This window comes from Conexibacter sp. CPCC 205762, assembly GCF_030646155.1.
Lineage (GTDB): Bacteria > Actinomycetota > Thermoleophilia > Solirubrobacterales > Solirubrobacteraceae > Conexibacter.
In genome coordinates this window covers 55,729-112,817 of record NZ_JAUTDN010000006.1, presented here as the reverse complement: position 1 = coordinate 112,817, position 57,089 = coordinate 55,729, and the positions used below count along the sequence as shown (strand labels likewise).

General features: G+C 72.4%; 47 protein-coding genes (1 of these 47 running past the window's edge). 13 read left to right on the top strand and 34 right to left on the bottom strand.

What is annotated here, in order from left to right:
• The 10 genes in view from Q7L73_RS08270 to Q7L73_RS08225 are tightly spaced (at most 15 nt apart) and all read right to left on the bottom strand, a layout consistent with a single transcriptional unit that may run on beyond the window.
• A protein-coding gene (locus Q7L73_RS08270) for an aldehyde dehydrogenase family protein (protein WP_304688402.1) crosses the window boundary here: on the bottom strand, positions 1-266 show its 5' portion. 1,288 nt of this gene lie to the left of the window's left edge; only the first 266 of its 1,554 coding nucleotides appear in the window; its start codon is at positions 264-266; the stop codon falls past the left edge of the window.
• Positions 267-271: 5 nt separating this feature from the next.
• Positions 272-1,453, bottom strand: a complete 1,182-nt coding sequence (locus tag Q7L73_RS08265; RefSeq protein WP_304688399.1) for an L-rhamnose isomerase — start codon at positions 1,451-1,453, stop codon at positions 272-274.
• Between the two features lie 15 nt (positions 1,454-1,468).
• Positions 1,469-2,236: an SDR family NAD(P)-dependent oxidoreductase gene (locus Q7L73_RS08260; protein WP_304688397.1), complete on the bottom strand. Its 768-nt coding sequence runs from the start codon at positions 2,234-2,236 to the stop codon at positions 1,469-1,471.
• Complete coding sequence (locus Q7L73_RS08255) at positions 2,233-3,039, bottom strand: hypothetical protein (protein WP_304688395.1); 807 nt, start codon at positions 3,037-3,039, stop codon at positions 2,233-2,235. The genes Q7L73_RS08260 and Q7L73_RS08255 overlap by 4 nt, the downstream gene beginning before the upstream one ends.
• Complete coding sequence (locus Q7L73_RS08250; protein ID WP_304688393.1) at positions 3,032-4,216, bottom strand: enolase C-terminal domain-like protein; 1,185 nt, start codon at positions 4,214-4,216, stop codon at positions 3,032-3,034. The genes Q7L73_RS08255 and Q7L73_RS08250 overlap by 8 nt, the downstream gene beginning before the upstream one ends.
• Complete coding sequence (locus Q7L73_RS08245) at positions 4,209-5,156, bottom strand: hypothetical protein (RefSeq protein ID WP_304688391.1); 948 nt, start codon at positions 5,154-5,156, stop codon at positions 4,209-4,211. The genes Q7L73_RS08250 and Q7L73_RS08245 overlap by 8 nt, the downstream gene beginning before the upstream one ends.
• Before the next feature lie 9 nt (positions 5,157-5,165).
• The gene (locus Q7L73_RS08240) at positions 5,166-6,212 is read right to left on the bottom strand and encodes a substrate-binding domain-containing protein (RefSeq protein ID WP_304688390.1); all 1,047 of its coding nucleotides are present in this window, start codon (positions 6,210-6,212) and stop codon (positions 5,166-5,168) included.
• A gap of 15 nt (positions 6,213-6,227) precedes the next feature.
• The gene (locus Q7L73_RS08235; RefSeq protein WP_304688388.1) at positions 6,228-7,253 is read right to left on the bottom strand and encodes an ABC transporter permease; all 1,026 of its coding nucleotides are present in this window, start codon (positions 7,251-7,253) and stop codon (positions 6,228-6,230) included.
• Complete coding sequence (locus Q7L73_RS08230; RefSeq protein ID WP_304688386.1) at positions 7,250-8,245, bottom strand: ABC transporter permease; 996 nt, start codon at positions 8,243-8,245, stop codon at positions 7,250-7,252. Before Q7L73_RS08230 ends, Q7L73_RS08235 begins: the two co-directional genes overlap by 4 nt.
• Positions 8,242-9,771: a sugar ABC transporter ATP-binding protein gene (locus Q7L73_RS08225; RefSeq protein ID WP_370552369.1), complete on the bottom strand. Its 1,530-nt coding sequence runs from the start codon at positions 9,769-9,771 to the stop codon at positions 8,242-8,244. Before Q7L73_RS08225 ends, Q7L73_RS08230 begins: the two co-directional genes overlap by 4 nt.
• A gap of 130 nt (positions 9,772-9,901) precedes the next feature.
• On the opposite strand from Q7L73_RS08225, the gene Q7L73_RS08220 reads away from it, so the two are divergent.
• From Q7L73_RS08220 to Q7L73_RS08205, 4 genes are all read left to right on the top strand, one after another.
• Complete coding sequence (locus tag Q7L73_RS08220) at positions 9,902-10,630, top strand: FadR/GntR family transcriptional regulator (protein ID WP_304688381.1); 729 nt, start codon at positions 9,902-9,904, stop codon at positions 10,628-10,630.
• Positions 10,631-10,822: 192 nt separating this feature from the next.
• A complete protein-coding gene (locus tag Q7L73_RS08215) occupies positions 10,823-12,544 on the top strand; it encodes a serine/threonine-protein kinase (RefSeq protein ID WP_304688379.1) in 1,722 nt (573 codons plus the stop codon).
• Positions 12,545-12,591: 47 nt separating this feature from the next.
• Entirely contained in the window at positions 12,592-13,032 is a 441-nt protein-coding gene (locus Q7L73_RS08210) for a hypothetical protein (RefSeq protein WP_304688377.1), read from the top strand.
• Positions 13,029-13,457 carry a CoA-binding protein gene (locus tag Q7L73_RS08205; RefSeq protein ID WP_304688375.1) on the top strand — a complete coding sequence of 143 codons (429 nt, stop codon included), beginning with the start codon at positions 13,029-13,031 and terminating at the stop codon, positions 13,455-13,457. Before Q7L73_RS08210 ends, Q7L73_RS08205 begins: the two co-directional genes overlap by 4 nt.
• Before the next feature lie 45 nt (positions 13,458-13,502).
• Here Q7L73_RS08205 and Q7L73_RS08200 read toward each other — a convergent pair whose 3' ends face one another.
• Complete coding sequence (locus Q7L73_RS08200; RefSeq protein WP_304688374.1) at positions 13,503-14,858, bottom strand: S8 family serine peptidase; 1,356 nt, start codon at positions 14,856-14,858, stop codon at positions 13,503-13,505.
• A 170-nt stretch (positions 14,859-15,028) separates the two neighbouring features.
• Between Q7L73_RS08200 and Q7L73_RS08195 the strand changes: the two genes are divergently transcribed.
• Positions 15,029-18,733: an Ig domain-containing protein gene (locus Q7L73_RS08195; protein WP_304688372.1), complete on the top strand. Its 3,705-nt coding sequence runs from the start codon at positions 15,029-15,031 to the stop codon at positions 18,731-18,733.
• Positions 18,734-18,762: 29 nt separating this feature from the next.
• On the opposite strand, the gene Q7L73_RS08190 is transcribed toward Q7L73_RS08195, so the two are convergent.
• From Q7L73_RS08190 to Q7L73_RS08180, 3 genes are read right to left on the bottom strand one after another with little or no spacing between them, the layout of a single operon-like run.
• Positions 18,763-20,385, bottom strand: coding sequence for an AMP-binding protein (locus tag Q7L73_RS08190; RefSeq protein ID WP_304688369.1), 1,623 nt, complete (start codon positions 20,383-20,385; stop codon positions 18,763-18,765).
• Entirely contained in the window at positions 20,382-21,161 is a 780-nt protein-coding gene (locus tag Q7L73_RS08185) for a crotonase/enoyl-CoA hydratase family protein (protein WP_304688367.1), read from the bottom strand. Before Q7L73_RS08185 ends, Q7L73_RS08190 begins: the two co-directional genes overlap by 4 nt.
• A complete protein-coding gene (locus Q7L73_RS08180) occupies positions 21,154-22,668 on the bottom strand; it encodes a hypothetical protein (RefSeq protein ID WP_304688366.1) in 1,515 nt (504 codons plus the stop codon). Before Q7L73_RS08180 ends, Q7L73_RS08185 begins: the two co-directional genes overlap by 8 nt.
• Positions 22,669-22,758: 90 nt before the next feature.
• Between Q7L73_RS08180 and Q7L73_RS08175 the strand changes: the two genes are divergently transcribed.
• A complete protein-coding gene (locus tag Q7L73_RS08175) occupies positions 22,759-23,391 on the top strand; it encodes a TetR/AcrR family transcriptional regulator (RefSeq protein ID WP_304688363.1) in 633 nt (210 codons plus the stop codon).
• Between the two features lie 100 nt (positions 23,392-23,491).
• Here Q7L73_RS08175 and Q7L73_RS08170 read toward each other — a convergent pair whose 3' ends face one another.
• The 12 genes from Q7L73_RS08170 to Q7L73_RS08115 form a co-directional block, all read right to left on the bottom strand.
• Positions 23,492-25,327, bottom strand: a complete 1,836-nt coding sequence (locus Q7L73_RS08170) for an alpha/beta fold hydrolase (RefSeq protein ID WP_304688361.1) — start codon at positions 25,325-25,327, stop codon at positions 23,492-23,494.
• Positions 25,324-26,409, bottom strand: a complete 1,086-nt coding sequence (locus Q7L73_RS08165; RefSeq protein WP_304688360.1) for a S1 family peptidase — start codon at positions 26,407-26,409, stop codon at positions 25,324-25,326. The genes Q7L73_RS08170 and Q7L73_RS08165 overlap by 4 nt, the downstream gene beginning before the upstream one ends.
• A gap of 301 nt (positions 26,410-26,710) precedes the next feature.
• The gene (locus Q7L73_RS08160; RefSeq protein WP_304688358.1) at positions 26,711-28,795 is read right to left on the bottom strand and encodes a bifunctional aldolase/short-chain dehydrogenase; all 2,085 of its coding nucleotides are present in this window, start codon (positions 28,793-28,795) and stop codon (positions 26,711-26,713) included.
• Positions 28,792-30,003 carry an L-rhamnose isomerase gene (locus tag Q7L73_RS08155; protein ID WP_304688356.1) on the bottom strand — a complete coding sequence of 404 codons (1,212 nt, stop codon included), beginning with the start codon at positions 30,001-30,003 and terminating at the stop codon, positions 28,792-28,794. The genes Q7L73_RS08160 and Q7L73_RS08155 overlap by 4 nt, the downstream gene beginning before the upstream one ends.
• Positions 30,003-31,535: a rhamnulokinase family protein gene (locus Q7L73_RS08150; RefSeq protein ID WP_304688354.1), complete on the bottom strand. Its 1,533-nt coding sequence runs from the start codon at positions 31,533-31,535 to the stop codon at positions 30,003-30,005. Before Q7L73_RS08150 ends, Q7L73_RS08155 begins: the two co-directional genes overlap by 1 nt.
• Entirely contained in the window at positions 31,528-31,839 is a 312-nt protein-coding gene (locus Q7L73_RS08145) for an L-rhamnose mutarotase (protein ID WP_304688352.1), read from the bottom strand. The genes Q7L73_RS08150 and Q7L73_RS08145 overlap by 8 nt, the downstream gene beginning before the upstream one ends.
• Before the next feature lie 2 nt (positions 31,840-31,841).
• Positions 31,842-33,320: an L-fucose/L-arabinose isomerase family protein gene (locus tag Q7L73_RS08140; RefSeq protein ID WP_304688350.1), complete on the bottom strand. Its 1,479-nt coding sequence runs from the start codon at positions 33,318-33,320 to the stop codon at positions 31,842-31,844.
• Positions 33,320-34,417: a rhamnose ABC transporter substrate-binding protein gene (gene rhaS / locus Q7L73_RS08135; RefSeq protein WP_304688348.1), complete on the bottom strand. Its 1,098-nt coding sequence runs from the start codon at positions 34,415-34,417 to the stop codon at positions 33,320-33,322. The genes Q7L73_RS08140 and rhaS overlap by 1 nt, the downstream gene beginning before the upstream one ends.
• Positions 34,414-35,526 carry an ABC transporter permease gene (locus Q7L73_RS08130; RefSeq protein ID WP_304688346.1) on the bottom strand — a complete coding sequence of 371 codons (1,113 nt, stop codon included), beginning with the start codon at positions 35,524-35,526 and terminating at the stop codon, positions 34,414-34,416. The genes rhaS and Q7L73_RS08130 overlap by 4 nt, the downstream gene beginning before the upstream one ends.
• Positions 35,519-36,556, bottom strand: a complete 1,038-nt coding sequence (locus Q7L73_RS08125) for an ABC transporter permease (protein WP_304688343.1) — start codon at positions 36,554-36,556, stop codon at positions 35,519-35,521. Before Q7L73_RS08125 ends, Q7L73_RS08130 begins: the two co-directional genes overlap by 8 nt.
• Entirely contained in the window at positions 36,553-38,118 is a 1,566-nt protein-coding gene (locus Q7L73_RS08120) for a sugar ABC transporter ATP-binding protein (RefSeq protein ID WP_304688341.1), read from the bottom strand. The genes Q7L73_RS08125 and Q7L73_RS08120 overlap by 4 nt, the downstream gene beginning before the upstream one ends.
• Positions 38,115-38,954 carry a DeoR/GlpR family DNA-binding transcription regulator gene (locus Q7L73_RS08115; protein ID WP_304688339.1) on the bottom strand — a complete coding sequence of 280 codons (840 nt, stop codon included), beginning with the start codon at positions 38,952-38,954 and terminating at the stop codon, positions 38,115-38,117. The genes Q7L73_RS08120 and Q7L73_RS08115 overlap by 4 nt, the downstream gene beginning before the upstream one ends.
• A 207-nt stretch (positions 38,955-39,161) precedes the next feature.
• On the opposite strand from Q7L73_RS08115, the gene Q7L73_RS08110 reads away from it, so the two are divergent.
• The 3 genes from Q7L73_RS08110 to Q7L73_RS08100 are packed head-to-tail and all read left to right on the top strand — an operon-like array spanning position 39,162 to position 42,033.
• Positions 39,162-39,950, top strand: coding sequence for a (Fe-S)-binding protein (locus tag Q7L73_RS08110; RefSeq protein ID WP_304688337.1), 789 nt, complete (start codon positions 39,162-39,164; stop codon positions 39,948-39,950).
• Entirely contained in the window at positions 39,947-41,386 is a 1,440-nt protein-coding gene (locus Q7L73_RS08105) for a LutB/LldF family L-lactate oxidation iron-sulfur protein (RefSeq protein ID WP_304688336.1), read from the top strand. Before Q7L73_RS08110 ends, Q7L73_RS08105 begins: the two co-directional genes overlap by 4 nt.
• Positions 41,383-42,033: an LUD domain-containing protein gene (locus Q7L73_RS08100; protein ID WP_304688334.1), complete on the top strand. Its 651-nt coding sequence runs from the start codon at positions 41,383-41,385 to the stop codon at positions 42,031-42,033. Before Q7L73_RS08105 ends, Q7L73_RS08100 begins: the two co-directional genes overlap by 4 nt.
• Positions 42,034-42,095: 62 nt before the next feature.
• On the opposite strand, the gene Q7L73_RS08095 is transcribed toward Q7L73_RS08100, so the two are convergent.
• Positions 42,096-42,836 (bottom strand): SDR family oxidoreductase, encoded by a 741-nt coding sequence (locus tag Q7L73_RS08095; protein ID WP_304688333.1) that lies wholly within the window; start codon positions 42,834-42,836, stop codon positions 42,096-42,098.
• Between the two features lie 109 nt (positions 42,837-42,945).
• Between Q7L73_RS08095 and Q7L73_RS08090 the strand changes: the two genes are divergently transcribed.
• Together Q7L73_RS08090 and Q7L73_RS08085 are read left to right on the top strand one after the other, a co-directional pair.
• Positions 42,946-43,509 carry a PaaI family thioesterase gene (locus tag Q7L73_RS08090; RefSeq protein ID WP_304688330.1) on the top strand — a complete coding sequence of 188 codons (564 nt, stop codon included), beginning with the start codon at positions 42,946-42,948 and terminating at the stop codon, positions 43,507-43,509.
• A 105-nt stretch (positions 43,510-43,614) separates the two neighbouring features.
• Positions 43,615-45,000: an ATP-binding protein gene (locus Q7L73_RS08085; RefSeq protein ID WP_304688327.1), complete on the top strand. Its 1,386-nt coding sequence runs from the start codon at positions 43,615-43,617 to the stop codon at positions 44,998-45,000.
• Between the two features lie 31 nt (positions 45,001-45,031).
• On the opposite strand, the gene Q7L73_RS08080 is transcribed toward Q7L73_RS08085, so the two are convergent.
• Together Q7L73_RS08080 and greA are read right to left on the bottom strand one after the other, a co-directional pair.
• A complete protein-coding gene (locus Q7L73_RS08080; protein ID WP_304688325.1) occupies positions 45,032-45,397 on the bottom strand; it encodes a hypothetical protein in 366 nt (121 codons plus the stop codon).
• A 7-nt stretch (positions 45,398-45,404) separates the two neighbouring features.
• On the bottom strand, positions 45,405-45,872 hold the full coding sequence (greA, locus tag Q7L73_RS08075; protein ID WP_304688323.1) for a transcription elongation factor GreA: 468 nt from the start codon (positions 45,870-45,872) through the stop codon (positions 45,405-45,407).
• Positions 45,873-45,906: 34 nt separating this feature from the next.
• On the opposite strand from greA, the gene Q7L73_RS08070 reads away from it, so the two are divergent.
• Together Q7L73_RS08070 and Q7L73_RS08065 are read left to right on the top strand one after the other, a co-directional pair.
• Positions 45,907-48,090 (top strand): DEAD/DEAH box helicase, encoded by a 2,184-nt coding sequence (locus Q7L73_RS08070; RefSeq protein ID WP_304688321.1) that lies wholly within the window; start codon positions 45,907-45,909, stop codon positions 48,088-48,090.
• Between the two features lie 73 nt (positions 48,091-48,163).
• Entirely contained in the window at positions 48,164-48,595 is a 432-nt protein-coding gene (locus Q7L73_RS08065; RefSeq protein ID WP_304688317.1) for a hypothetical protein, read from the top strand.
• A 35-nt stretch (positions 48,596-48,630) separates the two neighbouring features.
• On the opposite strand, the gene Q7L73_RS08060 is transcribed toward Q7L73_RS08065, so the two are convergent.
• From Q7L73_RS08060 to Q7L73_RS08040, 5 genes are all read right to left on the bottom strand, one after another.
• Positions 48,631-49,854 (bottom strand): lipase family protein, encoded by a 1,224-nt coding sequence (locus Q7L73_RS08060; protein ID WP_304688314.1) that lies wholly within the window; start codon positions 49,852-49,854, stop codon positions 48,631-48,633.
• 75 nt (positions 49,855-49,929) lie between these two features.
• Complete coding sequence (locus Q7L73_RS08055; protein ID WP_304688312.1) at positions 49,930-51,012, bottom strand: alpha/beta fold hydrolase; 1,083 nt, start codon at positions 51,010-51,012, stop codon at positions 49,930-49,932.
• 13 nt (positions 51,013-51,025) lie between these two features.
• The gene (locus tag Q7L73_RS08050) at positions 51,026-52,909 is read right to left on the bottom strand and encodes a hypothetical protein (RefSeq protein WP_304688310.1); all 1,884 of its coding nucleotides are present in this window, start codon (positions 52,907-52,909) and stop codon (positions 51,026-51,028) included.
• Between the two features lie 144 nt (positions 52,910-53,053).
• Positions 53,054-56,263, bottom strand: coding sequence for an isoleucine--tRNA ligase (ileS, locus tag Q7L73_RS08045; RefSeq protein WP_304688308.1), 3,210 nt, complete (start codon positions 56,261-56,263; stop codon positions 53,054-53,056).
• Positions 56,264-56,267: 4 nt separating this feature from the next.
• Entirely contained in the window at positions 56,268-56,954 is a 687-nt protein-coding gene (locus tag Q7L73_RS08040; protein ID WP_304688306.1) for an alanyl-tRNA editing protein, read from the bottom strand.
• Positions 56,955-57,089 lie beyond the last annotated feature (135 nt).

Sequence of the window (57,089 nt, the reverse complement as noted above, 5' to 3'; positions counted from 1 at the left end):
TCGCCCTCCAGCCGCGCCGCCGGCAGGCCCGTCTCGGCCTGCGCGCGCTCGCGCAGCGCCGCGGCCGAGGCCTCGATGCCGTCGGCGATCGCGCACAGCAGCGCGGCGTCGGAGAAGCTGCGCGCCTCCCACTCGGCGGCGAAGGCGGCCGCGGCGCGGTCGGCGGCGGCGACCACCGCCGCCGGCTGCGCGTCGGCGAAGGCTGGCTCCAGCGGCGCGCCGCTGCGCGGGTCGGCGGAGCGGAAGGTGGCGATCTGGGCGCTCACGGCGATCAGCCCCAGCCGCCGTCGCCGGCGCTGCCGCGCTCGGCGATCAGCTGCTCTCTGCGGCCGCTCTCGCGATAGCTGCGCAGCGGCTGCTCGGGCGCGCCGTGCTGCGCGCGCCAGCGCGCGACGAGCGGCCGCACGTCGGTGTTGTACGCGTCGAGGATCAGCTCGTGGCCGCCGAGCACGTCGCCGGCCGCCTGCGTGACGGCGAGCGCCTCACGGTCGACGAGCGCGGCCTTCGCGGCCGCCTCCTGGATGTTGAGGACCGAGCGGACGACCGCGGGGATCTTCTCCTCGATGTTGTGGTTCTGGTCGAGCGCGAGCACGACCTCTCTCGCTCTGCCCCAGTTGGAGACCAGCTCGTCCATCACCAGAAACAGCTCGAACGGGTCGACCGAGCCGACGATCAGGTCGTCGTCGGCGTAGGCGCGGTTGTTGAAGTCGAAGCCGCCGAGGCGGCCGACGTCGAGCAGCTGCGCGACGACGCCCTCGACGTTCGTGTGGGCGGCGTGGTGGCCCATGTCTACGAGCACCTTCGCGTTGTCACCGAGCCGCTGGCAGTGCATCAGCGAGGTGCCCCAGTCGGGCAGGTCGGTCCAGTAGAAGGCGGGCTCGAAGAACTTGTACTCCAGCAGCAGCGTCAGCTCCTGCGGGAAGAGCGCGTGGACCTCGTCCAGCGACGCCTCCAGCCGCCGCTTGCGCTCGATGATCGAGTCCTGGCCGGGGTAGTTGGTGCCGTCCGGCAGCCAGATCCCGACGACGTCGGAGCCGACCGCCTGGGCCAGCTCGACGCACTCGCGGATGTGGCCGATCGCCTTGTCGCGGACGCGCTGCTCGGGGTGGCAGAGCGTGCCGAGCATGTAGTCGTCGTCCTGGAACAGGTTGGTGCGGACCGGCCCCGGCTTGAGGTTCCGCTGCGCCAGCCCATCGACCAGCTGCTGCGGGTCGGGCACGACGTCCCACGGGACGATCAGCGCGACGCTGCCGGCGCCGCCGGTCAGCTCGTGGACGGTCGCGGCGTCGTCGAGCTTCTCCCACACGTTGCGCGGGCAGCCGGGATGCTGGACGACGTTGAAGCGGGTGCCGGCGTTGCCGAACGCCCACGAGGCGGTGACGACCTCCAGCTCGTCGAGCAGCGGCTCGACACGGGCGAACTGGGCGTCGGCGTCGGTGCTGGTGATGCTCATCGGTGGTTCTCCCTGCTAGGCGAGGTTCACGAGCGCGCCGCCGTCGACCAGGATCTCGGTCCCGTTGACGTAGGCGGCGTCGTCGGAGACGAGGAAGGCGACGGCGGCGGCGATGTCGGCCGGCGCGCCGATGCGGCGGGTGGGGATGCGGGAGGCATAGTGCTCGCGCATCGCCGGGTCGGCGAGCACCTCCGCGTTGAGGTCGGTCTCGATCGTGCCGGGCTCGACGCAGTTGCAGGTGATGCCGTGCGGACCGAGCGCGATCGCCAGCGACCGCATCAGCGAGACCTGGCCCGCCTTCGTCGGCGTGTAGGCGGTCTGCATCGAGCCGCCGGCGATCGCCGAGATCGACGAGATCGCGACGATGCGGCCGCCGTCGCCCTGCGCGATCAGCACGCGCGAGGCCTCCTGGCTGACGAGGAAGGTGCCCTTCAGGTTGACCTGGTGGGTGCGGTCCCAGGTCTCCTCGGTGACCTCGTCGAAGGGGCCGAACGGGCAGACGCCGGCGTTGCAGACGACGACGTCGAGACGGCCGAGCCGCTCGACCACCTCGGCGACGAGCCCGCGCGCCTGCGCGGCGACGCCGACGTCGGCCTTGACGCCGATCGCCTCGCCGCCGGCCGCCGCGATCAGCCGCAGCGTCTCCTGCGGCCCGTCGTCGTCGCTCGGGTGGTTGACGGCGACGCGGTAGCCGTCGGCGGCGAGCCGCAGCGCGATCCCGCGGCCGATCCCGCGTGCGGCGCCGGTGACGAGCGCGACGCGCTCGCTGACGGGCACGGTCACGCGATCACCCCGCCCGGGTGGCGGTCGAAGACGCGGCCGTCGCAGAGCGGCACGAAGTGGTCGGCGTCGCGGCGGAAGCGCGCGTAGGCGTCGAGCGCCTCGTACATGCTCTCGTTGATGCCGAGCAGCGTGCTCTGCTCGACGTTCTCGTACAGGAAGGCGGCGTCGGAGGCGATCACGCGGCCGTTGGCGGTGTCGAGGTCGACCGCGATCGAGGCGCGGTGGTGGGCGCCGGTGAAGAACGTCCGCAGGCCCGGCGCCAGCTCGTGCTCGTCGTCGAGCAGCACGATCCGGTCGTGCGCCTCGTAGACGAGCCATTCGAGCACGCGCGGCGGGAAGACCATCGGCCGGTAGTCGTGCGGGTGATTCGGATAGGGGTTCTGGAAGAAGAAGTCCCAGCCTCTGCGCGAGAGGCAGATCCGCGCCCGCTCGAACAGCGGCAGGTTGCCGACGGTGTACGCCTGGAACGGCGTGCAGATGACGTAGTCGACGTCGTCGGGGGTCAGCTCGTTGGCGGCCAGGATCGCCTCGATCCGCTGCTCCGGCGCGACGTCGAAGCTGCAGTCCTCGCGCACGACTCTCGCCCAGTGGGCGTTCATGAACGGCAGGTAGTCCTGTCCCGGGCCGGTGTTGACGAGCGCGACCCTGCCGTCGTCGCTCCTGGCGACGAGCATCAGCACGTCGACCTGCTGCCACTCGTCCCAGTGCGACATCCAGTGCAGCTCGGGACCGGGGACGGCCGTCCAGTGGCCGACCTTCATCGCGCGCACGCTCCACTTCACGGGGCTCTCCTTCTCAGACATGGGTCGTCAGCTGCTCGATCGCGGACGTGCGGAGCGCCAGCCCGAGTCCCGGCTGCTCGCTCAGCTCGACATGTCCGTCCCGGGCGACCGGAGCCCCCTCGAAGATCTTCCAGAACAGCTCGTTGCCTGTGTCCGGCTCGACATCCGGAAAGTACTCGGCCATCGGTGCGTTCTGCTGAGAGATCACCAGGTGGAGGTTGTGCAGCTCGTTCGAGTGCGGGATCACCGGCAGGTCGTGGGCGGCGGCGAGCGCGAAGATCTTGCGCGCCTCGGTGATGCCGCCGACGCGGTTGACGTCGGGCTGCAGCAGGTGCGCCGCCTCGGCCTCGATCACGCGCGCGAAGCCGTAGCGGCCGAACTGGTGCTCGCCGTGGGCGATCGGGATCGGGCTCTCGCGGCAGAGCCGGCGGTAGCCGCCGACGTCGTGCGCCAGCAGCGGCTCCTCCAGCCACTTGAGGTCGAACTCGGCCAGCCGCTTGACCATCTCCAGCGCGTACTCGACGTCCCAGCCCATGTAGGCGTCGGCGGCCAGCTCGACGTCGTCGCCGATCGCCTCGCGCACCGTCCGCACCAGCTCGACGTTGCGGCGGATGCCGGCGAGGCCGTCGCGCGCGCCGAAGCCGAAGCGCTGCTTGACGAGCCTGAAGCCGGCGTCGCGCCAGCGGCGCGCCTCCTGCGCCAGCTCGTCGAGGTCGTCGAGCGCGTAGAGACGGCTCGCGTAGACGGGGATCCGCTCGCTCGTGCGGCCGCCGATCAGCTCGTAGACCGGCACCCCGAGCGCCTGGCCCATGATGTCGTAGCAGGCGATGTCGATGCCGCTGACGCCGGCCAGCACGGCGCCGCTGACGCCGAGCCGCGCGACCGAGCGGTACATCAGGTCCCAGTTGCGCTCGACCGCGAACGGATCGGCGCCGAGCATCAGCGGGCGCAGGTGCTCCTCGATCACGGTCGCGGGGACGGCGCTGAAGCCGCCTGCCGTGCCGAGCCCGACGAGGCCGCTGTCGGTCTCGACCTCGACGACGACGAGCGCGCAGCCGCCGAACCAGCTGCCGCCGCCGGCCGGCTCGGCGCCCGGGTGGGCACTGAGCGGGCTGACGAGGTGGGCGCGCAGCGTCTGCGGCGTGCGCGAGAAGCCGATCCGCCGGACGCGGATGTCGGCGATGCGATGTTCAGACATGTCCGTTGGGTTCGTTGGAGGTCACGGCGCCGCCGGCGCCGCCGGGCGAGCGGCGGGCGGCGGGCGCGACGTCGCGCAGGATCTCCAGCGCCGCCGCCGCGCGGCGGACGCGCTCGATCGAGCCGGCGACGACCGCCGCCTCGTGGTGACGGCCCGCCGGGTAGTGGTTGGGAGCGTTGACGAGCGCGAACTTGAGGTGGACCGGCGCCGCCACGCGGACGATCTCGCCGATCTCCCAGTAGCGCGCGAAGCCGCCGAAGGCGTCGGGCGACTCGATGTAGAGGTCGAGCGGCAGGTCGACGAGCGCGCGGAAGGCCGCCAGCCGCGCCAGCGAGGTGTCGGAGGCGACGTTGATCGTGTCGGCGCCGAGCCCGGCCAGCATGCGCGCCTGCAGCGGGTTGGCGATGCCGGTGAGCGCGCTCACCTTCAGCACCAGCTCGGGCGGGAGGTCGCCGCGCTCGCGCGCTCTCGCCAGCAGCCACAGCAGCCCCTCGTCGGCGACGCAGATCGAGCGCACGCCGGCCCGCACCGCCCGCTGCACGTCGCGGACGGCGTAGCCGAGCTGGTCGAGCCCGAAGTTGCGCCAGCCGAAGACGCCGCCCTGCGGCGTCTTCGGCGAGGCGGTGCCGTCCCAGGGGCCGCGCGGCCCGGCGAAGATGCAGACCTCCACCCCTTCCTCGCGGCCGAGCGCCGCCATCTCCGCCAGCTCGCGCTCGGTCAGCAGCATCGCGCCGCTGCCCTGCGTGACGCGGTGGACCGGCACGCCCAGCTCGCGCGCGGTCGCGACGATCGCCTGCAGCGAGGCGAGCCCCTCCGCGGTCGCGATCTCGATCCGGTACGCGCCGCCGTCCGGGAAGGTCAGCGGCGAGTCGGGCCGGTCGTGCAGGTCGCCGGGCGGCAGCCCGAGCGCGGCGAACAGCGGTCTGTGGTCGATCTGCACCGGAGCCGCCTAGAAGTCGTAGTCGTCGATGTTGTCTCTGTCGAAGACCGTCATCTCCGGCGCGACGTAGACGACGCCCGTCTCCGAGATTCTCTGCGTGCCGTATCTGCCGGCGTCGAAGGAGACGCCCGGTCTGCCCTCGATCTCGCCGTCGACGAGGCCCTTCAGCAGCGTGCCGCCGACGTAGCCCTGGTCGTAGGGGACCCACAGCTGGAACTTCTCGACGACGCCGTCCTTGACGAACTTGCGCATCTGGTTGGGCTGGCCGACGCCGGTCAGCGCGACTCTGCCGCCCTTGCCGGCGGTCGCGATCGCCTGCGCGGCAGCCGGCAGCCCGACCGTCGTCGGGGCGAGGATCCCCTTAAGCTGCGGGAAGCTGGTCAGCAGGCCCTGCGTCTCGGTCGTCGACTTCTGCGGCTCGTCGTTGCCGTAGGCGACCTTCACCAGTCTCATCGCTCTGTATCTGGGGTCAGAGGCGAGCAGTCTTCTGATGTGGTCGATGACCGTCAGCTGGAACGGGGCCGTCGTCGTCGCGCTGAGGACGGCGAAGTCGCCGCTGTAGTCCATCAGCTCGCCGAGCAGCGCCAGCTGCGCCTCGCCGACTCTCTCGAAGTCGACCGGCGTGACGGCCGCGTCGCGGACCTCCGCGATCTGGTCGGAGTTGACGGCGATGATCTTGATCCCCTTCGCCTTCGCCTGTCTGAGCGCCGGCAGGACCGCCTTCGGGTCGCTCGCCTGGATCGCGATCGCGTCGACCTGCTTCTGGATCTGGTCCTGGATCAGCGGCACCTGGTCGGCCGCGGCGGCGGTCGACGGGCCGGTCGCGGTGAACTCGTAGCCGAGTCTCTCGCCGGCGGCCTTGAAGCCCTCGGCGATGTTGTCGAAGTACGGGTTGCCCGAGTTCTGCTGGATGAACACGACGCGCGTCGGGCCGCTCTTGGAGCTGCCCGATCCGCTCGTGGCGGAGCTGCCGTCGGACTTCTCGCCGCAGCCGGCGAACGTCAGTGCGGCCATGCCGAGACCCAGCGCCGTGAGGCGCCCAGCGGTGCGAACCATCTCTCTCTCCTCCTGCTACGTGGTGGGGGTCGGTCGGAGCTCCGCGCCGCCGCGGATCCTCCGGGTGGTGCGACGTTCCGCCGCGCGTCTGCGCAGCGCCTCGATCGCGACGCCGGCGCAGATCGACAGCAGCAGCAGCCCGCCGACGACGGCGACGCGGGCCTGGTCGGGCAGGTCGCCGAGCGCCATCCCGCTGCGCACGACGCCGACGAGCGCGAGCGCGACGAGCGTGCCGAAGATCGTCCCGCGCCCGCCGCGGATGTCGGCGCCGCCGAGCAGCACGACCGTCAGCACCAGCAGCTCGAGCCCGCTGCCGGTGTCGGCGCGCACCGACTGCAGCCGCGAGGTCATGAACAGCGCCGCGATCGCCGCGAGCGTGCCCGAGGCGACGAACAGGCCGACCTTGAGGCGGTCGACGCGGACGCCCGAGTGGGTCGCGACGTCGGGGCTGGAGCCGGCGAAGAAGATCCGCCGGCCGACGGTCGAGCGATGCAGCAGCAGCGCCGCCGCCAGCGCCGCGAGCGCGAACAGCACGTGCGGGATCGTCACGAGCGTGCCGATCGCGTAGCGCGTGTCGCTGGCGGTGAAGCTGTCGGGCAGCGTCGTGATCGTCTGGTCGCCGACGATCGCGTTCGCGAGACCGCGGAAGAGCGCCATCGTGCCGAGCGTCACGACGATCGACGAAAGCCCGAAGCGCGTCACCAGCAGGCCGTTGAGCAGGCCGGCGAGCGCGCCGGTCGCGACCGTCGCGAGCACCGCCGCCAGCAGCGGCACATCGTGGCTGGCGAGCTCGCCGAAGACGACCGCCGCGAGGCCCAGCGTCGAGCCGACCGAGAGGTCGATCTCGCGCACGACGATCAGCGGCGTCATCGCGAGCGCGATCAGCCCGATCTCGAGCGAGTCGGTCGCGATCTGCGAGAAGTTCTGCGCGTCGAGGAAGTACGGCGACAGCTGCGTCACGACGACGACGGCGACCACCAGCAGCACGACCGTGAACGCCTCGTGCGAGAAGGCGAAGCGGCGGGCGGCGCGGGAGCTCATGCGGTTGCCTCCTTGGGAGCGGCGGCCGAGCGCGCCGGCCGGCGCACGGCGCGCAGGCGGGCGTCGGCGATGACGGCCAGCAGGATCAGCGCGCCGTAGGCGGCGTCCTGCCAGTACTGCGAGACGCCCAGCACCGCGAAGCCGTTGCCGATCACGCCCAGCAGCAGGCAGCCCAGCAGCGTGCCGGCGATGCTGCCGGAGCCGCCGAAGATCGAGGCGCCGCCGACGACGACGGCCGCGATCACCGTCAGCTCGAGGCCGCTGCCGGCGGTGATCTGCGCGAAGCCGAAGCGGCTCAGGTAGAGCGCGCCGGCGAGGCCGGCGACGGCGCCGCTGAGGGCGAAGACGAGCACGACCGTGCGGCTGACGGGCAGGCCGTGCAGGCGCGCCGCGTCGGGGTTGGAGCCGACCGCGTAGACGTTGCGGCCGCTGCGCGTCCAGCGCAGGAAGGCAAACGCGGCGAGCGCGACGGCGAGCGCGATCAGCACCAGCGGCGGGATCCCGAACGGGCCGCCGGTGGCGAGGTCGGTCATCCCGGCCGGCACGTCCTCGCTGTTGACCTGGCCGCCGTCGGCGACGAGGTAGACCGCACCGCGGACGACGCTCAGCATGCCGAGCGTGAAGATGATCGAGGGGATTCTCAGGCGCGCGATCGCGAACCCGTTGACGAGCCCGACGACGAGCCCGACCGCGACCGCGACGAGGTAGGCCAGCGGCGTCGGCAGCGCGCCGTGCTGCTGGCAGATCATCCCGACGGTGACGGCCGAGAGCCCGACCGTCGAGCCGATCGAGAGGTCGAAGTTGCGCGTCAGCATCACCATCAGCTGGGCTGAGGCGAGCGCGGCGATCAGCGTGATGTCGAGCAGGATGCTGCGCAGGTTGGAGCCCGACAGGAAGTCGCCGTTCTGCGCCGCGATCACGATCACCAGCAGCGCGATGAAGCCGGCCAGCGCCAGCTCGCGGACGCGTGCGAGACGAGCGACGGCGCTCATGCCGCGACCGCCTGCGCCTCGGCCGTCGCCGCCTGCATGACCCGCTCCGGCGTCGCCTCGGCGTGGTGCAGCGCGGCCGTCACGCGGCCCTCGCGCATCACCAGCACGCGGTCGCTCAGCGCCAGCACCTCCGGCAGGTCGGAGGAGATCAGCAGGATCGCCATCCCCGCCGCCGCCAGCTCGTCGATCAGGCGGTGGATCTCGACCTTGGCGCCGACGTCGACGCCGCGCGTCGGCTCGTCGAGGATCAGCACGCGCGGTCTCGTCGCCAGCCACTTCGCGAGCACGACCTTCTGCTGGTTGCCGCCCGACAGCTCGCGCGGCGCCTGCTCGACGTCGCGCGCCTTCAGCCGCAGCCGCTCGCCCCACTCGCGCGCCAGCGCCCGCTCGCGGCCCGGCCGCAGCCAGCCGTGGAAGGCGACGCGGCCGAGGATCGGCAGCGCGACGTTGGCGGCGATCGGCAGCTCGACGGCGACGCCCTCGCGCTGACGGTCCTCGGGCACGAACGCGAGCCCGGCGCGCATCGCCTGCTGCGGCGTGCGCAGCCGCTCGCCGGCCAGCTCGACGGTGCCGGCGTCGCGGCGGTCGATCCCGAAGACCGCGCGCGCGACCTCGGTGCGACCTGCTCCGACGAGCCCCGCGAGGCCGACGATCTCGCCGCTGCGCAGGTCGAGGTCGACGGCCTCGAACACGCCGGCGCGCGCGAGCCCGCGGACCTGCAGCAGCGGCTCGCCGGGCTCGACGCGCGTGCGCACGTGGAGCGCGGCGACGTCGCGGCCGACCATCGCGCGGATCAGCGACGCCTCGTCGTGGTCGGCGGCCGCTCTGGAGTCGACGAAGCGGCCGTCGCGCAGCACGGTGATGCGGTCCGCGAGCGCGAAGATCTCCTCCAGCCGGTGGCCGATGAAGAGGATCGCGACGCCGCGGTCGCGCAGGCCGCGCAGGACGCGGAAGAGGTCGCCGACCTCGCCGGGGGTGAGCGCGGCGGTCGGCTCGTCGACGATCAGCACGCGCGCCCGCCGCGACAGCGCGCCGGCCATCTCGACCAGCTGCGCCTCGGCCAGCGAGAGGTCGGCGACGCGCGCCGCCGGGTCGAGCTCGGCGCCCAGCTCGGCCAGCAGCGCGGCCGCCTCGGCGCGCATCGCGCGGCGGTCGATCCGCGGCGGGCGGCCGTGCTTGGGCTGGCGCCCGACGAAGACGTTCTCGGCGACCTCGAGGTCGCCGAACAGTGACGGCTCCTGATGCAGGATCGCGATGTCGTGCTCCTGCGCCGCCGCCGGCGTGTGGAAGTCGACGACCGCTCCGTCGACGCGCAGCTCGCCAGTGTCGGGGCGGTGAACGCCGCAGAGGATCCGCGTCAGCGTCGACTTGCCGGCGCCGTTCTCGCCCAGCAGCGCATGGATCTCGCCGGCGCGCAGCGACAGGTCGACGTGGTCGAGCGCGACCGTGCCGCCGAAGACCTTCGACACGGCGCGCGCCTCCAGAACCGGGACGGCAGCGCCGTCCCTTCCTTCGATCTCGGGCACGTGGTCCTTCTCCTCCTCGCGCCGCTCGGGGGTTCGCGGCGCCTCTCTTCGTTTCACCCTAGCTACTTCTATTAGAAGCTGTCAAGCTAAGAAGATGAAGAGCAGCCGTCACCCCCACTACACTGCTCGCGTGTCCACGCTCCCCCGCAGCTCGCTCTCCGATCAGGCGGCCGAGGCGATCCTCGCCCTGATCGACGAGGACGACCTCGGCGCGGGTGACGCGCTGCCCGCCGCCGGCGAGCTGGCGAAGCGGTTCGGCGTCAGCGTCGTCGTCGTGCGCGAGGCGATCGCCGCGCTCGCCGGGCGCGGGATCCTCGTCCGCAGCCAGGGGCGCGAGACGGTCGTCGGCAGGCCCGGCGCCGAGATCCTCGACTCGATCCTGCGCGTGCGGATGCGTCAGGACGGGATCGCCGTCGACGAGTTCCAGCAGTGTCGCGCGGCGCTGGAGGCGCAGTCGGCGGTGCTGGCCGCGACCGCGCCCGACGCCGCGGCGCGCGCCGCCGCGCTGACGCCCGCGCTCGACGCGATGCGCGCCGCGCAGGACCTCGACGCCTTCCGCGAGGCCGACCTCGCCTTCCACCTCGCGCTCGCCGGCCTCGCCGGCAACCAGGCGCTGCTGCTGCTGCTGGAGGCGCTCAACACCGTCGTGTCGCACTCGCTCGGCGAGCTGTGGCGGCGGATCGCCGACAGGGACGACGCGCTCGCCCGCACGATCGCCCACCACGAGGCGATCGCCGCCGCCGTCGCCGGCGGCGATCGCGACGCCGCCGCGCGCGCGATGGCCGTCCACTTCCTCGAGTCGGCGCCCGACGTCGACTACGGGATCGTCGCGCCGGCCGCCGCCGGTGCGACCACCTGACCGCAGAAGCGGCAGCTGGCATGACGCGCTCTCCCCGTTCTGATCGACGGCGGCGACCTCGAAGCGCGCGAGCAGGACCGCGCCGAGCGGCGCCTGTTCATCCGCCAGCTGATGCTGATCCTGCTGATCGCGATCGTCATCGCGTTGCGTGTCTGGCTCGCGTGAGCGAACCGCCGTATTAGAGTGCGTCCAATGGCAGGGGACGCGCGGATCGGCACCGTCGTGGCAGGTTGCAGGATCATCTCCGTGATCGGCCGGGGCGGCATGGGCGTCGTCTACCTGGCCCAGCACGAGGCGCTCGAGCGGCGCGTCGCGTTGAAGCTGCTGTCGCCCGAGCTCGCCCAGGATCCGGAGTTCCGCGAACGCTTCCAGTCAGAGGCGCGAATCGCCGCTTCGCTCGACCATCCCAACGTCGTGCCGATCCACGACGCCGGCGAGAGCGACGGCGAGCTCTACATCGTCATGCGCTGGGTCGACGGTCTCGACCTGCGCGCACTGCTGCGCGAGAACGGCGGAACGCTGCCGGTAGAGAGCGCGGTCGCGCTCCTGACCCAGGTCGCAGACGCGCTCGACGCCGCTCACGCGCGCGGGCTCGTGCACCGCGATGTCAAGCCCGCGAACGTGCTCGTGACGGCCTCGCGCGAGCACGCCTACCTGTCCGACTTCGGCCTCACCAAGCTCGTCAGCGCCTCGTCGTCCGGGCTCACGCGCACCGGTCAGTGGATCGGAACGATCGACTACGTCGCGCCCGAGCAGATCGAGGGTCGCCGGCTCGACGCGCGCACCGACGTCTACGCGCTCGGCTGCCTGCTGTTCCAGGCGCTCACCGGCTCGGTCCCGTTTCCGCGCGAGCACGAGATCGCGAAGGTGTGGGCCCACGTCAACGCCGACCCGCCGTCGCTGTCAGAACACGCGCCCGAGCTGCCGCGGGCGCTCGGGACCGTCCTGAGCAGAGCGCTGGCGAAGGATCCAGACGCGCGCTACGCCTCTGCCGGAGGGCTCGCGCGTGCCGTGCTCGCCGCGGTGCAGGACCGCGAGCTGCCCGCTGACGATCGCAGCGTCGCGATCGGCGCCGCCGCACCGGTATCCGCCGACGATGTGGAGCCGACGTCCGATGACGATGCGCCGCCGGAGGAGGACGGGGCGACGGCTGTGCTGCCACAACCGCACGCCCCAGCCAGCGCAGTCGATGCGACGCTGCGCAAGCCGCTGCTGCCGCCTTCGCCCGCGGCGCGCAAGCGCTCGGCGCGAACGCCGGTGCTGCTCGCACTCGTCGCCGTCTTGCTCGTCGTCGGCGGCGTCACCGCGCTTGCGCTCCGCGGCAGCCCGTCCGACCTCGCGGAGACGGTCGCCGCGACTCAACCTGCGACGAGACGTCCTGCCGTCGCCGCGACGACGCCGTCGCGCGACGACCAGCGAACCACCGCGGCCGCTGCGAGAGCGCCCCGCAAACGCACGCGCACGGTTACGGCGGCAGCGCCGCCGGCGGCCCCAGGACCGCCCGCTGAGTACGCGTTCCACAGCGGTCTCGACTACAGCGTCGAGCGGCCGCGCGGCTGGTCCGAGGTCAAGACCGACGTGACGGAGAGCGACGATCCCCCGCGGTACCGCTCCGAGTGGTCGAGCGACGAATGCGGGTGCGCTGTCGTCATCGACTGGATGCCGGGGTACGGCTTGAGCGCGATCCAGAACGCACGCGAGGCCGAGGGCGGCGAGATCCGCCCGGCCTCGGTCGGCGTGTTCAGTGACGTCGCGTTGCGCACCGCCAGCAGCGGAGACCTCCACACGGCGACGTACTACGCCTCCTACGGCAGCGGCAATCTGGCCGTGCGCGCCGAAACGAAATCGGCGGCTACGGCGCTGGCAATCGCCGACCACGTGGCGGGAACGCTGCTGATCTACGGCGGAGACTGAACCACGCCCCGCGTCGACCGTCCCGCCGAGCGGGTAGCGTGAAGGCCATGTGGGTCGCCTGGCTCTGGAAACTGCTGAGGAACAAGCGCTTCCGCGCGTGGCTGCTGGCGACCGCCGGGCCGAGAGCGCTGGCGCTGTTCCTCGTCTGGATCGAGCGCGTCAGGCACCGGCAGGTCGCGATCGGCGAGGCGCGGCAGATCGACGGGATGTTCAGCGCCGCGATCATCGACGGCGAGCGGCACGTCGTCGTGTGGAAGGACGGCGAGCCGATCTCCTCCTACCCGCCGGTCGAGGGCGACCTGGCGCGGAAGCTGAGAACGCACGCGCGCAGAGACCTGACGCGACCCGAGGACCTGCCGGTCAGCAGAGCGCGCAGATGGGCGGGCGAGGCGGCGAGACGCCTGCGCGGCGGCGCCCACGAGGTCAGCGAGACGGCCCGCGGCGGCGCCGACAAGGTCAAGCAGCTGCTGCCGGGCAGAAGAGCATGAGCGGCGGCTTCGCCAACCCCGGCGACGACGTCATCCGCGAGCTGCTGGCGACGCCGCGCACGTGGGCGGTCGTCGGCTGCTCGCCGCGCGCCAGCCGCGACAGCCACCGGATCGCGGCGCTGCTGCAGTCGCGCGGCAACCGGATCGTGCCGATCAACCCGGCCGCGCTGGAGATCCTCGGCGAGCGCGCCTATCCGACCCTGGCCGACGCGCGCGAGCAGGTCGAGATCGACGTCGTCGACGTCTTCAGGCGCTCGGAGGAGGCCGGCGAGCACGTCGACGAGGCGGTCGCGATCGGCGCCTCGGTCGCCTGGCTCCAGCTCGGCGTGATCGACGCCGAGGCCGCCGCGCGCGGCGCCGCCGCCGGCCTGACGGTCGTGATGGACCGCTGCCCGGCGATCGAGTACCGCCGGCTCGCGCTCTGAGCGCCCGCGCGCGGAGCGCCCGCGCGACGAGGCCGGCGTGCGCGCCTACCGCAGCCGCGCACTGCCGGCGGTGCAGGCCGGCGTCGCGAGCTGCGGGTCGGTCGCGGCGGCGGCGTTGACGAGGCCGTAGCCGTAGACGCGGTTGGGCGCGGCGAGGCCCAGTCTCGTCGCCGTCAGCTTCAGCCGGCACTCGACCTGCGCCGGCGTCGGCGCGGCGCCGAGCAGGCCGCTGGCGATCGTCAGCGCCGCGGCCGCGCTGACGTGCGGTGCCGCCATCGAGGTGCCGCCGAGGCCGAGCAGGCCGAAGCTGGCGAAGCTGCCGTCGTAGGTCTGCTGGACGATGTCGCGGCCGCTGTGCGGAAAGGTGCAGTTGGGGTCGTCGGCGATGTCGGCGTTGTCGCCGCCGCCGGGTGCGACGAGGTCGAGCCCGGGGCCGTCGTTGGAGAAGCTGGAGAGGCAGCCGGCGTCGGTCGTCGCGCCGATCGCGACGGCGACGTCGGTCCGCGCCGGGTAGGCGACGCGCTGCTGCGCCTCGTTGCCGGAGCTGGCGATCACGAGCGCGCCGCGGCGGTCGGCGTCGTGGATCGCGTCGACGATCCCCGGTATCTCGGAGGCGCGCACGCTGCCGGAGAACTCGAGGCTGAGGTTGATCACGCGCGCGCCATGGCGCGCCGCCCAGCGGATCCCGCGGGCGATGTTGACGGCGTCGCCGTAGCCGTAGCCGTCGAGCACGCGCACCGGCATGATCGAGGCGCCCCAGGCGAGGCCGGTGACGCCGACCGCGTTGCCGGGCGTCTCGGCGATCGTGCCGGCGACGTGGGTGCCGTGGCCGGCGCGGTCGCGGTCGAGCGGGAAGCGGTTGCCGGCGACGAAGTCGTAGGGAGCGACGAAGCGGGTCGCGGCGAAGTCGCTCGAACGGCGGAAGCGGCGCCAGTCGCGGTAGGCGATGCCGGTGTCGAGCACGGCGACGCGGACGCCGCGGCCGCCGGGCGCGACGGCGGCGACGTTGGCCCACGCCTGCGTCGCCTGCACGCCCCACGGGCCGAAGAAGTTCCACTGCGTGCCGATCAGCCCGCCGAGCCGCGGCAGGCCCGGGTCGTTCAGCGGCTCGGCCAGCTGCGAGGCGTGCGCGACCGGGTTCGGCGCCGCCCAGCGGACGCGCCCCTGGCGCCGCAGCCGCGCGATCGCCGCCCGTTCGCGACCGGGCGCGACGTGCAGCACATGCACGTGCGCGTCGCCGGTCGGCGCCGTGCTCGCGACCGCGCCGGCGCCGGCCGCGCTCGCCGCCCGCGCCGCAGGTCCGGCGCCTGACGCGTAGGCGACCACGACCTCGCCGGGCACGTACGCGGCACGCGCCGCGGCCGCCGCCGGCAGCGTCCCCGCGCACGCCAGCGCAGCCACCGCGACAGTGGCGATTCGCCGCACGATCACTCAAACCCCCGCAATTCGGCCCGACCCTACCAGGGGCTCTCAGCGGGCGTGGAACGTGCCTGGAAAGGAGCTTGAGCGCGCCTGTCTGAAAACGGAGACGGTACTTAAACAATTCCTCAAGCGGTCGATCATCTGGCCACATGACTGGACAAGGACGTCTCTCCACGCCACGGACGGCACGCATCGCGTTGCTGCTGTTCGTCGCGCTGCTCGCGTGGTGCGCGCAGCGCGTCCCGGCCGCGACCGCCGCGCCCACGGCGCCGCCGGTCTGCGCCCCCGCCGACTGCCCCGCAGCCGGCGCTCCGCAGGTGATCACGCTCGGCAGCCCGGCTGGCGCGGCCAAGCGCGGCGCCAAGGCGCGCCCCTCGCGCCTGGTCGTCAAGCTCAGCGGCGGCACCAGCGCTCGTCGCGCGTACGTCGTCAGCCCGAGCGGCAGACGCTGGCGGATCGCCAGATCGCGCACCTTCAAGCCGAAGGTCTTCGGCCGCTGGACCGTCACCGGCAACCGCATCGCCGGCACGTCCACCGTCACCTTCCCGCAGTACCGCAGCACGATCGTGAAGGTCCGCAAGGGCGGCCGCGGCACCGCGCACGTGCGCTGGGTCCAGCGGGTCTCGAACACGACCCGCGTCGCGCAGCCGTCGGCGATCACCTCGTCGGTCAAGACGAACGGCACCTACACCGTCACGCTCGACGACCCGAACAAGAGAGTCGCCGTCGGCGACACGCTCGCGGCCGGTCCCGGCAAGGCAACCCCGCAGGGCCTGCTGATCGTCGTCGCGTCGGTCAACCGCAGCGGCGACAGCGCGACCGTCACCGGCACGCAGGCGCCGCTGTCGGCGATCGGCCCGCAGGCGCGCATCAGAGTCGAGCCGCAGCTGCAGGTCGGCCCCGGCAAGCTCGGCGCCAAGTCGTCGGTCGCGCAGCAGCCCGAGGGCGGCGTCGACAAGCCGTACAGATGCTCCGGCGGCGTCGACGCGTCGATCAAGGGCTCGCTCGGCCTCTCGGCCGGCGCCGAGATCGGCATCTCGTGGGGCGGCCTCTGGCATCCGCTGACGATCGAGGCGATCGCGGTCGCGCGCCTGCAGCAGTCGTCGCAGCTGGCGCTGCGCGTCTCCGGCAAGGCCAAGTGCGAGCTCGACGTCGACCTGCTCAGCAGACCGATCCGCTACAGCCCGATCACCTTCTCGGTCGGCCCCGTGCCGGTCGTGATCACGCCGAAGCTCAACTTCCACGTGATCGCCGAGGGCTCGGTCGAGGGTGCCGTCAGCACCAGCGTCCGCCAGGCGATGGACGCGCGCGTCGGCCTGCAGTGGGACGGCAAGAAGCTGATCCCGGTCAAGTCGCTCGACAACGACTTCAGATTCACCCCGCCGGAGCCGGAGTTCAACGCCGGCATCATGGCCGGCATCGGCCCCAAGCTGATGTTCGACGTCTACGAGGTCGGCGGCCCGTACCTGACCGCCGAGGCGCTGATCAGATTCGACGTCGACTCGACCAGAGATCCGTGGTGGCGTCTGTCGGGCGGCTTCCAGGCCGGCGCCGGCATCGCCTTCCAGGTGTGGAGATTCAGCTTCGACAGAAACGTCCCCGACCTCTTCTCGAAGGACTGGACGATCGCCAAGGCGAGCGGCTCCGCGCCGCCGCAGGTGTCGACCTCGACGCTCCCCGACGCGGTCGCCACGCGCGCCTACAGCCAGACGCTGGCCGCGATCGGCGGCACCAGACCGTTCACCTGGAGCGTCACGAAGGGCAGCCTCCCGGCCGGCCTGACGCTCAACCCGTCGAGCGGTCAGATCAGCGGCACGCCGACCTCCGCCGGCGTCTCCGCCTTCACCGTCACCGTCACCGACAGCAAGAGAAAGACGGCGACGCGCGACCTGCGGATCGCGGTCGCCACCCCGCCCGCGGCGATTACGACGGCCTCGCTGCCGAACGCGACCGCCGGCAAGCCGTACACGACGGCGCTCGCCGGCAGCGGCTCGTCCGCGCCGTACCGCTGGGCGATCAGCGCCGGCAACCTGCCGGCGGGCGTGACGCTCGACGGACAGACCGGCACGATCTCCGGCATCCCGAGCAGCGTCGGCACCGGCTCGTTCACGGTCGAGCTGACCGGCGCCGACGGCCAGAAGGCATCGCGCGCGCTGTCGATCGCGGTTGACGCCGCGGCGCTGTCGGTGCCCGCGCAGACGCTCCCGGCGGCGACCGTCGAGAGCGCCTACAGAGCGACCCTGAACGCCGACGGCGGCGTCGCGCCGCTGACCTGGGCGATCACCGCCGGCAGACTGCCGGAGGGCCTGACGCTGTCGGCCGACGGCGTCGTCAGCGGCTCGGCGACCGCGCCCGGCGAGAGCGGCTTCACCGTCACGGTGACCGACGCCGTCGGCACGAGAGCGACGCGCGAGCTGACGATCAGAAGCGCCTACCCGGCCTTCTCGCTCGGCACGCAGTCGCTGCTCTCGCCGATGGCCGGCCAGTCGTACAGAGCGCAGCTGAGAGCGACCGGCGGCGGCAGCCCGATCACCTGGGCGGTCACCGGCGGCACGCTCCCGGCCGGTCTCTCGCTGGCGACCGACGGCGCGATCAGCGGCACCGCCACGACCGAGGGCGACGCGATCTTCACCGTCGAGGCGACCGACAAGTTCGGTCAGAGAGCGACGCTGGAGATCAGACTGACGGTCGTCCCGAACGCGCTCGAGGTGCTCTCCAGCGCCTTCGGCGGCAGAGTCGGCACCGCCTTCGCCGAGACGCTCGAGGTGCGCGGCGGCAGAGCGCCGTTCACCTGGACGGTCGCCAGCGGCTCGCTGCCGGCCGGGCTCACGCTCGACAGAGCGACCGGCGCGATCGGCGGCACGCCGACGGCGTCGGGCAGCAGAAGCGTGACGTTCCAGGTCAGCGACGCCGACAGCGTCGTCGCCAGAGGCACGGTCACGTTCACGATCGCCGGCAACACGGCGCAGTACCTGCGCTCGGTCTCCTGCGCCGGGGACTCGTGCACCGCGCTCGACAACAGAGGCGGCGTCGTCACGTACGACGCGACCAGCACCAGATGGGGAGACCGCATCCAGCTCCCGGCCTGGACCACGACCGACGGCGTGATCGGCTGCGCCGCCGACGGCTCCTGCCTCGTCGTCGACAACGCCGGCAAGGCGTACACGCGCGTGGACGGCACCTGGAGCGTTGGCCCGACCGTCACCGACGGCCTCTCGATGTACTACGGCAAGATGGTCTCCTGCGTCAGAGCCGACTTCTGCATGTTCGCGGGCAAGAGCTCCGCCAACAGAGCGGCGATCTGGACCTGGAACGGCAGCGCCTGGAGCATCAGAACGTTCCCGGCCGGCGAGGGCTCCGACAACCAGATGACGTCGGTGCAGTGCGTCACGGCGACCAACTGCGTCGCGGCCGTCGGCTCGCGCCAGTCGATCACCAGATGGAACGGCGTCAACTGGACCGCGGAGGAGTCGCTGACGTCGAGAATCAGCTACGTCCAGCAGGTCGCGTGCACCCCCGGCGGCAGATGCGTCGCCGGCGGCACGTTCGGCGACTACACGCTGTTCGACGGCTCCAGCTGGAGCGCCGGAAGAGCGGCCGGCGGCCGGCCCGCCTATCCGATCAGCTGCGCGCCGACCGGCTCGTTCTGCATGTTCGCCGGGCTGGAGAGCTCGGCCAACATCTACACGTGGACGGGCAGCGGCTCGCCGAGCGCGGCGTACCAGCCGGCGTCCGGCCTCGCGTTCGCCGGCTCGTGCGCGTCGAGCACGCTGTGCGCCTCGATCGGCGACAGAAGAGCGGTGCGCTGGAACGGCACCGCCTGGGTCGAGGACGGCGAGATCTCGTTCGCCTGACCTGACCCGCTCACGCCTGGACCGACCGCCTACGCGGGGTCGGTCCAGGCGGCCAGCTGCCGCTTGAGCACCTTCCCGGTCGGATTGCGCGGCAGCTCCGCCAGCACCACCACCTCGCGCGGGACCTTGTACCGCGCGAGGTTGGCACGGACGTGCGCCTGCAGCGCCTCGCCGTCCACCTGCGCCCCCTCCGCGAGCACGACGAACGCCCGCAGCCGCTGGCCGAACTGCTCGTCATCGACGCCGATCACGGCCGCCTCGAGGACCGCGTCGTGCGCGACCAGCAGGTCCTCGACCTCGCGCGGGAAGACGTTCTCGCCGCCGGAGACGATCATCTCGTCGTCGCGGCCGTCGACGAACAGCCGCCCACTCGCGTCGAGGTGGCCGACGTCGCCGGTCGACATGCGGCCGTCGACCTCCGCCTTGCGCAGCGCACGGTCGGTGTAGCCCTCCATCCGCAGCCGCGAGGCGACGAAGATGCGGCCGGTCGCGCCCTGCGGAAGCGGCCGGTCGTGCTCGTCCAGCAGCAGCAGGTCGGTCCCCATCGGCGGCCGGCCGGCGGTGCCGGGCGCGGCGCGCAGGTCGGCCGGCGTCGCGATCGTCGCCCAGCCGGTCTCGGTCGAGCCGTAGAAGTTGAGCACGACGTCGCCGAAGGCGTCCATCGCGCGCGTCGCGAGGTCGCCGGGGATCGCCGAGCCCGACAGCGGCAGCGCGCTCAGCGAGGAGAGGTCGTGGCGGGCGCGTGTCTCCGGGGGCAGCTGCATGATCCGCTGGAGCATCGTCGGCACCAGCACGATCGAGTCGACGCGACGGGCGGCGGCGACGCGCAGCAGCTCCTCCGGCTCGAAGCGGCGCTGCAGCACGACCGTCGCCGGCAGCGCCAGCGCGAGCGTGAGGTGCAGCAGCCCCCAGCCGTGGAACAGCGGCGCCGCGATCAGGTGGGTCTGCCCGGCCTTCAGCGGGATCCGGTCGAGGATGCCGGCGACGGCGGAGATCGGCGCGCCGCTGCGGGCCGCGCCCTTCGGCGTGCCGGTCGTGCCGGAGGTGAGGATCACGAGCTTGCCCGGCTGGGCGGGCGGCGCGAGCGGCCCGCCGCCTGGCCGCTGCGCCAGCCGCTCCAGCGCCAGCGGGTCGTCGTCGCGCGCGCCGTGGCCGACGAAGCGGCGGCCCGGGAGCGCGTCGGCGGGCAGCAGCGCGTCGAACTCGGCGTCGGCGATCAGCGCCTTGCCGCCCTCCCGCTCCAGCGTCCCGAGCAGCTGCGGGCCGGCGAAGTCGGTGTTGAGGAACAGCATCGTCAGGCCGGCCTTCGAGCAGCCGAGCATGCCCTCGACGAAGGCGCGGCCGTTGCGGCAGAGCAGGCCGACGGCGTCGCCCTCGCGCAGGCCGGAGGCGCGCAGCCCGTGCGCGATCGCGTCGCTGCGACGGTCGGCCTCGGCGTAGGTGAGCGTCCCCTCGTCGTCGTGCAGGAAGGGCTGGTGCGGTCGCGAGCGGGCGGCCGCGACGAAGCCGGCGATCGGCACGTGGCCCCAGGCGCGCAGCGCCTTCACGCGCTGCACCAGCTCGCCGACGCGGGGCGTCACTATCCCCGCCGCCGCCAGCGCTCTCGCGCCGCGGCCGAGGTCGCCGACGGCGCGCAACGACGGGACGTTCATCGCGCCTGCCAGACCGGGTCGCGCTTCTCGGCGAAGGCGACGGCGCCCTCGCGCGCGTCGGCGCTGATGATCACCGGGCCGGCGATCTCGCCCTGGCGCGCCCAGAAGTCGTCGCCGTCCCAGGCGTCCTGCTCGTCGAGGATCCGCTTCGTCGCGCGCAGCGCCAGCGGCGCGTTGGCGGCGATCCGCTGCGCCAGCTCCAGCGCCGCGTCGAGCGCGCTCCCGTCGTCCACGAGCTGGTTGACGAGCCCCAGCTGCGCCGCCCGCTCGGCGTCGATCGGCGCGCCGGTCAGCGCCAGCTCCTTCGCGATCCCGCGCGGCACGCGGCGCGCGAGCTGGCGCAGCCCGCCCGCGAGCGCGACGAGTCCGCGCCGCACCTCCGGCACGCCGAACGTCGCGGAGCGACCGGCGACGATCATGTCGCAGGCGACCGCGATCTCGAAGCCGCCCGCCAGCGCCGGCCCCTCGACGGCCGCGATCAGCGGCTTGTCGGACGCCTTCTGCGTGATGCCGGCGAAGCCGCGCACAGCGACGCCCGGGAACTCGCCGCGCGCGAACGCCTTCAGGTCCATGCCGGCGCTGAAGCACCCGCCGGCGCCGGTGACGACGCCGACCGAGAGCGTGTCGTCGCGGTCGAGCTCGTCCATCGCGGCGGCGACCAGCTCCGACATCTCGCGGTTGAAGGCGTTGCGGACCTGCGGCCGCTCGAACGTGACGAGCTGGACGGCGCCGCGCCGCTCGACGCGGATCGGCGGGGTGCTGTCGGTGTCAGGCATGCGTGGCCTCCTGGACGAGGTCGAAGCTGCGGTCGGCGTGGAGCGCGACGCGGGCGCCGAGGAAGCCGTCCCCGCTCATCGCCGCCATCACCGCAGGGTCGTCGGTCTTGGCGAGCGCGCGATCGCCGGCCTCGGTCAGCGCGAAGAGGATCCCGTAGGCGGGCTCGCCGGCGCGGTCGCAGATCAGCGTGCAGGTCTCGGCGACCGCGGTCGTCTCGGCCGGCGCGATCACGCGCCGCGGCGCGGGCGTCGCCGGCGCCGGCTGCAGCGACGCGAACGCGCGTCTCGGCGGCTGGTTGCCGTAGAGGCCGAGCGCGTGCTTGGTCGCGTACCAGCCGAGCGCGGTCGCGAGCCCGTGCGTGCCCGGCTCGGCCTCCCGCAGCCGGCGCGCGACGGCCGCGATGCCGTGCGTCGCGTAGTTGTTGCCGGGGCCGCCGAAGAAGGTCAGGCCGCCGGTGCTGGTGAGCGGCCGCGCGGGATCGTCGAGCGGCAGCCCCAGCTCGCGCGCCGCCAGTTGCACGGCCGCCGGGAAGCAGGAGTAGAGGTCGATCGGGCCCAGCTCCTCGGCGCGCACGTGGGCGCGCGTGAAGAGCGCCTCGCCGCAGGCGCGGATCGCCGGCGAGCGGTGCAGCTCGCGCCGCTCGGATATGAACCACTCGTCGGTCGCGCGGGCGCCGGCGTGGACGAACACCCAGCGGTCGCGCGGGACGCCGAGCGCGGCCGCGGCGCCCGCCGAGCAGAGGATCAGCGCGGCGCCCTGGTCGACCTGGATGTTGGCGTTGAGCAGCTTCGTGTACGGGTACGTGACGCGGCGGTTGCCGGCGCTCGCGGTCGCCAGCTCCTGCGCGCTGCGCGCCTGCGGTCTTCCCCACGCCGCCGGCTGTCTCGTCGCGACCTCGCTGAAGCGCGACCACAGCCGCGCGGCGCGGTCGAGCTGCTGCGCCGGCGTGCGGCCGGCGGCGTGGCCGATCGCGTTCTCGATCAGCGGGTAGGCCATGATCGGCGCGATCATCCCGACGGCGTTCTCGGCCGCGGTGCTGGCGGGCCTGTCGGCTTCCAGCGTCTCGCCCGGCTCGCGCGCCGGGTCGGCGGCCGGCCAGCCGGGCGTCCGGCCCTGCTTCGCCAGCCGCGCGACGGTGCTGAGCGCCTCGGCGCCGCAGACGATCGCGGCGTCGATCCGGCCGGCCTGGATCCGCTCCGCGAGCACGTTGACGAGCAGCTGCGGGCCGTTGCCGCCCTGCATGCTGGAGCGCAGCGTCGGCAGGTCCCCGCGGCCGATCAGCTCCGCGATGCGGCGGCCGGGATCCCCGTCGGTCCAGGCGGCGGACGGGACGGCGCCGACCGCGCCGACGCGGCCGAGCAGCGCGTCGCCGGCGCCCGCGTCGGCGAGCGCGGCGCGGATCGCCTCGACCGCGAGCGCGGCCGGCTCGGTCGGTCCGTCGTCGCCGGGCCGGCGGACGACCTCGCCGACCCCGACGAGCACGGGCAGGTGCGGATCGCGTGACATTGCCCGGATCCTACGCATCTGGAACGCGGTAGTTCAAGTTGAAGGCGCTCGTTCTTGTTGTTTGGGGAGGGGCTGTGCGACGATCAGCCGATGAGCGCCGATCCGGGCCGCGTCTGGGGCGGCATGACCAGCTCCGAGCGCGAGCTGAGGCGGCGCGAGCAGTTCCTCGCGGCGGGGTTGGAGCTGTTCGCCGCGCGCGGCTGGACCGCGACGACCGTGACCGACGTCTGCAGAGAGGCGCGGCTCAGCCAACGCTACTTCTACGAGCAGTTCGACAGCCGCGAGGCGCTCTTCCTGGCCGTCGTCGACCGCGCCGCGGAGCAGATCGAAGCGGTCGTGCAGGCGGCCGCCAACGCTCCCGGCCGTTCGGCCCAGGAGCAGGCCCACGGCGTCCTGAGCGCGCTCGCCGAGCACTTCGCCGCCGATCCCCGCACGGTCCGCGTGACGCTCGTCGAGTCGTTCGCGACGCCGGCCTTCCGCGCCCGTCGCGCCGTCCTGGTCGAGCGCTTCAGCGCGCTCGCCGCCCGCCTGATGGTCGGCCTCGCCCCCGACCCGAGCGCGGTCGACGCGCGCAGCCTCCAGCTCAGCGCCCTGATCGTCTCCGGCGGCATCGCCGAGGCCCTGATCGCCTCCGCCACCGGCCGCGCCCCCGCCGACCCCGACGAGCTCGTCACCCACCTCACCGCCCTCTACACCGCCGCCGCCGCGCTGGCGACCCGCTGACGCCGCCGCTACGACGAACCAGCGCACCGCTTTGCGGAGTGCGCCTCGGATGCCCGTCGACTGCCGGTCCAGACGCGCCTCCGCGGTGTCGTCCTGATCGTCAGCCGAAGCGGGTCACCGCAGGGCGGGCCAGCGCGGCCGGCAGTCTGACCGCGACGGGGCTGCCGTCGATCGTGCCGCGCAGGCGGCCGCGGGCGATCTTCACGCGGCCGCTGTGTCTACCGGAGAGGCGCACGTTCGCGCCGTAGGCGGTCGCCGATCTGATCGTCAGCGTGCCGTCGAGCAGCAGGCCGTCCTGGAGCGCGAATCTGCGCAGCCGGATCGTCGTCGCGAGCGACGGCGGCGTGCGCTTTCCGGTCGCCCAGCCGTCGGCGACGCCAGCCGCGACGCCGCTGCCGCCGCGCGGCGCGCTGACCGCCAGCTCGACCTCGGCATCGCGCAACGACGCGACCACCGCCGCTGCCGTCAGCGCGATCGGTCGCGGCAGGTTCGGCAGCGGGCGCAGGTCGGCCGGCCGCGCGCCGGCGCTCAGCGGCGGCGCCACCGGGCGCGCCTCAGCGCAGGCGTCGCCGTCGACCGTGCGCCCCGCCAGCAGCGCGTCGACCGCGCCGGTCGCGCAGGCGGTCGCCGACCGCAGCACACCGTGGCCGATCCCGGGCGCGAGCACGAGCGTCCCGCCCGGCCAAGCCGCGGCGAGCGCGCGCCCGTTCGCCGGCGGCGTGCGCAGGTCCCACGCACCCTGGAGGATCACGCCCGGCACCGCGGACGGGATCGGCCCGCCCTTGATCGCCCCCGGCAGCCCCGAGAGCGGGAACTCGCTGCAGCCGACGGCGCGCATCAGCCACTGAGCCTGCTTGCCCCACGGCCCGAAGGCCGCCGCCGGCACTGCCGCCAACGCGCTCGACAGGCCGGCCTTGCGCACCGGCGAGTCGGCGCCGTGGGCCCACGGCGGGCGCAGGTCGAGGCAGGCGGTGATGCGGGTCAGGTCGCTGTTGATCGGCGGCGTCCCCTCCGGCCCGGCAGCCGGCGGGCTGCGGCGGGCGAGCGCCCGCCAGTCGCCGCGCGCGGCGTCGTGGAGAGCGACCGGCAGCTGCGCGAAGCGAGCGCTGGTCTCGTCGGCCGGCAGCAGCTCGCGCAGCAGCGTCAGCCCGTCGATCCCCATCTCGCCCTGCTCGCGCTGCGGTCTGCCTCTGTTGAGCCAGACCATCGCGTGCGGCACCATGAACTGGCCTCCGCGCGCTCTCGCGATCACGCTCTTGACGTCGGCGTCGAGCCCGCTCATGCCGCCGGGGCAGCCGCCGTGACGGCAGACGTCGCGCAGCGCCGGCAGCGCGGCGGCGACCGTCTCCTCGCCGAACGAGCTGGGCCCGCCGGGCGCCATCGGCGAGTCGAGCACGAGCCGATCGGCCCGCTCCGGGAAGGTGCGCGCGTACTCGGCCGCGGTCAAGGTGCTGTAGGAGGTGCCCATCAAGGCCAGCCGCTCGACGCCGAGCCCCTGCCGGACCAGCTCGAGGTCGCGCACGTTGTCCGCGGTCGAGTAGTACCGCGAGGTGCCGAGCGGGATCTTCTGCGGTCGGCTGGCGCCGGTGGCGCGCAGGTCGACGAGCACGAGGTCGTAGCCGTTGCGTGCCGTCACCGCCCCGAGCAGGCGTCTGGTCTGCGCCGAGCGCGCGGTCGTCGAGCCGCCCGGCCCGCCCTCCATGTTGACCAGCGCCTTCGCGCGCGGCGGGCCGTCGTGCGCGAGCCGCTCGACGCGCAGCTCGACGGTGCCCGGGGTCGCACCGGAGTGGTCCAGCGGCGCGATCAGCGTCGCGCACTCCCAACCGGCCTGGTCAGGTTCCGCGCAGGGCGCGAACGCGAGCGGCGCAGCGGCGGCAGCCGGCGCGGCCCCCATCAGCGCGAACGCCGCCGACAGCGCGATCGTCTTGAACGTCATCGCTTCACCTCGATCTCCCGCGACCATTCGCTGGTCGAGCCGTACAGCTCGCTCAACCCTCCCGACACCGCGCACGACAGCCTCCAGCCACGCGCGCTCGCCGGCAGCTTCAGCGTCAGCGCGCGGCCTTCGATCCGGCGCTCTCTGGCGCCGCGGCGCGTGAGCCTCCAGACGGTTTTGCGGCGCTTCACCGCGAGCGACCAGCGCACCTCGCAGCGCGCCGTGCCGCCGACGCGCGCCGCGCCGCGCAGCCGTGCGGCCGACAGCGGCCGCGGCAGCTCGTAGCCGCGCTCGGGCGCGTCGAGGAAGCCGCGCAGCGCCGGCACGGAGGCGAAGCCGGCGAGGTCGTCGCTGTGCATCCCGCCGGTGATGACCGAGTTGACGCCGAGCAGCTCCGGCCCGCCGGCGCCCTCGCGCACCAGCCCGCCGCCGGAGTCGCCGAACGAGACGTTCCCTCCGCCGGGCCCCACGAGGCGCTCGGCGCAGATCGCGGTCAGGTTGTTGCCGAAGTCGGACTCGCCGCATTCAGCGGGCGTGTGCATCCGCATCGCGGCGCGTCGCAGCAGCGCCGGTTCGTCGCGTGCCGCGCTGCGATCGCTGGCGCCGAAGCCGTAGGCGTGGACCGGCTCGGCGGGCGCCGCGGCGAAGCCCGCCGCCGCCAGCGGCAACGCCGGCACGCCGAGGTCGCGCGCCGTCTCGACGACCGCGAGGTCGCTGTCGCTCATGTCGCCGCGCAGCTCGTCGATCAGCACCGGCACCCACACGTGCGCGAGCGCGATCCCCTTGCCGGGCGCGCTCTCGGGCCGATCGCTGCCGCTGATGACGAGGTCCCGCCAGGTGCCGCTGTGCTCGACGCAGTGCCGCGCCGTCACCACCCGCCGCGGCCCGACCGCCGTCCCGCTGCATGTGTGGAATCTGCGCTCGCCGGTCTCCGACACGAACGACACCACCCACGGCGCCTGCGCGCTCGTGACCCGCTCACCGTCGACGATCGCGTGCGCCCCCGGGGGGACAAGCCCGGCGAGCGCCAGCAGCCCGCCGACCGCGAGCGCCCCGGTCGTTCCCTTCCTGATCTTGTTCACACCGGATCTCTGCCGGCAGGAAGCGATTCATTACGGCGAGCGCGCGAGCGCTCCGCCCCGCGCCGGGGGAGGCGCGGGGCGGGTGGCTCACGTGCTCGGAGGCCGTCGCGGATGGGGCGAGCGGGCTTCCGGCCTGAGGACCGCGCCGGGATCGAGGGGTGACGCGGGCCTCGTGTGGGGGATCCGGGCTCGCGCGAGACCAAGGGGCGCGAGCCCGGGGTTCGGAGCCGCGCGGCAGACCGGCGCACGCGGCTCCAAGCTCGTATGTCTCCCGCCTGATTCTAGAGCGGGAGGCAGACTCCTAGCGGGAGTACGCCGCCGGCACGCCGCCGTCGACGTTGAGCACGTTGCCGGTCGACTTGCCCGAGCGGACGGGCGAGGCGAAGTGGAGCACCGCCTGGGCGATGTCCTCCGGCAGGATGTTGACCTTCAGCGTCGTGCGAGCGCGGTAGTGCTCCTCGAGCTGGTCGGGGTCGATGTTGTACGCCGCGGCACGCTCCTCGCGCCACGACGAGCCCCAGATTCTCGAGCCCTGCAGGACCGCGTCCGGGTTGACCGTGTTGACGCGGATGCCGGCCGCGCCGCCCTCCTCGGCGAGGCAGCGGGCGAGGTGCAGCTCGGCGGCCTTGGCCGACGAGTAGGCAGCCGCGTTCTTGCCTGCCACGAGCGCGTTCTTGGAGGCGACGAAGACGACGCCGCCGCCGCTGGCCTGACGGCGCAGCAGCTTGAACGCCTCGCGCGCGACGAGGAAGTAGCCGCGCGTGAGGATGTTGTGGTTGCGATCCCACATCTCGACGCTCGTCTCCTCGATCGGCGCGCTGGAGGCGATGCCGGCGTTGGAGACGACGATGTCGACGCCGCCGTAGGTCAGGACGGCCTCGCGGTAGGCGGCCTGGACGCCCTCCTCGCTGGTCACGTCCATCGCCACGCCGAGGCCGGAGTCGCCGTACTCGGCGGCGACGCGCGCCGCGCCGTCGGCGTCGATGTCGGCCGCGACGACGATCGCGTCCTGCGACGCGAGCGCGCCGAGGATCGAGCCGCCGATGCCGCCGGCCGCGCCGGTGACGACGGCGACCTTGCCCTGCAGCTCCTTCGGCGCCGGCGCCTGCGCCAGCTTGTACAGCTCCAGCGGCCAGTACTCGACCGCGAACGACTCGGGCGCCGTCAGCGAGGTGAACGAGTCGATCGCCGAGGCGCCGCCCATCACCTCGATCGCGCGCTGGTAGAGGTCGCGCGCCAGGCGCGCGTCCTTCAGCGTGTTGCCGACCGAGACCATGCCGACGCCCTGGATCAGGACGACGCGCGGATCCGGGTCGCTGAGCTGCTCGCCGTCGTTGGCGTTCGGCGTGAAGTAGTCCTCGACGTACTCCTTGCGGTACGTCGCAGCACCCTCGCGGATGCGCGCGGCGAGCGTCTCGACGTCGTCGGCGGCCGGGTCGTAGTCGACCCACAGCGGCACGCGCTTGGTGCGCACGAGGTGGTCCGGGCAGGCGGCGCCGACCTGCGACAGCGTCGGAGCGTCCGCCGAGGAGACGAACTCCAGCGTCGACGGCGAGGCGTCGACCTGGAGGATCTTCGAGCGCTCGCTGGAGACCGCGCCGCGGATCGCCGGCAGCAGCTCGGCCAGCAGCTCGTCGCGCTGCTCGCCCGAGAGCGGCTCGCGCACCGGGCCGCCGAAGCGGACCTTCGCCTTCGCGGTGACGTAGTCGGCCGCGCGGTTGATCGCCTCGATCGTGTTCGCGTACGACTCCTCGCCGGTCTCGCCCCAGGTGACGAGGCCGTGCTTGGCGAGGATCACGAAGCGGACGCCCTCGCCGCGGGCGGCGAGGCCGACCTGCTTGGCGAGCGTGAAGCCGGGACGGATGTAGGGGACCCAGACGGCCTCGTCGCCGAAGACCTCCTTCACGAACTGCTCGCCGTTGACCGAGCCGGCCAGCATGTTGATCGTGTCGGGGTGGGTGTGGTCGACCTGCGGCGCCGGCACGAACGCGTGCAGCAGCGTCTCGATCGACGAGCGCGGCATGTCGGGCGCGACCTGCGAGCGGCCGAGGTACTCGACCATCTCCTCGTCGCTCATCTCGTCGCGCTCGATCAGCGGCAGGATCTCCTCCAGCCGCAGGCCGGTGAAGTTCTTCGCGCCCATCGTCGCCAGGTCCGAGCCGGAGCCCTTGACCCAGAGCGTGTCGACCTCGCGGCCGGCGTGGTCGATCTCCTTCGACTTCGACGACGTGTTGCCGCCGCCGTAGTTGGAGACCGCGCGGTTGGCGCCGAGCAGGTTCGAGCGGTAGACGAGCTCGTCGAGGCCGCCCTTCGGCGCCTTGGAGGCGTCGTAGAGGCTCTCGGCGCGCGGCGCCACCGGAGTTGCTGTGTCAGTCGTGTGGCTCATGCGCCAAGTCCTCCCGTCGTGGCGGCGGCGTTGCGTCGCGAACCGACGCGCTCCCACCAGTCGCCGTCGCGGAACGCGGCGACGGGGTCGGCCGCCGCGCCCTTCTCCTCACGCACCTTCGCCGTCAGCGGGCGCACGTCGGTCCGGAACGCGTCGAGCAGCAGCTCGTGCGCGCCCAGGACGTCGCCGTTCGCCTGGCGCTCGGCGAGCGCGACGCGATCGACGAGCAGCGCCTTGGCGAAGGCCTCCTGCAGATTGACGACCGAGAGGACCATCCCCTCGATCTTGCTCTCGATGACGAACGCCTGGTCGATCGTCAGCCGCGGCAGCTTCGGCATCGCCGCCAGCTCCGTGTAGATCAGGAACAGCTCGAACGGGTTGACCGAGCCGACGATCAGGTCGTCGTCGCCGTACTTGCGGTTGTTGAAGTGGAAGCCGCCGAGGCGGTCCTCGTCCTCCAGGAAGGCGACGATCTGCTCGATGTTGACGCCCTGCGCGTGGTGACCGAGGTCGACGAGCACCTTCGCCTTCGGGCCGAGCTTCTGGCAGGTCAGCAGTGAGGCGCCCCAGTCGCCCAGCTCCGAGGCGTAGAAGGCCGGCTCGTAGAACTTGTACTCGACCAGCAGCTCCATGTCGGCGTCGAGCGCCGCGTAGACCTCGGCGAGCGACTCGTGCAGACGGCGGCGACGCGCGACGAACGAGTCCTGGCCGGCGTAGTTGGTGCCGTCGGGCAGCCACAGCGAGATCGCGTCGGAGCTGACCTCGCGGGCGATCTCAATGCACTCGAGCATGTGGTCGGTCGCGACGCGGCGGACGGCGGCGTCCGGGTTCGCGAGCGAGCCGAGCTTGAAGCGCTGGTCGCCGAACAGGTTCGGGTTGACGGTGCCGACCTCGAGCCCGAGCGACTCGGCATGCGCCTTCAGCTCGCCGTAGTCGTCGAGCTGGTCCCACGGGATGTGGATCGCGACCGACGGCGTCACGCCGGTGAGGCGGTGGACCTCGGCGGCGTCGTCGAACTTCTCGAACGGGTTGCCCGGCAGGCCCGCCGGCGGGTACGAGCCGAAGCGCGTGCCCGCGTTCGCGTAGCCCCACGACGGCGTCTCGATGCGGTGGTCGGCAAGGCGCTGCTCGATCACCGACACGTCCAGGCCGCGCGCCGTCAGGCGCTCGACCAGGCGGTCGTAATCGACACTGCTGGTGTCAGACATCAGGGGTTGGTTCCTTGGGTCGGTGCAAGGTCGGCAACGGGCGTCAACCCGGTGACGGAGAGGAAGCGCGCGTACAGCTCCTCGTAGGGCGCGCGATCGGAGGAAGGCTCGTAGACGTCGGACGAGAAGGAGGCGCCGACGATCTCGCGGATCTCCTCCAGCGAGGCGACCTTGCCCTGCGCCAGCGCCTGCGTCATCACGTTGCCCAGCGCCGTCGCCTCGATCGGGCCGGCGTGGACGGGACGGTCGAGGATGTCGGCCGCGAGCTGGCAGAGGGTCGCGTTGCGCGAGCCGCCGCCGACGACGTGGACGACCTCGGCGCGGCGGCCGGCGACGCGCTCGATCCGCTCCAGCACGAGGCGGTACTTGCAGGCGAGCGACTCCAGCGCCGTGCGGATCGTCGCGCCGGCGTCGCGCGGCGGCTCCTGACCGCTGCGGACGCACAGCTCCGCGATTCGCGCCGGCATGTCGCCGGGCGGCAGCAGCTCGGGCGCGTCGGGGTCGATCAGCGGCCCGCCGAGCGGGGTCGCCTGCGCCATCCGGTGGAGCGCGTCGTAGTCGTGGTCGACGCCCTCGCGCGCCCACTGGCGGCGGCACTCCTGCACGAGCCAGAGGCCCATCACGTTGCGCAGCAGGCGGATCGTGCCGTCGACGCCGCCCTCGTTGGTGAGGTTGTAGGCGCGCGCCTCCTCGCTCGTGACGGGCGCGTCCAGCTCCATCCCCAGCAGCGACCAGGTGCCGCTGGAGAGGTAGGCGAAGTCCTTGCCTCTGGCCGGCACCGAGACGACCGCCGAGGCGGTGTCGTGGCCGCCGATCGCGATCACGTCGGGGACCGGGTCGAGGCCGGCGTCGGTCGCGATCTCGCTGCGCAGCGGCGCAAGCACGGTGCCGGCGTCGACGAGCGGCGGCAGGATCTGCGCCGGGATCCCGACGCGGACGGCCAGCTCGCGCGCCCAGTCGCCGGTGTGGACGTCGAGCAGCTGCGTCGTGGAGGCGGCGGTGCGCTCGCCGGCGAGGCGGCCGCAGAGCCAGTAGGCGAGCAGGTCGGGGATCGTCGCCAGCGCTCTGGCTGCGTCGAGCTGCGCGCTGCCCTTGTGCGCGGCGAGCTGGAAGATCGTGTTGAACGGCATGAACTGGATGCCGGTCGCGGCGTAGATCTCCTCGGCCGGGATCTCCTCCAGCACCCGCTCCATCACGCCGTCGGTGCGACGGTCGCGGTAGTGGAACGGGTTGCCGAGCAGGTCGCCGTCGCGGTCGAGCAGTCCGTAGTCGCAGCCCCACGCGTCGACGGCGATGCCGTCGATCGGGCCGTCGGCGCGGCGCGCCGCGGCCTTGATGCCGGTGAGGATCTCGCGATGGATCCCGAGCACGTCCCAGTGCAGCCCGTTGGGCAGCCGCACCGGGCCGTTGGGGAAGCGATGGATCTCCTCCAGCTTGACGCGGCCGCTCGCGACCGTGCCGAGCTGGACCCGCCCGGACTCGGCGCCGAGGTCGACCGCGATGTATCGAGCCAGCGCCTGAGCACTACTCAAGGTGAAACACCTCCTCGAGGACGACGAAGTTGTCGTCCGGCCGGCCGCCGGCCAGCTTTGCCATCTCTTGCTGCCAGCGCGTGTTCACGTCCGTCGCCGACATGCGCGCCTGCGCCGCCTCGAAGTCGTCGGTCACGAGGTAGCCGACGATCAGCCCGTCCGACTCGCGCAGGAACAGCGAGTAGTCGCTCCAGCCGGCGGCAGAGAGCGCCTCGCGCATCTCCGGCCAGACGTTCTGGTGGGCCGTCTTGTAGACGTCGAGGTGCTCGACGCTGACGTTGAACGTGAAGCACACGCGTGGCATCGCTACTTGACCTCCGCGTACTGCAGGCCGAGCAGCTTCGCGACGTTTCTGACCTCGGCGGCGACGTGGCCGACGCCGAGCGCGACGTGGTGGGTCGGGCCCTCCTCGCACCAGCGCTCGAAGAAGTCCGCCGGCTTGCTGCCGAAGACGAGCCGCGAGTTGGTGTTGCCGATCTTGAAGGTCGCGCCGGGGACCGACTCGCCCTCGCCGACGATCAGCTTCAGCCTGCCGTCGGCCGTCTGCGTGCAGCCGACGATCGTGATCGGGCCGAAGCGGACCTTCTGCTCGACCGACAGGCCGGCGCCGCGCTTGCCGTGGAAGACCTTCAGGTTGCGCAGCGTCGGCTGCTCCTGCGCGATCGCGAGGTGCCCGGGGCCGTCGTGGCCCATCAGGATGAAGTCCTCGTCGAAGTCGAGCCCGTAGAACTCGGTGTAGGAGCCGCCGGCGTCGAGACGGTCGAGCAGCAGCTGCGCGATGTTCGTCTTGATGTCGGCCTCGCCGGCCGTCGGGATCCCGCGCGCGGTGAGCAGCGAGTTGCCGACGATCACGCCGGCGCCGAGCCGCTCGGACTCGTTGCCGTCGACGCCACGGTAGTAGTACGTCAGCGCGTCCAGCTCGAAGTCGGCGGCGAGCTTGTCGAGGCCGACGGCGACGCGCGCGGACCAGTCGAGCTGCTCCTGCTCGATCGGCGCGGCGATCGGGTCGGTCGAGGCGTCGGCGAACGTGAACTGCGCGCGGATCTCCGACTCCTTCGCGGCCCGCTCCTGCTCGGTGACGGCCGCGACGCGCGCGCCGAGGTCGTCGATCTCGAGCACCTCGACGTGGGCGCCGAGCTGGCCGTGGACCATCGTGAAGTCGGTGTACATGTCGAGCATGCCGGCGTAGGCATGGCCCATGAAGCCGATGCGGGAGCGGCGCAGCGCGCGGGCGGCGCCGGCGGCGCGGACCCAGGCGGCGATCTTGTCCCAGGCGCGCTCGTCGTCGTCGATCGTGCCGGCGACGGTGTCGTACTGGATGCCCGCGCGGACGCAGGCGCCGGCGATCTCCGGCACGCAGCAGGCGGCGCAGTTGGCCAGCCACTCGCCCGTGTCGGTCGCCTCGTAGTCGAGCGTTCTGGTCGGCTGCAGCCCCAGCAGGACGACCGGGACGCCGGCCTCCTGGAGCGCGGGGATGACGACCGAGGAGGTCGCGTACGTGACGGCGTGGCAGAGCACGAGGTCGACCTGCTTCTGCGCGAACAGGTCACCTGCCGCGCGGCCGCCCTGCGCGGTGTCCACCAGGCCCGCGCTGACCACGTCCGCGCCAAGCTCGCGCACACGCTCCTCAACGCGCGCCTGGTAGCCCTCGCACCGCTCCTTGAGGCCCGCGAACTGGGGCCAGTACGCCTCGAGGCCGATCCCGAAGACCCCGACCCGCGCACGCTGCGCGGGTCGGGTCTCGGTCACGACCGTGCTGGTGCTGCTGACGGTCGTGGACGACATCAGAATCTGAAGTCGTCGATGTTGTCTCTGGTGAACTCCGTCGGCGGGCCGAGGACGATCTCGCCGTTGGCGAGGATCTCTCTCTCGCCGAGGCGGCCGGCCTCGAATCTCTCGCCCTCGGCACCGGTGATGATGCCCGAGGCCAGAGCGGCGGCCGCGTAGCCGCCGAGGTAGCCGACGTCCTTCGGGTTCCACAGCGCGAAGACCGGCGAGGTGCCGTCCTTCACGAACTTGCGCATCTGGTTCGGCGTGCCGAGACCGGTCACGGCGACTCTGCCCTTCTTCGGGGAGGTCGACAGGTAGCGGGCGGCGGCCGCGATGCCGACGGTGGTCGGCGCGACGATCGCTCTCAGGTTCGGGTAGGCCGACAGCAGGCCCTGGGCCTCCTGGAACGACTTCTGGTCGTCGTCGTCGCCGTAGGCGACCTTGACGAGTCTCAGACCGCTGTACTCAGGCGTCTTCAGTCTCTCCTGGAGGACTCTGATCCAGGCGTTCTGGTTGGTCGCGTTGGCGGTCGCGGACAGGACCGCTATCTCGCCTCTGCCACCCGGGACGACGGCCTTCGACATTCTCGCGAGCACCTCGCCGATGCCCTCGGTCGTCGCCTGGTTGATGAAGATCTGACGCGCGTCGGGCGCCGCGTCAGAGTCCTGCGTCACGACTCTGATGTCGCCCGCGATCGCTCTCTTGAGGACCGGGGCGACCGCGTTCGGGTCGTTCGCCGCGAGGATGATCGCGTCGGGCTGCTTCTGGATCGCAGACTGCAGCAGCGGGACCTGCGAAGAAGCGCCGGCGTCCGTCGGACCCTCGATCGTCGCCTCGCCGCCCAGCTCGCTGAACGCCTCGACCGTACCGCTGTCCTCGAGCTCCTCGTACGGGTTGCCGAGCTGCTTCGGCATGACGATGGCCTTCAGACCTCTTCTGTACTCACCGTCGGCGTTCGCCGCGGCACCACCGTCAGTGGACGACGCGGCAGGCGTGCTGCTCGCGTTCGACTCGGTGTCGTCCTTGGTGTCGCCACAGGCGGCGACGACCATCGCGAGCACGATCGCCAGAACGGCGACCCACAGCGCGCGCGACCGATGGAACAAACTCATCGATCCTCCTCCTTGCGGGGCTTGGTCGTGGTGGTCGTCGCGCGTCCAGCCCCAGGGGCACGCGAGCGCGTTGCGCGAGCGCGGGCATCCCGCGCGCGCACGACGAGGTTGGGGCCGAGCACCGAGCCGACGAGCAGCGTGCCGGTGACGATCTGGATCCAGTAGGACGAGACGCCGTCCGCGAGCAGCAGAGCCTTCTGGATCGAGCCCAAGAGGAAGACGGCCAGGATGACGCCGAAGAGCGTGCCCTTGCCGCCGAAGATGGAGACGCCGCCGAGCAGGACCGCGGCGACCACGGTCAGCTCCAGGCCGACGCCGACGTTGGCGGCGGCCGTCGAGTTGCGCAGCGTCATGATGATGCCGGCGAGCGCGGAGACCATGCCGGCGAGGACGTAGAGCGACAGCGTGACGCGCTTGACGCGGATGCCGCTGAAGCGCGCGGCCTCCTTGTTGGCGCCGATCGCGTAGATCGAGCGGCCGAACGGCGTCGCGTGCAGCGCTATCGCGAAGACGATCGCGAGGATCACGAATATGACCATCACGTTCGGGAACCAGCCGCCGCCGATCGTGCCGAACGCTCTCTCGGTCCAGCTCGACGGGAACGACGTGACCGACTCGTCGCCGAGGATCACGAGCGCGAGGCCGCGGTAGAGGCCGAGCGTGCCGATCGTGACGGCGAGCGACGGCAGGCCGAGCTGCGTCACGAGGAAGCCGTTGAAGACGCCGCAGACCGCGCCCATCGCGATGCAGATCGGCATGATCAGCTCGAGCGGCAGGCCGGCGTTCCAGAGCTCGCCCATGAGCGCGCTGGAGAGGCCGAGGATCGAGGCGACCGACAGGTCGATCTCGCCGGTGATGATGACGAGCGTCATCGGCAGCGCGATCAGCGCGACCTCGATCATGTCGAACGAGCCCGTCGTGAACGACGCCGACGTGAAGAACTTGTCGGAGAGGCCGGAGCCGACGAACAGGACGACGACGATCAGACCGACGATCAGCGTCTCCCAGCGCACGAGCGCGCCGGCCTCGAACTTCGCGCCGGCTCTGCCGCTCGGCGCGGCCGGCGGCGTGCCGCCGGCCTGGGGGGTGGTGGTGGCAAGCTCAGGCACGGCGGGCACTCCGCTGTCGCAGGGCGGCGTCGAGTCGCAGCCCGACGAGCCGGTCGAAGGCGATCGCGGCGATCAGCAGCGCGCCGACGGCGGCCTGCTGCCAGAAGGAGTCGATCCGCAGCACGATCAGGGACGAGGTGATGCAGCCGAGCAGGATCGCGCCGATCGCGGCGCCGTAGACCGAGCCGACGCCGCCGTTGATCGCGACGCCGCCGACGACGGCGGCCGAGATGACGGTCAACTCGTAGCCGGTGCCGGCGGTCGCGTCGACGGTGCCGAAGCGGGCGCAGTAGAGCGCGCCGCCGAGGCCGGCGAGCGCGCCGGAGGCGACGAACGCGCCGACGACGCGGCGGTCGACGCGGATGCCGGCGAGCTTGGCGGCGGCCTCGTTGGAGCCGATCGCGTACAGCTCGCGGCCGCTGCGGTAGTTGCTCAGGAAGAGGCCGACGACGACGACGATCGCGACGGCGATGACGAAGATCGTCGGGACGCCGAGGATCGTGCCGGTGCCGATGTTGAGGAAGCCGTCCGGCAGCGTCTCGGCGTTGATCTGACGGCCGTCGGTGTAGACGAACGCGATCCCGCGGAAGACGTACATCGTTCCGAGCGTCACGACCAGCGCCGGCACTCTGCCGAAGGTCGTCAGGACGCCGTTGATGACGCCGCAGAGGGCGCCGAGGACGACGCAGAGGAGGATCGCGACGATGATCGGCGTGCCGTGGTTGCTGAGCATGTCGCCGCAGAAGAAGGCGGCGAGGCCGAGCACGGAGCCGACCGACAGGTCGATGTTTCTGGTCAGGATGACCATCGTCATCCCGGCCGCGATCACCATGATGATCGAGGCGTTGCGGGCGAGGTCCTTGATCGAGTCGAGCTCGATGAAGCGCGGCTCGAGGATCGCCGTGACGGCGATCAGCAGCAGCAGGGCGATCACGATGCCCAGCTCGCGCATGCGGAAGACGACCTCGGAGAGGCGCCGGGCTCTCTCCCCCGCCTCCGTTCTGTCTATGGCGACGTCAGCGGTACTCATGCCGCCTGCTCCTCCTTCTGTCCCGTCGCGGCGCGCATGATGCGCTCCTCGTCGGCCTCTTCGCGGCTGAACTCGCCGGTCAGACGGCCCTCGTGCATCACGAGCACGCGGTCGGCCATGCCGAGCACCTCGGGCAGCTCGGAGGAGATCATCAGCACCGCCAGGCCTCTGGAGGCCAGCTCGGAGATCAGCCGGTGGACCTCCGCCTTGGTGCCGACGTCGATGCCGCGGGTCGGCTCGTCGATGATCAGCAGTCTCGGCTGGGTCGCCAGCCACTTCGCCAGCACGACCTTCTGCTGGTTGCCGCCGGAGAGCGTTCCGACGTGGTCGTCGAGCTTGTGGTACTTCAGCTGCAGGCGCGTCGCCCACTCGGACGCGAGCGCCTTCTCTCTGGCCGCGCGGATGATGCCGGCGGCCGACAGCTGCCGCATCCGCGTCATCGTCGCGTTGCGCGCGATCGACAGGTCCATCACGAGGCCCTGCTGACGCCGGTCCTCGGGGACGAAGCCGATGCCGGCCTTCATCGCCGCGGTCGGCTTGAACGTCGGCAGCCTTCTGCCGTTCATCTCGACGTGGCCGGCATCGAGTCTGTCGATGCCGAAGATCGCGCGCGCGACCTCCGAGCGGCCGGCGCCGACGAGGCCCGAGAGGGCGAGGATCTCGCCGGCCTTGACCTCGAAGCTGACGTCGAAGAAGACGCCCTCGCGGGTCAGCCGCTGCGCTCTCAGGACCGGCTTGCCGATCTCCGACGCGACCTTCGGGAAGAGCTGGTCGATGTCGCGGCCGACCATCCAGCGCACGAGGTCGTCGCTGGTCTTGCCGACGAGGTCGCCGTTGTAGGTGACCGCACCGTCGCGCATGACCGTGACGTGGTCGCAGATCGCGAAGATCTCCTCGAGCCGGTGGGAGATGAACATGACCGCCGCGCCGCGCTCTCTGAGCGTGCGCGTGACGCGGAAGAGGCGCTCGACCTCGGTGCCCGAGAGGGCGGCCGTCGGCTCGTCCATGATCAGCACGCGGGCGTCGAAGGAGAGCGCCTTGGCGATCTCGACGAGCTGCTGGTCGGCGATCGAGAGGCCGCGGACCGGGCGCTCCGGCGCGATCGCGACGCCCAGCTGTCTGAACAGCTCGGCGGTGCGCTTGTTCAGCTCGCCCTTGTCGATCCGCTTGCCGGCCGACAGCGGCTGGCGGCCCATGAAGACGTTCTCGGCGACCGTCAGGTCGGGGAAGAGCGTCGGCTCCTGGTAGATGATCGCGATGCCCTTGTCGCGGGCGTCGAGCGGGCCGTGGAACTCGGTCGGCTCACCGTCGACGAGGACCGTGCCGGCGTCCGGCCGGTAGACGCCGGCGAGCGTCTTCACGAGCGTCGACTTGCCGGCGCCGTTCTCGCCCAGCAGCGCGCGCACGTGGCCGCCGTACAGCTCCAGCGTCGCGTCGCGCAGCGCGTGCACGGCGCCGAAGCTCTTGCTGGCGCCGCTCAGCGCGAGGCGCGGCGTCTCGCCCGCGGGCGCTCCGCCGTCGCCGCCGCCGTGCTGCGCCGCGTCGATCGTTTCGTTGCTCATACCTCGCTCCCACGGCGCGCGCGTCCCGACGGGAGCCGACGCACCTCGATGCCGGTCGCGCGCAGAGACGCGACGTCTTCGGTCGTTGCCTCGTCGACGAGCACGCAGGCGAGCTGGTCGACGTTGGTGATCGCGGCCAGGCCGCGCGTGTGCAGCTTGCTGCCGTCGATCAGCAGCACGGGCTCTTCCGCGTGGCTGATCATGGCGCGCTTGACTTCCGCCTCCAGCGGATCCGCGTCGGTCAGGGTGCCGTCGCGGGAGAGTCCCTTGACGGACAGGAAGACCTTGTCGGCGAAGTGCTCGAGCACCGTGCGGACGGCGTGCGGGCCGACGAACGAGCGTGTCAGCCTGCGCATCGAGCCGCCGACGCCGATCAGCTCGACGTTGGCCTGGTCGGCGGCGCCGACCAGCTCCATCACGGGCACGGAGTTGGTCACGATCGTGACGGGCAGGCGCGCGGCGACGATCGCCTGCGCGGCGTGCCAGCAGGTCGAGGAGGAGTCGATGTAGACCGTCTCGTGCGGAGCGACGAGCGCGGCGGCGGCCTCGCCGAGGCGGCGCTTCGCGTCGGCGTCGACGCCGAGCCGGTGCTGGAAGGAGTCCTCGTGCGCGGCGACCCCGGGCAGCACGGCGCCGCCGTGCGTGCGGCGGGCGAGGCCCTGGCGCTCGAGCTCCGCGAGGTCGCGGCGGGCGGTCATCGAGGAGACGCCGAACTGCTCCTCCAGCGCAGCGACGGTGACCTCACCGTCGCGGTGGAGCAGGTCGACGATCGAGCGACGCCGCGAGGCCGCCATCACCGGGCGGCCGGTTGTGCTTGTTTGTTCGTTTGCTGCCATCTCTCTGTCCAAATGGACAAAAGCAATCAGAGCACAGAACATATCCGCACGTCAAGTCGAGTAAGGTTGGTCACACTCGACCACTCCCTTTTCTCCCGCCCGGCCTGGCGCACAGACGCGATCGAACTCGATCACGCTGATCGAACACCCTTCGCTCGTTGTCTTCGCGATATGGTCCGACCAATTCCCGGCGGAGGAGCTTCTCTCGTGCGGATCGCGCTCTTCATCACTTGCTTCAACGACACGCTCTTTCCTCGGACGGGGCAGGCGGTCGTGCGCCTGCTCGAACGGCTGGGTCACGAGGTGGTATTCCCACTCGAACAGACCTGCTGCGGCCAGATGCACTTCAACTCGGGCTATCACGACGAGGCACTGCCGCTCGTGCGCCGCTTCGCACGCGTCTTCAGAGACGAGCCGCTGATCGTCTCGCCGTCGGGCTCCTGCGTCGCGATGGTGCGCGACCACTACCCGCACGTCGCGAAGGAGTCGGGCGATCCCGAGCTGATCGAGGCTGTTCGCACGCTCGGCGAGCGAACGTTCGAGTTGAGCGAGCTGCTCATCGACGTGCTCGGCCTCGGCGACGTCGGCGCCTACTACCCGCACCGCGTCACCTACCACCCCAGCTGCCACGCGCTGCGGATGCTGCACATCGGCGACAAGCCGCTGCAGCTGCTGCGGGCGGTCAGAGGGATCGACCTGGTCGAGCTGCCGGCGGCCGAGCAGTGCTGCGGCTTCGGCGGCACCTTCGCGATCAAGAACGCCGACACCTCGATCGCGATGCTCGACGACAAGCTGACGAACGTGCAGGAGACCGGCGCCGAGGTCTGCACCGCGGCCGACAACTCCTGCCTGATGCACATCGGCGGCGGCCTCTCGCGCCAGCGCGCGGGCGTCAGCGCCGTCCATCTCGCCGAGATCCTCGCCTCGACCGAGGCCGAGCCGTTCGGCGTCCCCGCCGTCGGCTCCGGCGACGCGATCACGGTGGTGAGAGCATGACCACGAGCGCCTCCTGGCCCGACGTCCCGGCCTTCCCGCTCGCCGCCAAGAGCGCGCTCGCCGACGCGCAGATGCGCCGCAACATCGGCATGGCGACCTCGACGATCCGCGAGAAGCGCACCGGCGTGGTCGAGGAGATGCCGGACTGGGAGCAGCTGCGCGAGGCCGGCCGGGCGCTGAAGGAGCGCACGCTGCGCCACCTCGACGAGCACCTGCTGACGCTGGAGGAGTCGGTCACGCGCGCCGGCGGCGTCGTCCACTGGGCGCGCGACGGCGACGAGGCGAACGCGATCGTCACCCGCATCGCGAAGTCCAAGGGCGTCTCGGAGGTCGTCAAGGTCAAGTCGATGGCGACGGTCGAGATCGAGCTCAACGAGGCGTTGGAAGCGGCCGGCATCACGGCGCTGGAGACCGACCTCGCGGAGCTGATCGTGCAGCTCGGCAGAGACCGCCCGTCGCACATCCTCGTGCCGGCGATCCACCGCAACCGGGCCGAGATCCGCGACATCTTCCGCCGCACGATCGGGCCCGAGACGCTGACCGACGAGCCGGCCGAGCTGGCCGAGGCGGCGCGCCGCTTCCTGCGCGAGAGATTCCTGCGCGCGAGAGTCGGCGTCAGCGGCGCGAACTTCGCCGTCGCCGAGACCGGCGCGATCGCGGTGCTGGAGTCCGAGGGCAACGGCCGCATGTGCACGACGCTGCCGGAGACGCTGATCACCGTCTGCGGGATCGAGAAGCTCGTGCCGGCGTGGCAGGACCTCGAGGTCTTCCTGCAGCTGCTCCCCCGCTCCTCGACAGCGGAGCGGATGAACCCGTACACGACGCTCTGGAGCGGCGCCCGCGACGACGACGGCCCGCGCGAGTTCCACCTCGTGCTGCTCGACAACGGCCGCACCGACTCGCTCGCCGACGAGCTGGCGCGCCAGACGCTCGCGTGCATCCGCTGCTCGGCCTGCCTCAACGTCTGCCCGGTCTACGAGCGCACCGGCGGCCACGCCTACGGCTCGGTCTACCCGGGCCCGATCGGCGCGATCCTGACGCCGCAGCTGGCCGGCATGAGAGCGGCCGGGTCGCTGCCGTTCGCCTCCTCGCTGTGCGGCGCCTGCTACGAGGTCTGCCCGGTCAAGATCGACATACCGACCGTGCTCGTGCACCTGCGCGACCGCTCCAACAAGGAGAGAGCGGCGGCGTCGCTGAAGGGGCGGCTCGACCCGGAGCGGCTGGCGCTGAAGGCGGTCGCGAAGGGCTTCGCGACGCGCGGCCGCTACGAGCGGCTGCAGAAGCTCGGGCGGCTGGGCCAGTGGCCGCTGGCGCGCAAGGGCAAGATCGAGAGGCTGCCCGGCGAGCTGGGCGGCTGGACGAAGGCGCGCGACCTGATGCCGATCCCCGACCAGACCTTCCGCGAGTGGTGGGTGGAGCGGGAGGCCTCACGATGAATGCCGCCCGTGACGCGATCCTCGCGCGGGTGCGCGCTGCGCTGAGAGACGTCCCCGAGGCGGAGCGAGCGGACGATGTCGCCGTCGCACGCGACTACCGCACCGAGGGCACGCTGCCGCATGCGGAGGTCGTCGCGCTGTTCGCCGAGAACTGCGCCGACTACCGCGCCAACGTGCGCGAGGTCGACGCCGCCGGGCTGCCGGGCGCGATCGCCGAGGCGCTCGCCGCACGCGGCGCCAGACGGCTCGCGATCCCCGCCGACCTGCCGGCGCAGTGGCGCGCCGGCGACGGCGTCGAGTGGGTCGAGGACCACGGCCTCTCGCATGACGCGCTGAGCGCGGTCGACGGGGTCGTCACCGGCTGCGCCGTCGCGGTCGCGCTGAACGGGACGATCGCGCTCGACGGCGGCGTCGCGCAGGGCCGCCGCGCGCTGACGCTGCTGCCCGACTACCACCTCTGCGTCGTCCACGCCGAGCAGGTCGTCGAGCTGGTGCCGGAGGGGATCGCGCGGCTGCGCGAGGCGGCCCTCGCCGGCCAGCCGATGACGATCGTCGCCGGCCCCTCGGCGACCTCCGACATCGAGTTCAACCGCGTCGAGGGCGTCCACGGCCCGCGCACGCTCGACGTGCTCGTCGTCACCGGCTGACGCCGCCGCCCGCCGCCGTCCCGCGCCCGCCGCGCCGCCGCGCCCCGCCCGCGGACGCGGCCTCAGGCGGCCGCCGTCGCCGCGTCGTAGCGCGCCTGCACGCCGGGGTAGAGCGTCGCGAGGTCGTCCGCGAGATTGGCCTTGACCGCGCGGCTGACGTCGTCGGCGAGGACCTCCTCGGCACCGGCCTCGATCCCCGCGAGGACCGCCGCGACGACCTCCTCCGGCGTGCTCTTGGGGTCGCTCACGCCGGCCGTCATGTCGGTGTCGACGTAGCCGACGTGGACGCCGACCACCTGCGTCCCCTGGCCGCGCAGCTGCACCCGCAGCGCGTTGGTCGCCGCCCACGCGGCGGCCTTCGAGGCGGCGTAGGTGCCGCTGCCGGGGAAGTGGACCCATGACAGCGCCGAGTGCATGTGCACGAGCGCGCCGCCGCCGTTGGCGGCGAGCACCGGCGCGAAGGCGCGCGCGACGTTCAGCAGGCCGAAGTAGTTGACCTCCAGCTCCGCGCGGGCGCCGTCGATCGCGTGCTCGTCCAGCGGCGAGGTGCCGCTCGCGATGCCCGCGTTGGAGATCACCAGCCGCACGTCGCCGGCCGCCCGCGCCGCCGCCTCGGCCTGCGCGGCGTCGGTCACGTCGAGCGCCAGCGGCACGACCCGCGGGTCGTCGGCGGCGACGCTGCGCGGATCGCGCGCGGCGGCGTAGACCTTCGCCGCGCCGGCGTCGAGCAGCGCCCGCACGTAGGCGGCGCCGAGCCCGCGATTGGCGCCGGTGACGAGCGCGACGGTTCCAGACAGTTCCATGACCGTTCCCTTCGTGGATGCGCCCGCACCGCGCGAGCCGCCACCGCGTCAGCGGTCGCCGTCTCGTTGCAGCTTGCATTTTGCAAGGGCACTCGCCACAGTACCACGCATGACGCTCGACACAGACCCGCGCGACCCGGCCGGCCCCACCGACGCGGCCGCGGCCGCACCACCCGCCAGCTGGGGCGAGCCGCGCACGCGCACCGTCACCTGGTTCGACCCGCTCCAGGCCGCGGCCACGGGCGCGCAGCTGCCCGGCCGCGCCTACCTGGAGGCGATCGCCGACGGCACGCTGCCGCCACCCCCGATCGCCTCGCTGTTCAGCTTCCGCATCACCGAGGTCGGCGACGGCGAGGCGCGCTTCGCAGTCGTCCCGGACGAGTCGGCCTACAACCCGATCGGCCTCGTCCACGGCGGCCTCGTCTGCACGCTGCTGGACTCGGTCGTCGGCTGCGCGGTCCACAGCCAGCTGCCCGCCGGCACCGGCTACACCTCGATCGAGCTGAAGGTCAGCTACCTCCGCCCCGTCCGCGCCGACAGCGGCGAGATCCACGCCCACGGCTGGGTCACCAAGCCAGGCCGCCGCGTCGCCTTCGCCGAGGGCGACGTCCGCTCCGCCGACGGCGCCCTGCTCGCCAGCGCCAGCAGCAGCCTCCTGATCATCGCCCCATAGACCGTCTCGACAGTCGCTATCTCACCACTTGCTATATCGCAACATAGTATTCCTTGAAATAGCAACTCATGACATAGCGGTTTTAGCTGCGCTACCCTGTGGTGCATGGCACGCGAGCTGGTCGACCGCAGACACGAGGCTGAGCTGCTGCGCCAGGCGCAGGCCGCCCCGCCCAGCCTCGCGATCCTCCGCGGCCGCCGCCGCATCGGCAAGAGCTTCCTGCTCGCGCGCGTCCTCGACGGCGAGCGTGTCGTCAGCTTCCAGGCCGACGAGCAGGACCAGCGCGGCCACCTCGACCTGCTCGCCGTCGAGGCGGCGCGCCTGCTGCCCGGCGCTCCCCCGCTGCACTTCGGCGACTGGGACGAGGCGCTGCGCTTCTTCGCGACGCAGGCCGAGCAGGCGCAGGTGACGGTGATACTGGACGAGTTCCAGTACCTCTGCAGCGCGCAGCCGGCGCTGCCGTCGATCATCCAGCGCCACTGGGATCGCTGGGATCGCGACGAGCTGCCGCTGACGCTCGTGCTGTCGGGCAGCGCGCTGTCGTTCATGGAGGGCCTGCTCGGCCACGACGCGCCGCTCTACGGCCGCGCGACCCAGCGCCCCTTCCTCGGCCCGCTCGACTACCGCGACGCCGCCGGCTTCGTCAGAGCCAGCGATCCGGAGGCGCTGCTGCGCCGCTACGCCGTCATCGGCGGCACGCCCCAGTACCAGGCGTGGGCCGGCGACCGGCGGCTGGAGACGGTCCTGCGCAGCGCCGTGCTGGCGAAGGACCACCCGCTCTACGAGGACCCGCTGCACCTGCTGCGCGAGGGCGAGGGCGTGCGCGACCCCGCGACCTACTTCTCGATCCTGCGCGCGATCGCCGGCGGCGCGACCCAGCACAACCAGATCGCGACGCAGACCAACATCGCCAGCAGCAACCTCGGCGCGCGGCTGGTGCGGCTGGAGGACCTCGGCTACCTGACCGGCTGGGCGCCCCTGTCGGCCGATGGGCCGGAGCCGCGCCGCACCAGCTGGCGGATCGCCGACCCCTACTTCGCCTTCTACTTCCGCTACGTCTTTCCCAACCGCAGCCGGCTCGAGCGCGGCCTCGTCGAGGAGGTCGCACGCGAGATCGGCGCCGACCTCGACAACATCATGGGCCGCGCCTTCGAGGACGCCTGCCGCACCTGGGTCGGCAGCTACGCCGACGAGCCGGAGGTCGGCGGCAGCGAGCAGCTCGGCTCGTGGTGGTCGCGCGACGGCAGCGTCGAGATCGACGTCGTCGGCGTGCGCAAGGGCCGCTACGCGCTGCTGGGCTCGTGCAAGTGGCGCCGCACCGTCGGCGCCGACGTGCTCGACGACCTGCACGAGGCGCAGGCCGCCCTCGGCGGCAAGGCGATGGGCGCGCGGCTGGCGCTGTTCGCCCGCCGCGGCTTCAGCGACGAGCTGCGCGAACGGGCGCAGCGGGAGCGGATCCTGCTCGTCACCGCCGCCGACCTGTTCGCGTAGGCGCGGCGGCGGGCGCCTCACGGCGCCGCCGCTAGAACGCTCTCCCCTCGACGCCCCAGCGGCCGCTCGGGGTCTCGTCGACCACGACCCAGACGCGCGCCTCGGGCGCGATCGCCTTGACCTTCGCGGTGCTGTCGGCGATCAGCGCGGCGGCGGCCGCGTCGTCGAGGCCGCCCGCGATCAGGCCGATCGTGACGACGACCAGCGGCAGCGCGGGCGCGGCGCCGGCGACGAACGCCGGCTGCTCCTGCGCGAAGGCCCACACCTTCGCGCGGTTCTCGTCGCTCGCCTCCCAGCCGCGATGGCGCAGCAGCAGCTCGGTCAGCTCGCCGGTCAGCGGGCCGAGCGAGGCGGCCGGCAGCGCGCCGTGTGAGAACTGGACGTCGAGCTTCGGCACGCGCCGCTCAGCCGACTCTGACGACGTGCAGCGTGCGCACGCCGGTGGGCGTGTGGACTCTCACGTCCTCGCCCTCGCCGGCGCCGATCAGCGCTCTGGCGACCGGCGACTCGATCGACAGCCTGCCGTCTCTCGCGCTCGCCTCGGCAGCGCCGACAAGCGTGTACGTCGCGACCTTGCCGGACTTCTCGTCACGCACCTCGACGGTCGAGCCGAAGGCGACGACGCTGGCGTCGGAGGCGGCCGCGACGACGACCGCGTTGCGCTCACGCTCGTTCAGCTTGAGGATCCGCGTCTCGAGGTGCGCCTGCTCCTCCTTGGCGGCGTGGTACTCGGCGTTCTCCTTCAGATCGCCCCACTCGCGCGCGATCCGGATGCGCTCGGCGATGTCGCGCCGGGCCGGCCCCTCCAGCTGCTCCAGCTCGGCGCGCAGCGCGTCGAGACCCTCTTGCGTGATGGCATAGCCCTCTGTCATCCAGACAGTTTCGCAGTCTCTAGCCTTGTCTGTGATGGAGCTTGTCCCCGAACGCCCGAACGTTGACCTGCGCGACGACGCCGAACGGGGCCGGATCGTCGTGCTCGCGTTCCCCTACGAGCGCCACCTGGTCGAGGCCGTGCGCGGGATCCCGCACCGCCGCTTCGACTGGGACACGTACGAATGGTGGGCGCCGATCGACGCCTGGGTCGCGCTCCACGTCGCCGACCTGCTGAGACGGTTCCCGGAGCTGACGCCGAGCGACCGCGTCGCCGAATGGCTCGACGCGATCGAGCGCCGCTGGCTCGGCCACGTCCGCACGACCCGCCACGACGGCCGCGGCTGGTTCGTGCTGCAGACGCTCGCCGGCGAGGTGCCCGCGGGCCTGCTCGACGGCTCGGTCACGCGCGAGGAGGACGGCGCGCTGCTGATCTCGCTGACGGAGGAGCACGCCCACCTGCTGCGCGAGCAGGAGTCGGCCAAGCTCGACGCCGCCGCTGACCGCACCGTCTCGGCGCTGGAGCTGGGCGACGTGCCGCCGCCGGCGCGGCTGATCGGCACCCACGGCGTCGAGGGCGCGCGGCTGCGGCTGGAGGCGCTGTGGGACCCGACCGCCGGCCTCGCCTTCGACGACCTGCCCGGCAACGAGGGCGAGCGCACCGTCCCCGTCGATCCGTGGCTGCTGGAGCCGCTGGAGCACTTCATCCGCCTGCACGAGGTCGAGGTCAGCTTCTCCGCCAGCGGCGCGCTGCGCAGGCTGCGCGAGGAGCACGCGCGCGCCGCCGCCCAGATCAGAGCCTCGCGCGCGACCGAGGCGCCGCCGCTGGAGGCGACGGCCGCCAGACTCGGCGGCGAGCTGGAGCCGTTCCAGTGGGCCGGCGTCAGGTACGTGCTCGACGCCCGCCGCGCCTTCCTCGCCGACGAGCAGGGCCTCGGCAAGACGGTCGAGGCGCTCGCCGCGCTGGAGGCCGACGACGCCTACCCGGCGATCGTCGTCTGCCCCGCCTCGCTGAAGCTCAACTGGGAGCGCGAGGCGCGCGACTGGCTGCCGCACCGCGGCGTCAGCGTCGTTGAGGGCCGCCAGGCGGTGCCGAGGACGAACGAGATAACGATCCTCAACTACGAGCTGATCGACCACCACCGCGAGACGCTCGCGCGGCTGCGGCCGAAGGCGCTCGTGCTCGACGAGGCGCACTACTGCAAGAACCCGTCGGCGAAGCGGACGCGCGCCGTGCGCAGACTGGCCGAGTCGATGGGGCCGGACAAGCTGCGGCTGGCGCTGACCGGCACGCCGGTGCTCAACCACCCCGACGAGCTGATCTCGCAGCTGCGCGTGCTCGGGCGGCTGGACGAGTTCGGCTCCGGCGCCCGCTTCAAGCAGCAGTTCCGCGGCCCGCTGACCGAGGAGCGGCTGCACTGGCACCTGCGCAAGAGCTGCTTCGTGCGGCGCCTCAAGAGCGAGGTGCTGCCGCAGCTGCCGGCCAAGCGCCAGACGGTCGTGCCGGTCGCGCTCGACAACATGAAGGAGTACCGGCTCGCCGAGGACGACGTGATCAAGTGGCTGCGCGAGCAGCCGTACGACCTGTCGGAGCTGAACGCGAAGATCGCCGCGACGCTGCGCGCCAAGCGGCTGGCGCAGCTCGGCGCGCTGCAGCAGATCGCCGCGCGCGGCAAGCTGGCGGCGGCGCTTGCGTGGATCGACGACTTCCTCGCAAGCGGCGAGGCGCTGGTCGTCTTCGCCCGCCACGTCGAGGTGCAGGAGGCGGTGCTGAGACGCTTCCCGGACGCGCTCCACCTGCTCGGCCGCGACTCGATCCGGGCGCGCGAGCTGTCGGTCGCGCAGTTCCAGGACCCCAGAGGCCCGCAGCTGATCGTCGCCGCGACGCGCGTCGCCGGGCAGGGCATCACGCTGACGCGCGCCTCCAACGTCGCCTTCCTCGAGCTGGAGTGGACGCCGGCGATGCACGACCAGGCCGAGGACCGCTGCCACCGCATCGGCCAGCACGACGCGGTCACCGCCTGGTACCTGCTGGCCGCGAGAACGATCGACGAGACGATGGCGCGGCTGATCCAGCGCAAGCGCGGGATCGTCGCCGCCGTCACCGACGGCCGCCGGCTCGACGGCGACAGCCTCGTCGAGGAGGTCGTGCGCGAGCTGCGCGACGGCAGACCGTTCCGCCACCTGAAGGCGGTCACCGAGCCCGCCGCGGCTACGTAGTTCCCACGCAACCGGCGCCAGAACGGCCACGCGCCGGAAAAATGGTCTGGTTCGTCTTCGACCAGGAGGATCGATGCACCGCCCCGCCCTCGCGCTCGCCGCGCTCAGCTCGCTCGCCGCCGTCGCCGTCCCGACCGCCGCGTTCGCCGCATCCGCCAACAAGGCGAAGGTCGGCGTCTACGCCGACACCACCGCCGACCGCGGCATGACGCTGCAGGTGACGCCGAAGCTGAACAAGCTGAGAATATTCCAGGTCGCCTGTCTCAACGACGCGGGCAGACCGGGCGGCACGATCAACGTCAGAAACGTGCCGATCAAGGCGAACGGCACGTTCAAGATCGACGGCACGGTGAGAGTCTCCAGCGGCTTCGACGACTTCAAGACGAAGATGCTGATCACCGGCAGATTCCAGGCCAATCGCGTCGTGGGGACGAGCACGGCAAGAGGCGGATCGTGCGGCACCGTCAGATTCAACGGCAGATACTACGGCAACGCCCAGGGCTGAATTGAGCCCCGGCCCCGGGCGTCACCGATCCGGATTCAGCAGTTGTTGCTGGGCGCAGCCACGCCGGCGAAGCGGTCCGCGAGCCAGTTGACGACCTCTATCTGAGCGCCGAGCTGGGTCGAGACGTGCTCCAGCGGGTAGGCCGAGAGCTTCGTTCTGGCGCCGAGCGCGCACCACTGTCTCTGGAGGTTCTGCTCGACCGAGTACGGGATCACCTCGTCGTAGGAGCCGTGGTACTGGAGCACCGGCACCTGCGGTCTGATCCCGCCGAGGTTGTTGGCGTCGAGCGCGGCTCTGAACGCCGGCTGCACCGTCGGGTCGATGCCGCCGACCGTGTACTCGGTCAGGTGGTGGGCGGCGTAGAGCGCGAGCGCCGGCAGCTGGCAGAGCGAGTTGAGCGTCGAGATCGCCAGTCTGCCGTAGAGCGTCAGGTATCTGTTGACGTCGAGCGCCGGGTAGCCGCCGCGGAAGCCGATCGCGGTGCCGGCGAGGAAGGCGAAGAAGGCGGAGCCGTCGATGTTGTTCTTGACCGCCTGCAGGTTCGCCGGCGTGCCGCCGCCGGCGACGCCGACGACGTTCAGCTCAGGCGCGTAGGTCGCCTCCTGCTGGATCACCCAGCCGGCCGCGCCGCCGCCCTGCGAGTAGCCCTCGACGCCGACCTGCGTCGTCGCGCTGATGCCGGCCGGCGACAGCCGCGTCGCCGCGCGCAGGATGTCGAGGACCGCTCTGCCCTCGGAGATGCCGACGTTGTACTGGTGGTCGCCAGGCGTGCCGAGGCCCGGGTAGTCGGTCACCGCGACGGCCCAGCCGCGCGCGAGCAGGTTCGAGACGGCGAAGCTCTCGTCGAAGTTGCCGGCGGTCATCTCGCGCGACGGCGCGCACGAGTCGTCCCAGCCCTGCGTGCCGCTGGCGTAGGCGGTCAGCGGCCGCGTGCCTCTGCCCGTCCAGGCGGCTCTCGGCACGAGCACGGTGCCGGAGACCGCTATCGCGTTGCCGGCGACGTTGGTCGAGCGGTAGAGCACCTCGTACGCGTTCGCGTTGTTGTCTCTCGCGATCGAGGTGTTGGCGACGCGGTACCAGATCACGTCGCCGGCTCTGCCCGCGGGCAGCGGGCTCGGCGGCGTGTAGAAGGCGTTGCCCGACGGCGGGTCGAGCGCGAGCGCGGGCGTCGCGGCGCAGGCCAGCGCAGCGAGCAGCGTGACGAGCGCAAGCAGCGCGCGGACAGGCGAAAGCGACCGGCAGCGGATGCTGTTCGGCATCTGAAATCTCCCCTTCCCCGAGGGCGGGACCCCATGACCCGCCCGGTGACTCCGGAAAGCTGTACCTTAGTGCAGCTACGCGGCCGCGTGGGATTTCTTGGGCGCGAGCCCCGCGCGCTCGGCCAGCCGCTCGAGCGCGGCGTTGACCGCGTCCGGCTGTTCGATCGGGCTCATGTGGCCGGAGCTTGGCAGCTCGACCCGCTCCGCCAGCTGCGGCAGCGCGGCCGCCATCCGCTCGACGTGCGGCGGCGGTGTGAGACGGTCGCTGCCGCCGCCGAGCAGCAGCGTCGGGACGGTCAGGTTGTCGAGCGCGTCGAGCAGGTCCAGCCGCGTCATCGTGCGGCCGAAGCCGGCGCGCACCTCGCGCCGGCACTCCATCACCATCTGCTGGCAGAAGGCGACCTGGGCCGGCGTCGCGCTCGGTGACAGGGCGACGTACTGGACGGCGCGCAGGCTGACCGGCGAGGCCGGCGGCAGCGGCGCGCTGGCCGACAGGAAGATGCCGCCCGCGACCGCTTTCGTGCGTCTCATCCCGGCCGGCAGCTTGAGGATCAGCGCCTGGTCGATCAGGTCGCCGAGGCCGGTGTTGAGCAGCGCCGCGCCCGCGGCGCGCGCCTCCACCTCGCGCGGGAAGCGGCCGGCCCAGGCGGCGATCGTCATCGCGCCGAGCGAGTGGCCGACGAGCAGCGCCTTGCGGCCCTCGGGCACGGTCGCCTCCAGCACCGCCTGCAGGTCCTCGGCGAGCGCGTCGGTCGAGAAGTCGTCGCCGGCCGGCAGGCCGCTGTCGCCGTGGCCGCGCAGGTCGTACGTGACGATCCGGTAGCGGTCGGTGAGGCCGTGCAGCTGCCCGGTCCAGAAGCGGCGGGCGCAGGTCCAGCCGTGGATGAAGACGAGCGGCGGCCCGTCCGGCGGCCCGAACAGCTCGACCGCGAGCGTCGTGCCGTCACGCGAGACGACCTCGCGGCGCTCGCCGCTGGGCACGTCGAACAGCAGGTCGTGGTTGGGATCGGCGGCGATCCTGCGCAGGTCGCGGCGACGCGCCGCCTCCCACGCGGCGACGCCGGCGCCGACGCCCAGCAGCGCGCCTGCCTCGACCCAGCGGCGCGCGCCGCCCCATTCGCTGCGGCGGCCCGCGCCGTCCTGCTCGCGCTCGCTCATGCCCTCCATCGAATCACGCCCCGCCCAGCTGCGGCGTCGGTCGCGGCGCGGGCGCGCTGGCTGCGGCGCGGCGCTCGGCCGGCGGCACCGGCGGCTCGCCGGCGGCATCCGACAGCCGCCGCAGCGCCCACGCCATCAGCGCCAGCAGCGACAGGAAGATCAGCCCGACGACGGTGTAGGCGACCGCCCACAGCCAGCCCTGCGCCGTCTTCTGCTCGCGTTGCAGCAGTCTGTGGTCGGCGACGAAGGTGCGCGTGAACGACTGCGGCGCCGGCACCCCTCTGGCGGGGATCGCGCGGTCCTCGGGCAGGAAGATCGGGATCGCGCTGAGCGTGTTGCCGCGCGACATGCGGATCAGCGCCTTCCAGCCGCCGTGAACCGGGATCGGCTGCGTCGTGCGGTAGACGCCCTCGTCGATCCGCTGCAGCCTGTCGACGATGAAGCCGCCGCCCTGCCAGGCGGTCGCGGTCAGGTACTCGGCGTCGTCGGCCGCGTCGGCCGGCTGCATCCGCACGACCGCCTCGACGGTGCGGTCGGGGCCGCTCTGGACGTTGGTCAGCGTCACCTGCGCGCTGACGCCCTCGACGCCCGGCTTGTAGAGCGCGATCCCGACCAGCGCGGTCGCCCCGAGCGCGGCGACGAGCGCCGCGACGTCGAGCCGGCGGTCGTGGTCGCGCGCCTCCAGCGCGAGGCGGTCTCCGATCCAGGCGCCGATCAGCGCGCCGGCGATGGCAGCCGGGAGGCCGAAGACGATCGCCTCCGGCAGCAGGTTCGAGCTCCACGGGATCGGCGACCAGACGTGCGTCCAGCCCCACTCGGCGGCGAGGCCGATCGTGCCGATGCCGAGCCCGGAGACGAGCCCGAAGGCGAGCGGCCGCCGCAGCAGCGTCGGCGCCGCCAGCGCGATCGCCTCGACGACCAGCGCCTCCGCGACGTAGAGCGGGAAGTGCGGCGTCGTCTCCCCCAGCACCGGCCCGACGAGCAGCGCCAGCAGGCCGCGCACGAGCAGGAAGAAGCCGACCGCGCCAAGCGCCGCGCCGCGCCCGGCCCACAGCCGCACGGCGACGATGCCGGCGCCCGCGGCGAGCATGATCAGCAGCGGGCCGAAGACGAAGCGGAACTGCGGCACGCCGAAGTCGAACTCGCCCTGGAAGGTCGAGAGGCCGAGCAGGAAGGCGCCGCAGAGCGCGGTGCGGCGGGTGAGGTCGACCCAGCCGGCCTCGGTGTCCGCGCCGCGGCGGCCGACGACTCTCGCCGCTATCCGCGCCTCGGCGGCGGCCTTGTTGAAGCGCTGACCCTCGACCAGCAGCACCGCCATGCCGACGAGCGTCAGCGAGGCGCCGCCGATCAGCATCAGGTGGGTCGGGCCCCACAGCGTCACGTCCTGGCCGAAGAGCCGGTGCCAGACGTCGTCGAGCGGGAATCCGAGCAGCGCGAACGCCGCGGCGGCGCAGATCAGCAGGCCGCCGAGCGGCGCGTACCAGTTCTCGCCGATCTCGATCGAGGAGCTGCTCGGCTTGCCCGCCGGCAGCACGATCGCGACGACGCCGGCGGCGAAGATGCCGAACAGGCCGCCGAGGATGAAGTAGTGGGCCGGGTTGGCGAGCGGGCCGGCGTCACGGCCGACGTCGATGTGCAGCGAGATGTCCCAGTACATGCCGAAGACCGCCGCCAGCAGCGAGGCGCCGGCGATCGCGGACGGCAGGCCGACCCAGCCGGGCAGGCCGCTGCGGCGCTCGGTGAACGCGGCGAGGTTGCCGAGCAGGGCGACGCGGCCGGTGCGGTGCCCCATCCCGAGCACCAGCAGGCCGATGGTCAGGACCAGCGCGGCCGAGGAGGCGATCAGCACCTCTCCTATCGCCGCGCCGCCGGCAGGGTCTTCGATGACGGCGAACATGCGCAGATGTTACACCGATCCATGTCACACCCAACCGTGCGACCTCTCACACACCGGAAGCTTGCGGCTCTTGCCCTCCGATGCGGGGCAAAAGCCGCAGACTTCAGCGCCGGCGGCCGGCCGCCGGCCGCCGGTGCGGGCGCCTCAGGCCGGCGTCATCACGGCGACGCGCACGGTCAGCGGCTTGCCGTCGACCTCGGCGCCCGCGCCCTCGCCGCCGTCGTAGACGACGACCGGTGCGAGCGTCTCGGCTGCGACATACGTCTCGTGCTCGCGCGCCGCCGCCAGCAGCTCCGCGCTGCCGCCGAGCTGCAGCTCGATCCGGTCGGTCACGCCGACGCCGGCCGCTCTGCGCTGCGCCTGCACCGCGCGCACGATCTCGCGCGCCCAGCCCTCGCGCCTCAGCGAGTCGTCGAGCAGCGTGTCGATCGCGACGACGAGCCCGAGCCGCGCGCCTCTGCCGGACAGCACCAGCCCCTCGCGCGGGACTCTTCTGACCATCAGGTCGTTCTCGGCCAGCGCGTAGGTGCGCGGCGGGTCGTGCAGATCGCCCGGGTCGCCGACGCGGACGGTCAGCACGCCGTGCTCGCGCAGCGCCTGCAGCGCCTCGTCGCCGTCGCGCGTGCGCAGCGACGAGACGATCGTGCCCATGTCGCGGCCGCAGCGCGGGCCGAGCTTCTGCAGGTTCGGCAGCACCAGCGGCCGCTCCAGCACCAGCTCGTCGGCGACGACCTCGAGCTGCTTGACGTTCAGCTCGCGGCAGATCAGCGCCTGCATCCGCTCGACCGCCTCGCGATCGGCTCTCGCCGGCGCGCAGACGATCGCGCGCCGCAGCGGCTGGCGCGTCTTCACTCTCGCTCTGTCGCGCGCGTAGCGGCCCAGCTCGACCGTCTCGCGCGCGAACGCCATGTCGCGCTCCAGGCGCGCGTCGACGAGCGCCGCGTCGGGCTGCGGGTAGTCGCACAGATGGACCGATCTCGGCTCCGCGCGGAACGTCCCGTTGACGCCGCCGACGAGGTTCTCGTACAGCTCCTCGGTTGCGAACGGGAGCGCCGGCGCGAGCAGCTTGACCGTCGTCAGCAGGCACTCGCGCAGCGTCGCCAGCGCGGGCGCGGCGGTCGCGCTGTCCCAGAAGCGCGGGCGCGACAGGCGCACGTACCAGTTCGACAGCTCGTCGAGCCAGTCGAGCGCGAGGTGGGTCGCGCCGTGGGCGTCGAAGGCGTCGATCCGCTCGCGCATCTCGCGCACGACCGTCTGCAGCCGCGACAGCGCCCATCGGTCCATCTCGCAGCGGCGCGACGGCGGCGGCGCGGCGGCCGCGGCGCGCGCGTCGAAGCGCTCGATGTTCGCGTAGAGGACGTAGAAGCGGTAGATCTCCCACAGCGGCAGCAGCACCTGCTTGACCGCCTCCGCGACCGCCTCTCTGGAGAAGCGGTAGCCGGCCCACGGCTGCTGCGAGGCGAGGTAGTACCAGCGGAAGGCGTCGGCGCCGTGGCGCTCGAGCACGTCCCACGGGTCGACCGCGTTGCCTCTGGACTTCGACATCTTGTGGCCGTTTCTGTCCTGCACGTGGCCGACGCAGACGGCGGTCTGGAAGGGGATGTCGTCGAACAGCAGCGTCGAGACCGCGAGCGAGGTGTAGAACCAGCCGCGCGTCTGGTCGATCCCCTCGCATATGAACGAGGGCGGGAACTCCGCTCTGAACTGCTCCACACCCTCGAACGGGTAGTGGAACTGCGCGAACGGCATGCAGGCCGAGTCGTACCAGGTGTCGATCGTCGCTCTGACACGGCGCATCTCGCCGCCGCAGCCGTCGACCGAGCAGGCCCACGTGACCTCGTCGATGTAGGGCCGGTGGAGGTCTCTCGGGAGCGCGCCGGTGAGCGCTCTCAGCTCCTCGATCGAGCCGACGCAGTGACGCGCGTCGCAGCCGGCCGAGGAGCACTCCCAGATCGGCAGCGGCGTGCCCCAGTAGCGGTCGCGCGAGAGCGCCCAGTCGACGTTGCCCTGCAGCCAGTTGCCGAAGCGGCCGTCGCGCACGTGCTCGGGACGCCAGTCGATGCGCGTGTTCTGCCGCAGCATGTCGTGGCGCCGGTCGCGCGTGGCGATGTACCAGCTCTCCTTCGCGTAGTAGAGCAGCTTGGAGTCGCAGCGCCAGCAGTGCGGGTGCGAGTGGATGAACGGCTCGGCCTCCAGCAGCTTGCCGGCGGCGCGCAGCGCCTCGACCACTCTCGGCGTCGCGTCACCGACGAACTCGCCCTCCCAGCCGGTGACCCGCTCGTCGTAGGTGCCGTCCTCGCGGACCGGGTTGACGAGCGGGATCCCGTGCCGCTCGCACAGCACGAAGTCCTCCTCGCCGAACGCCATCGCCGTGTGGACGAGGCCGGTGCCTCTGTCGAGTCCGACGTGGTCGGCGGCGAGCAGCGTGTGACTGCGCGGGCCGTGGTCGGTCAGCAGGTCGAACGGCGGCTCGTAGCGGGCGTCGACGATCGTGCGGCCGGGGAAGCGGTCGAGGATCTCGACTCCCTCCTCGCCGAGCGTCGCGGCGACGCGCTCCTCCGCCAGCACGAACACCTCGTCGCCGCGGCGGGCGCGCACGTAGCGGACGTCGGGCGCGATCGCGACGGCGCAGTTGGCGAACAGCGTCCACGGCTGCGTCGTCCAGATCAGGAAGGCGTCGCCGACCTGCAGCGGGCCGCGGCGCTCGACGACGGGCAGCTTGACCGTCGCGGTCAGGTCCTCGATCTCGCGATAGGCCATCGCGACCTCGTGCGAGGAGAGGCCGGTGCCGCAGCGCGGGCAGTACGGGACGACCTTGTGGCCCTCGTAGATCAGCCCTCTGTCCCACAGCTCGTGCAGCGACCACCAGACCGACTCGATGTACTCGGGCGTGCCGGTCTGGAAGGCGTTCTCGAGGTCGATCCAGAAGCCGACCCGCTCGGTCATCCGCTCCCAGGCGCCGATGTAGTGCTGGTTGGACTCGCGGCAGCGCTCGTTGAAGGCCGCGATCCCGTATTCCTCGATCTCGCGCTTGGAGTCGAAGCCGAGCTGCTTCTCGACCTCCAGCTCGACCGGCAGGCCGTGGCAGTCCCAGCCGGCCTTGCGCGGCACGCGGTAGCCGCACATCGTGCGGTAGCGCATGTAGAAGTCCTTGAACGAGCGCAGCAGGACGTGGTGCGAGCCGGGGTTGCCGTTGGCGGTCGGCGGACCTTCGATGAAGCTGAAGACCTCGCCGTCCTCGCGCTGGGCGAGCGCGCGCTCGAAGGTGCGCTCGTCGCGCCAGCGCTCCAGCACCCGCTCCTCGATCTGCGGGAAGTCGGGTCGTCCGTCAACTGGCCGGTGCGGCTCGCGCATGATTTCAGCCCCCTGTCAGCATGAGTTCAACGCGCTTGTTGATCTTGCCCTTGCTCTTGTACGAGGGGAGGGCGATCCGGCCCACCTCGCGTGTGTTGGCGACATGCGTGCCGCCGTCCGCCTGCAGGTCCAGCCCATCGATCCCGACGACGCGGACGACGGTGATCGAGGGCGGCAGCAGGCTGACCTTGTTGCGGATCAGCTCGGGGTCCTGGTCGGCCTCGGCGCGTGTCAGGAAGTCGACGCGCGTCGGCCGCGCGGCGGCCACCTCGGCGTTGACCTTCTCCTCCAGCTCGGCCACGAACTCGCCTGAGAGCGCGTCGAACTCGAAGTCCATGCGGCCGCGCAGCGGCTCCATGTTGGCGCCGGTCACCTTCGCTCTGTAGTCGCGCCAGACGACGGCGCAGAGGATGTGGAGCGCGGTGTGGGTGCGCATCAGCTGGTAGCGCCGCTCCCACTCGACCTCGCCTTCGAGGTCGCTGCCGGCAGCCGGCGCGGCTCTGTCGAGCAGCGTCCAGACGCCGGCCGCCGGGAAGGCCGGATCGGCGTCGTCACGCGCCAGCTTGGCGCCGGTCACCTGCCAGACGGCGTCGCCGTCGCGCAGCGTGCCGCGGTCGGCCGGCTGCCCGCCGCCGCCGGGGAAGAGCGCGCTCCCCTCCAGCTGCACCGCCGTCCCCTCCGCACGCAGCACGCGCGCGGAGAAGGAGCGCTGATAGGCGTTGACCTGGTACGGCGGTGCGTCCGCAGGCGCCCGGGCTGCGCCTTGCGAGTTCCACGTCTGGCCCTGATCGCCAGAGGCAGGTGGGAACTCGCGGGTGCCAGTGGT

Coding starts and splice junctions, on each gene's coding strand:
- Q7L73_RS08095 (WP_304688333.1), bottom strand. CDS start 42,836: ATGGAACTGTCTGGAACCGTCGCGCTCGTCACCGGCGCCAATCGCGGG.
- Q7L73_RS08205 (WP_304688375.1), top strand. CDS start 13,029: ATGAGCGGCGGCTTCGCCAACCCCGGCGACGACGTCATCCGCGAGCTG.
- Q7L73_RS08195 (WP_304688372.1), top strand. CDS start 15,029: ATGACTGGACAAGGACGTCTCTCCACGCCACGGACGGCACGCATCGCG.
- Q7L73_RS08210 (WP_304688377.1), top strand. CDS start 12,592: ATGTGGGTCGCCTGGCTCTGGAAACTGCTGAGGAACAAGCGCTTCCGC.
- greA (WP_304688323.1), bottom strand. CDS start 45,872: ATGACAGAGGGCTATGCCATCACGCAAGAGGGTCTCGACGCGCTGCGC.
- rhaS (WP_304688348.1), bottom strand. CDS start 34,417: ATGAGTTTGTTCCATCGGTCGCGCGCGCTGTGGGTCGCCGTTCTGGCG.
- Q7L73_RS08145 (WP_304688352.1), bottom strand. CDS start 31,839: ATGCCACGCGTGTGCTTCACGTTCAACGTCAGCGTCGAGCACCTCGAC.
- Q7L73_RS08155 (WP_304688356.1), bottom strand. CDS start 30,003: ATGTCTGACACCAGCAGTGTCGATTACGACCGCCTGGTCGAGCGCCTG.
- Q7L73_RS08065 (WP_304688317.1), top strand. CDS start 48,164: ATGCACCGCCCCGCCCTCGCGCTCGCCGCGCTCAGCTCGCTCGCCGCC.
- Q7L73_RS08125 (WP_304688343.1), bottom strand. CDS start 36,556: ATGAGTACCGCTGACGTCGCCATAGACAGAACGGAGGCGGGGGAGAGA.
- Q7L73_RS08185 (WP_304688367.1), bottom strand. CDS start 21,161: ATGCCTGACACCGACAGCACCCCGCCGATCCGCGTCGAGCGGCGCGGC.
- Q7L73_RS08115 (WP_304688339.1), bottom strand. CDS start 38,954: ATGGCAGCAAACGAACAAACAAGCACAACCGGCCGCCCGGTGATGGCG.
- Q7L73_RS08265 (WP_304688399.1), bottom strand. CDS start 1,453: ATGAGCATCACCAGCACCGACGCCGACGCCCAGTTCGCCCGTGTCGAG.
- Q7L73_RS08215 (WP_304688379.1), top strand. CDS start 10,823: ATGGCAGGGGACGCGCGGATCGGCACCGTCGTGGCAGGTTGCAGGATC.
- Q7L73_RS08120 (WP_304688341.1), bottom strand. CDS start 38,118: ATGAGCAACGAAACGATCGACGCGGCGCAGCACGGCGGCGGCGACGGC.
- Q7L73_RS08070 (WP_304688321.1), top strand. CDS start 45,907: ATGGAGCTTGTCCCCGAACGCCCGAACGTTGACCTGCGCGACGACGCC.
- Q7L73_RS08190 (WP_304688369.1), bottom strand. CDS start 20,385: ATGAACGTCCCGTCGTTGCGCGCCGTCGGCGACCTCGGCCGCGGCGCG.
- Q7L73_RS08230 (WP_304688386.1), bottom strand. CDS start 8,245: ATGAGCGCCGTCGCTCGTCTCGCACGCGTCCGCGAGCTGGCGCTGGCC.
- Q7L73_RS08085 (WP_304688327.1), top strand. CDS start 43,615: ATGGCACGCGAGCTGGTCGACCGCAGACACGAGGCTGAGCTGCTGCGC.
- Q7L73_RS08050 (WP_304688310.1), bottom strand. CDS start 52,909: ATGTTCGCCGTCATCGAAGACCCTGCCGGCGGCGCGGCGATAGGAGAG.
- Q7L73_RS08060 (WP_304688314.1), bottom strand. CDS start 49,854: ATGCCGAACAGCATCCGCTGCCGGTCGCTTTCGCCTGTCCGCGCGCTG.
- Q7L73_RS08175 (WP_304688363.1), top strand. CDS start 22,759: ATGAGCGCCGATCCGGGCCGCGTCTGGGGCGGCATGACCAGCTCCGAG.
- Q7L73_RS08255 (WP_304688395.1), bottom strand. CDS start 3,039: ATGTCTGAGAAGGAGAGCCCCGTGAAGTGGAGCGTGCGCGCGATGAAG.
- Q7L73_RS08180 (WP_304688366.1), bottom strand. CDS start 22,668: ATGTCACGCGATCCGCACCTGCCCGTGCTCGTCGGGGTCGGCGAGGTC.
- Q7L73_RS08160 (WP_304688358.1), bottom strand. CDS start 28,795: ATGAGCCACACGACTGACACAGCAACTCCGGTGGCGCCGCGCGCCGAG.
- ileS (WP_304688308.1), bottom strand. CDS start 56,263: ATGCGCGAGCCGCACCGGCCAGTTGACGGACGACCCGACTTCCCGCAG.
- Q7L73_RS08240 (WP_304688390.1), bottom strand. CDS start 6,212: ATGGTTCGCACCGCTGGGCGCCTCACGGCGCTGGGTCTCGGCATGGCC.
- Q7L73_RS08170 (WP_304688361.1), bottom strand. CDS start 25,327: ATGACGTTCAAGACGATCGCGCTGTCGGCGGCGTTCGCGCTGATGGGG.
- Q7L73_RS08140 (WP_304688350.1), bottom strand. CDS start 33,320: ATGTCGTCCACGACCGTCAGCAGCACCAGCACGGTCGTGACCGAGACC.
- Q7L73_RS08105 (WP_304688336.1), top strand. CDS start 39,947: ATGACCACGAGCGCCTCCTGGCCCGACGTCCCGGCCTTCCCGCTCGCC.
- Q7L73_RS08100 (WP_304688334.1), top strand. CDS start 41,383: ATGAATGCCGCCCGTGACGCGATCCTCGCGCGGGTGCGCGCTGCGCTG.
- Q7L73_RS08235 (WP_304688388.1), bottom strand. CDS start 7,253: ATGAGCTCCCGCGCCGCCCGCCGCTTCGCCTTCTCGCACGAGGCGTTC.
- Q7L73_RS08250 (WP_304688393.1), bottom strand. CDS start 4,216: ATGTCTGAACATCGCATCGCCGACATCCGCGTCCGGCGGATCGGCTTC.
- Q7L73_RS08090 (WP_304688330.1), top strand. CDS start 42,946: ATGACGCTCGACACAGACCCGCGCGACCCGGCCGGCCCCACCGACGCG.
- Q7L73_RS08055 (WP_304688312.1), bottom strand. CDS start 51,012: ATGAGCGAGCGCGAGCAGGACGGCGCGGGCCGCCGCAGCGAATGGGGC.